Annotated in this window: 54 protein-coding genes (2 of these 54 running past the window's edge); 33 read left to right on the forward strand and 21 right to left on the reverse strand. The window is 72.4% G+C overall.

Annotated features, from left to right (window positions below; genetic code table 11):
• Nucleotides 1–480: the 3' portion of a YiiX/YebB-like N1pC/P60 family cysteine hydrolase gene (locus tag GT358_RS09515; protein WP_166582369.1), read on the forward strand. 447 nt of this gene lie to the left of the window's left edge; only the last 480 of its 927 coding nucleotides appear in the window; its start codon lies off the left edge, out of view; the stop codon is at nt 478–480.
• A gap of 45 nt (nt 481–525) precedes the next feature.
• Nucleotides 526–723: a SlyX family protein gene (locus tag GT358_RS09520; protein WP_208103434.1), complete on the forward strand. Its 198-nt coding sequence runs from the start codon at nt 526–528 to the stop codon at nt 721–723.
• Between the two features lie 155 nt (nt 724–878).
• On the opposite strand, the gene GT358_RS09525 is transcribed toward GT358_RS09520, so the two are convergent.
• From GT358_RS09525 to GT358_RS09535, 3 genes are all read right to left on the reverse strand, one after another.
• A complete protein-coding gene (locus tag GT358_RS09525) occupies nt 879–1,430 on the reverse strand; it encodes a hypothetical protein (RefSeq protein ID WP_166582370.1) in 552 nt (183 codons plus the stop codon).
• A 73-nt stretch (nt 1,431–1,503) separates the two neighbouring features.
• Nucleotides 1,504–5,007: a DNA polymerase III subunit alpha gene (gene dnaE / locus GT358_RS09530; RefSeq protein ID WP_166582371.1), complete on the reverse strand. Its 3,504-nt coding sequence runs from the start codon at nt 5,005–5,007 to the stop codon at nt 1,504–1,506.
• 74 nt (nt 5,008–5,081) lie between these two features.
• A complete protein-coding gene (locus tag GT358_RS09535; RefSeq protein WP_166582372.1) occupies nt 5,082–5,891 on the reverse strand; it encodes a DUF6544 family protein in 810 nt (269 codons plus the stop codon).
• Nucleotides 5,892–6,074: 183 nt separating this feature from the next.
• Here GT358_RS09535 and xdhA point away from each other — a divergent pair, with 183 nt between their 5' ends.
• The 10 genes from xdhA to rlmJ all read left to right on the forward strand — a co-directional run bounded on the left by xdhA (nt 6,075) and on the right by rlmJ (nt 17,875).
• The gene (xdhA, locus tag GT358_RS09540) at nt 6,075–7,448 is read left to right on the forward strand and encodes a xanthine dehydrogenase small subunit (protein ID WP_166582373.1); all 1,374 of its coding nucleotides are present in this window, start codon (nt 6,075–6,077) and stop codon (nt 7,446–7,448) included.
• Nucleotides 7,445–9,784: a xanthine dehydrogenase molybdopterin binding subunit gene (gene xdhB / locus GT358_RS09545; RefSeq protein WP_166582374.1), complete on the forward strand. Its 2,340-nt coding sequence runs from the start codon at nt 7,445–7,447 to the stop codon at nt 9,782–9,784. Before xdhA ends, xdhB begins: the two co-directional genes overlap by 4 nt.
• A complete protein-coding gene (gene xdhC, locus GT358_RS09550; protein ID WP_166582375.1) occupies nt 9,781–10,692 on the forward strand; it encodes a xanthine dehydrogenase accessory protein XdhC in 912 nt (303 codons plus the stop codon). The genes xdhB and xdhC overlap by 4 nt, the downstream gene beginning before the upstream one ends.
• Nucleotides 10,689–12,227, forward strand: a complete 1,539-nt coding sequence (locus GT358_RS09555) for an ABC transporter ATP-binding protein (protein ID WP_166582376.1) — start codon at nt 10,689–10,691, stop codon at nt 12,225–12,227. Before xdhC ends, GT358_RS09555 begins: the two co-directional genes overlap by 4 nt.
• A complete protein-coding gene (locus tag GT358_RS09560) occupies nt 12,224–13,345 on the forward strand; it encodes an ABC transporter permease (RefSeq protein ID WP_166582377.1) in 1,122 nt (373 codons plus the stop codon). Before GT358_RS09555 ends, GT358_RS09560 begins: the two co-directional genes overlap by 4 nt.
• Nucleotides 13,345–14,277 (forward strand): ABC transporter permease, encoded by a 933-nt coding sequence (locus GT358_RS09565; protein ID WP_166582378.1) that lies wholly within the window; start codon nt 13,345–13,347, stop codon nt 14,275–14,277. Before GT358_RS09560 ends, GT358_RS09565 begins: the two co-directional genes overlap by 1 nt.
• A 24-nt stretch (nt 14,278–14,301) precedes the next feature.
• A complete protein-coding gene (locus GT358_RS09570) occupies nt 14,302–15,390 on the forward strand; it encodes a BMP family ABC transporter substrate-binding protein (RefSeq protein WP_166582512.1) in 1,089 nt (362 codons plus the stop codon).
• Between the two features lie 51 nt (nt 15,391–15,441).
• A complete protein-coding gene (locus GT358_RS09575) occupies nt 15,442–16,503 on the forward strand; it encodes an FAD-binding oxidoreductase (protein WP_166582379.1) in 1,062 nt (353 codons plus the stop codon).
• Between the two features lie 72 nt (nt 16,504–16,575).
• Nucleotides 16,576–17,040, forward strand: a complete 465-nt coding sequence (locus GT358_RS09580) for a hypothetical protein (RefSeq protein WP_166582380.1) — start codon at nt 16,576–16,578, stop codon at nt 17,038–17,040.
• Between the two features lie 28 nt (nt 17,041–17,068).
• Nucleotides 17,069–17,875 carry a 23S rRNA (adenine(2030)-N(6))-methyltransferase RlmJ gene (gene rlmJ, locus GT358_RS09585; protein ID WP_166582381.1) on the forward strand — a complete coding sequence of 269 codons (807 nt, stop codon included), beginning with the start codon at nt 17,069–17,071 and terminating at the stop codon, nt 17,873–17,875.
• On the opposite strand, the gene GT358_RS09590 is transcribed toward rlmJ, so the two are convergent.
• Complete coding sequence (locus tag GT358_RS09590) at nt 17,842–18,288, reverse strand: two pore domain potassium channel family protein (protein WP_166582382.1); 447 nt, start codon at nt 18,286–18,288, stop codon at nt 17,842–17,844. The two genes, rlmJ and GT358_RS09590, sit on opposite strands and share 34 nt — an antisense overlap.
• A gap of 96 nt (nt 18,289–18,384) precedes the next feature.
• Here GT358_RS09590 and GT358_RS09595 point away from each other — a divergent pair, with 96 nt between their 5' ends.
• From GT358_RS09595 to GT358_RS09655, 13 genes are all read left to right on the forward strand, one after another.
• Nucleotides 18,385–18,903: a TerB family tellurite resistance protein gene (locus tag GT358_RS09595; protein WP_166582383.1), complete on the forward strand. Its 519-nt coding sequence runs from the start codon at nt 18,385–18,387 to the stop codon at nt 18,901–18,903.
• Entirely contained in the window at nt 18,882–19,694 is an 813-nt protein-coding gene (locus GT358_RS09600) for a phosphate/phosphite/phosphonate ABC transporter substrate-binding protein (RefSeq protein ID WP_371416257.1), read from the forward strand. The genes GT358_RS09595 and GT358_RS09600 overlap by 22 nt, the downstream gene beginning before the upstream one ends.
• Nucleotides 19,691–20,482 carry an ABC transporter ATP-binding protein gene (locus tag GT358_RS09605; protein WP_166582384.1) on the forward strand — a complete coding sequence of 264 codons (792 nt, stop codon included), beginning with the start codon at nt 19,691–19,693 and terminating at the stop codon, nt 20,480–20,482. The genes GT358_RS09600 and GT358_RS09605 overlap by 4 nt, the downstream gene beginning before the upstream one ends.
• Nucleotides 20,483–20,578: 96 nt before the next feature.
• Nucleotides 20,579–21,298 carry a transporter substrate-binding domain-containing protein gene (locus GT358_RS09610; protein WP_166582385.1) on the forward strand — a complete coding sequence of 240 codons (720 nt, stop codon included), beginning with the start codon at nt 20,579–20,581 and terminating at the stop codon, nt 21,296–21,298.
• A gap of 46 nt (nt 21,299–21,344) precedes the next feature.
• Complete coding sequence (locus GT358_RS09615) at nt 21,345–22,226, forward strand: ABC transporter permease (protein ID WP_166582386.1); 882 nt, start codon at nt 21,345–21,347, stop codon at nt 22,224–22,226.
• Nucleotides 22,223–23,026, forward strand: a complete 804-nt coding sequence (locus GT358_RS09620) for an ABC transporter permease (RefSeq protein WP_166582387.1) — start codon at nt 22,223–22,225, stop codon at nt 23,024–23,026. Before GT358_RS09615 ends, GT358_RS09620 begins: the two co-directional genes overlap by 4 nt.
• 34 nt (nt 23,027–23,060) lie before the next feature.
• The gene (locus GT358_RS09625) at nt 23,061–24,392 is read left to right on the forward strand and encodes a glutamine synthetase family protein (RefSeq protein ID WP_166582388.1); all 1,332 of its coding nucleotides are present in this window, start codon (nt 23,061–23,063) and stop codon (nt 24,390–24,392) included.
• A 170-nt stretch (nt 24,393–24,562) separates the two neighbouring features.
• A complete protein-coding gene (locus tag GT358_RS09630) occupies nt 24,563–25,597 on the forward strand; it encodes a rod shape-determining protein (protein WP_166582389.1) in 1,035 nt (344 codons plus the stop codon).
• A 23-nt stretch (nt 25,598–25,620) separates the two neighbouring features.
• On the forward strand, nt 25,621–26,595 hold the full coding sequence (gene mreC, locus GT358_RS09635) for a rod shape-determining protein MreC (RefSeq protein ID WP_166582390.1): 975 nt from the start codon (nt 25,621–25,623) through the stop codon (nt 26,593–26,595).
• A complete protein-coding gene (locus GT358_RS09640; protein WP_166582391.1) occupies nt 26,592–27,122 on the forward strand; it encodes a rod shape-determining protein MreD in 531 nt (176 codons plus the stop codon). Before mreC ends, GT358_RS09640 begins: the two co-directional genes overlap by 4 nt.
• Nucleotides 27,123–27,178: 56 nt before the next feature.
• On the forward strand, nt 27,179–29,083 hold the full coding sequence (mrdA, locus tag GT358_RS09645; protein ID WP_166582392.1) for a penicillin-binding protein 2: 1,905 nt from the start codon (nt 27,179–27,181) through the stop codon (nt 29,081–29,083).
• 9 nt (nt 29,084–29,092) lie between these two features.
• Complete coding sequence (rodA, locus tag GT358_RS09650) at nt 29,093–30,232, forward strand: rod shape-determining protein RodA (protein ID WP_166582393.1); 1,140 nt, start codon at nt 29,093–29,095, stop codon at nt 30,230–30,232.
• Nucleotides 30,213–31,217 carry an NAD(P)-dependent oxidoreductase gene (locus GT358_RS09655; RefSeq protein WP_166582394.1) on the forward strand — a complete coding sequence of 335 codons (1,005 nt, stop codon included), beginning with the start codon at nt 30,213–30,215 and terminating at the stop codon, nt 31,215–31,217. Before rodA ends, GT358_RS09655 begins: the two co-directional genes overlap by 20 nt.
• Before the next feature lie 27 nt (nt 31,218–31,244).
• On the opposite strand, the gene GT358_RS09660 is transcribed toward GT358_RS09655, so the two are convergent.
• Complete coding sequence (locus GT358_RS09660) at nt 31,245–32,003, reverse strand: aldolase/citrate lyase family protein (RefSeq protein WP_166582395.1); 759 nt, start codon at nt 32,001–32,003, stop codon at nt 31,245–31,247.
• A 116-nt stretch (nt 32,004–32,119) separates the two neighbouring features.
• Here GT358_RS09660 and aroQ point away from each other — a divergent pair, with 116 nt between their 5' ends.
• Nucleotides 32,120–32,554 carry a type II 3-dehydroquinate dehydratase gene (aroQ, locus tag GT358_RS09665; RefSeq protein ID WP_166582396.1) on the forward strand — a complete coding sequence of 145 codons (435 nt, stop codon included), beginning with the start codon at nt 32,120–32,122 and terminating at the stop codon, nt 32,552–32,554.
• On the opposite strand, the gene GT358_RS09670 is transcribed toward aroQ, so the two are convergent.
• Genes GT358_RS09670 through betI form a run of 6 tightly spaced genes read right to left on the reverse strand, consistent with a single transcriptional unit; the run spans nt 32,551 to nt 39,325 of the window.
• Nucleotides 32,551–33,876, reverse strand: coding sequence for an amidase (locus tag GT358_RS09670; RefSeq protein ID WP_166582397.1), 1,326 nt, complete (start codon nt 33,874–33,876; stop codon nt 32,551–32,553). The genes aroQ and GT358_RS09670 overlap by 4 nt on opposite strands.
• On the reverse strand, nt 33,873–34,040 hold the full coding sequence (locus tag GT358_RS09675; protein WP_166582398.1) for a hypothetical protein: 168 nt from the start codon (nt 34,038–34,040) through the stop codon (nt 33,873–33,875). Before GT358_RS09675 ends, GT358_RS09670 begins: the two co-directional genes overlap by 4 nt.
• Nucleotides 34,041–34,072: 32 nt before the next feature.
• The gene (gene betA / locus GT358_RS09680) at nt 34,073–35,782 is read right to left on the reverse strand and encodes a choline dehydrogenase (RefSeq protein WP_166582399.1); all 1,710 of its coding nucleotides are present in this window, start codon (nt 35,780–35,782) and stop codon (nt 34,073–34,075) included.
• Entirely contained in the window at nt 35,782–37,242 is a 1,461-nt protein-coding gene (betB, locus tag GT358_RS09685; RefSeq protein ID WP_371416258.1) for a betaine-aldehyde dehydrogenase, read from the reverse strand. Before betB ends, betA begins: the two co-directional genes overlap by 1 nt.
• Nucleotides 37,239–38,744, reverse strand: a complete 1,506-nt coding sequence (betC, locus tag GT358_RS09690; RefSeq protein ID WP_166582400.1) for a choline-sulfatase — start codon at nt 38,742–38,744, stop codon at nt 37,239–37,241. Before betC ends, betB begins: the two co-directional genes overlap by 4 nt.
• Complete coding sequence (gene betI / locus GT358_RS09695) at nt 38,741–39,325, reverse strand: transcriptional regulator BetI (protein ID WP_166582401.1); 585 nt, start codon at nt 39,323–39,325, stop codon at nt 38,741–38,743. Before betI ends, betC begins: the two co-directional genes overlap by 4 nt.
• A gap of 103 nt (nt 39,326–39,428) precedes the next feature.
• On the opposite strand from betI, the gene choX reads away from it, so the two are divergent.
• From choX to choV, 4 genes are read left to right on the forward strand one after another with little or no spacing between them, the layout of a single operon-like run.
• A complete protein-coding gene (choX, locus tag GT358_RS09700; protein ID WP_166582402.1) occupies nt 39,429–40,352 on the forward strand; it encodes a choline ABC transporter substrate-binding protein in 924 nt (307 codons plus the stop codon).
• Nucleotides 40,353–40,357: 5 nt separating this feature from the next.
• Nucleotides 40,358–41,239: an alpha/beta fold hydrolase gene (locus GT358_RS09705; RefSeq protein ID WP_166582403.1), complete on the forward strand. Its 882-nt coding sequence runs from the start codon at nt 40,358–40,360 to the stop codon at nt 41,237–41,239.
• 27 nt (nt 41,240–41,266) lie between these two features.
• On the forward strand, nt 41,267–42,097 hold the full coding sequence (gene choW, locus GT358_RS09710; protein ID WP_166582404.1) for a choline ABC transporter permease subunit: 831 nt from the start codon (nt 41,267–41,269) through the stop codon (nt 42,095–42,097).
• A 5-nt stretch (nt 42,098–42,102) separates the two neighbouring features.
• Nucleotides 42,103–43,119 carry a choline ABC transporter ATP-binding protein gene (gene choV / locus GT358_RS09715; RefSeq protein ID WP_371416264.1) on the forward strand — a complete coding sequence of 339 codons (1,017 nt, stop codon included), beginning with the start codon at nt 42,103–42,105 and terminating at the stop codon, nt 43,117–43,119.
• On the opposite strand, the gene GT358_RS09720 is transcribed toward choV, so the two are convergent.
• The 5 genes from GT358_RS09720 to GT358_RS09740 form a co-directional block, all read right to left on the reverse strand.
• Nucleotides 43,116–44,039 carry a DMT family transporter gene (locus GT358_RS09720; RefSeq protein WP_243730805.1) on the reverse strand — a complete coding sequence of 308 codons (924 nt, stop codon included), beginning with the start codon at nt 44,037–44,039 and terminating at the stop codon, nt 43,116–43,118. The genes choV and GT358_RS09720 overlap by 4 nt on opposite strands.
• 84 nt (nt 44,040–44,123) lie before the next feature.
• Nucleotides 44,124–44,873, reverse strand: a complete 750-nt coding sequence (locus GT358_RS09725) for a YebC/PmpR family DNA-binding transcriptional regulator (protein WP_166582406.1) — start codon at nt 44,871–44,873, stop codon at nt 44,124–44,126.
• An 83-nt stretch (nt 44,874–44,956) separates the two neighbouring features.
• A complete protein-coding gene (locus GT358_RS09730) occupies nt 44,957–46,735 on the reverse strand; it encodes an SLC13 family permease (RefSeq protein WP_166582407.1) in 1,779 nt (592 codons plus the stop codon).
• Nucleotides 46,736–46,770: 35 nt separating this feature from the next.
• Entirely contained in the window at nt 46,771–47,583 is an 813-nt protein-coding gene (locus GT358_RS09735; protein ID WP_166582408.1) for a TIGR00282 family metallophosphoesterase, read from the reverse strand.
• 439 nt (nt 47,584–48,022) lie between these two features.
• A complete protein-coding gene (locus GT358_RS09740) occupies nt 48,023–49,138 on the reverse strand; it encodes a cupin domain-containing protein (protein ID WP_166582409.1) in 1,116 nt (371 codons plus the stop codon).
• Between the two features lie 89 nt (nt 49,139–49,227).
• Here GT358_RS09740 and GT358_RS09745 point away from each other — a divergent pair, with 89 nt between their 5' ends.
• Entirely contained in the window at nt 49,228–51,507 is a 2,280-nt protein-coding gene (locus GT358_RS09745) for an NADP-dependent malic enzyme (protein WP_166582410.1), read from the forward strand.
• Nucleotides 51,508–51,513: 6 nt separating this feature from the next.
• Here the strand turns inward: GT358_RS09745 and GT358_RS09750 are convergent, their stop codons facing one another.
• The 4 genes from GT358_RS09750 to GT358_RS09765 form a co-directional block, all read right to left on the reverse strand.
• A complete protein-coding gene (locus GT358_RS09750; protein ID WP_166582411.1) occupies nt 51,514–51,936 on the reverse strand; it encodes a hypothetical protein in 423 nt (140 codons plus the stop codon).
• Nucleotides 51,911–52,312 (reverse strand): curli-like amyloid fiber formation chaperone CsgH, encoded by a 402-nt coding sequence (gene csgH, locus GT358_RS09755; protein WP_166582412.1) that lies wholly within the window; start codon nt 52,310–52,312, stop codon nt 51,911–51,913. The genes GT358_RS09750 and csgH overlap by 26 nt, the downstream gene beginning before the upstream one ends.
• Nucleotides 52,313–52,366: 54 nt before the next feature.
• Nucleotides 52,367–52,801 (reverse strand): curlin, encoded by a 435-nt coding sequence (locus tag GT358_RS09760; RefSeq protein WP_166582413.1) that lies wholly within the window; start codon nt 52,799–52,801, stop codon nt 52,367–52,369.
• Between the two features lie 176 nt (nt 52,802–52,977).
• Nucleotides 52,978–53,742, reverse strand: a complete 765-nt coding sequence (locus tag GT358_RS09765; protein ID WP_166582516.1) for an NAD kinase — start codon at nt 53,740–53,742, stop codon at nt 52,978–52,980.
• Nucleotides 53,743–53,886: 144 nt separating this feature from the next.
• On the opposite strand from GT358_RS09765, the gene glyA reads away from it, so the two are divergent.
• Nucleotides 53,887–55,170, forward strand: a complete 1,284-nt coding sequence (gene glyA, locus GT358_RS09770) for a serine hydroxymethyltransferase (protein ID WP_166582414.1) — start codon at nt 53,887–53,889, stop codon at nt 55,168–55,170.
• A 61-nt stretch (nt 55,171–55,231) separates the two neighbouring features.
• Entirely contained in the window at nt 55,232–56,014 is a 783-nt protein-coding gene (locus GT358_RS09775; protein ID WP_166582517.1) for an alpha/beta fold hydrolase, read from the forward strand.
• An 85-nt stretch (nt 56,015–56,099) separates the two neighbouring features.
• Here the strand turns inward: GT358_RS09775 and GT358_RS09780 are convergent, their stop codons facing one another.
• A protein-coding gene (locus GT358_RS09780) for a pyridoxamine 5'-phosphate oxidase family protein (protein WP_166582415.1) crosses the window boundary here: on the reverse strand, nt 56,100–56,250 show its final stretch. The gene runs 347 nt beyond the window's last position; only the last 151 of its 498 coding nucleotides appear in the window; its start codon lies beyond the right edge, outside the window; the stop codon is at nt 56,100–56,102.

Consider the following 56,250-nt stretch of genomic DNA (forward strand, 5'->3'; position numbering starts at 1 on the left):
GCCCTGCTGCGCGACAGGGCGATGGTGGTGGAGGCTTCGGGGCTCGCGGTCGAGGTGCTGCCGCTCGAACAGGTCATGCGCGTGGACGCGCTCGCGCTGCTGCGGCCCCCGGCGGTCGGCGGGCGGGCGCGGGACGAGCGGCTCGGGCGGCTCATGGGGCTGGTGGGAGAGCCCTTCGATCCGCGATTCGACGGGGACGACCGGGGCGCGCTCTACTGCACCGAGCTGGTCCAGGCAGCGATGCCCGAGACACGGCTGCGCTCCCGCGAGGTGGCAGGCCGGGCGCTGCTGCATCCCGACAGCGTCGTGGCGGATGCGCTGACGGGGGAGAACGGGCTGCGCTTCGCGGGATTCGTGGCGGGGACGGAGGAGGGGTGGTTCACCGGAACGCCGGGACTGGTCGCCGCAACGGTGGGGCGGCACTGGCCGGGAGGGCTGGTGGGAGGCGGCGCCGGTCCCTGCGCGCGACCGGGGCGCTAGGCGGGGGCTGGACAAGCGGGGGCGGGCCGCTCCAGCCTCGGGGGCATGAGCGACATCGTGGCCATCGAGGAACGGCTGGCGCATCTGATCCGCGCCGTGGACGACCTCTCCGACGAGGTGGCGCGGCAGGGGCGCGAGATGGCGATGCTGCGTGCCCAGCTGGAACGGCTGGTCCAGCGAGAGGCCGAGCGCGAGGCGGAGGGCGTGCGTGCCGCACCGATCGACCGCCCGCCGCACTGGTAGCGGCGGGACGGGCGGCGGCAGGCATCGGGCGGCGGGCATGACTCGGTCCTCGGTTGTGGCGGGGACAGGGTCGCGCAGAAGGGTTAACAAAGCGTTGGGGCACCGCGCGGTGGTGTCACGCTTTCTTAACCTCTGGTCGGGACAGGGCCCCCGAATCAGCGATCGGCGGCCACGACCTCGCCCGCGTGGAGCAGCAGATCCTCGTGCCGTTCGGCGTCGATGGTCGGGTAGAGCGACACGAACACGGTATTGGCCTCGAGCGCGGGCAGGCGGGCGCCGCAGGGGGTGAGGGCGGGGACTCCGCAGATCTCGGCCTTGATCGATTCGTAGGCGGCGTCCGTGGGCGAGAGGGCGCGATCGGTGGCGGCGTAGCGCGTGACCTCGTGGGTGCCCACATCGCCGAACAGCGCCAGCGCAGCGGTCACGCGCCGGGGGCAGCCATCGGCGAAGCCCGTGATGTGATGGACCCGCGGGCCCGTGGAGGCGGGGTCGGTGTCGTGGAGCGTGTAGCCCGCGCGGGTGGCGATGGGCCGGCCCAGCGCCTCCCCCTCGACGCCGCAGGCGGTCGCGAAGAGAGCGCCCCCCTCGACCGGCCCCAGCGAGGCGACCTGCGCGCCGCCCCCAGCGGGCGGGTTGGACGCCGGCACCCCCCCGGTGCCGCAGGCCGCGAGCGCGAGACAGACGAGGCCGGCGGCGGGTCGGGTCATGGGGGCTCTCCCTGCTGGTCGTCCGGGGGGTTCTAGAACCGGGAGCGCGGCTTTCCAAGGCGAGGCCGCGGGCTCAGACCTCCTCCACCTCCAGCACGCCGGGCAGCGAGCGGAGGGCCCGGCGGGTCACGGGAGTGACGGGCCAGCCCTCGCCCACGTCGATCTCGACCTCGCCCGGCAGGGTGGGGTGGCGCAGCAGGAGCGTGACGCTGCCGCGGCCCGCGCGCGCCGGCGGCAGGCCGCGCAGGGCGGAGCGGGCCTGGTCCAGGGCCGCGGCCACGAGCGGCAGGGCTTCCTCGCGTTCGACGAAGACGCGCAGGCCCGCAGCACCGGCCACAGCCTCGTCCACCGGGCGCACGGCGCGTCCCGTCAGGCGAACGCCCTCTCCCTCGGGCACCGCCTCCACCTGCACGACGACGAGGGAGCCGGGCTCGAGAAGGGGACGCGAGGCCTCCAGCGCCTCGCTGAACAGCGTCACCTCGAACTGGCCGGTCGGATCGGAGAGGCCCACAAAGGCGAAGCGGTTGCCGCGGGCGCTCTTGCGCTCCTGCCGGGAGGCGACCACCCCCGCGACCTCGAGCAGGCGGGGGCCGTCCTGCACCAGCGCAGCGATCTCCTCGTGGGTGCGCACGCCGCGCCGGCGCAGGCCGGGCAGGTAGTCGTCGAGCGGGTGGCCGGACAGGTAGAAGCCCACGGCCTTGAACTCCTCGGCCAGCCGCTCGGGCCCGTCCCAGTCGGGCGGATCGGGCAGGCGCGGCTCGGGCAGGTCGTCGCCCGCCTCGCCGAACAGGGACACCTGGCTCGAGCCCTTCTGCTCGTGGCAGGCGGCGGAATAGGCGACCAGCGCCTCGAGACCCTCGAGCACGCGGCGGCGGTTGGGGTCGAGGATGTCGAAGGCACCCGCGCGCGCCAGCATCTCGAGCGGGCGCCTGCCGATGCGCTTGAGATCCACCCGGCGGGCGAAGTCGAACAGCGTCACGAAGGGGCGAGTGCCGCGCCCCTGCTCGATCAGCTTCATCGCCTCGGGGCCCACGTTCTTGAGCGCGCCCAGCGCATAGGCGATCGCGCCGTCCACGACCTTGAAGCAGGCGTCCGAGCGGTTCACGCAAGGAGGCGTCCACGGGATGCCGAGGGTCTTGCGCACCTCCTGGAAATAGCCCGCGAGCTTGTCGGTCAGGTGCAGGTCGCAGTTCATCACGCCGGCCATGAACTCGACCGGGTGGTTGGCCTTGAGCCAGGCGGTCTGGTAGCTGACCACGGCATAGGCGGCGGCGTGGGACTTGTTGAAGCCGTAATTGGCGAACTTCTCCAGAAGGTCGAAGACCTCGCCCGCCTTCTCCTTCGGCACCCCGTTGCGGACCGCACCCTCGATGAACTTGGGCCGCTCGCGGGCCATCTCCTCGGGGATCTTCTTGCCCATCGCGCGGCGCAGCAGGTCCGCGCCGCCGAGCGAGTAGCCCGCCATGACGCGGGCGATCTCCATCACCTGCTCCTGATAGACGATGATCCCCTGCGTCTCCTTCAGGATGTGGTCGATGCTGGGATGGATCGACCCGAGCGGGCGCAGGCCGTTCTTGACCTCGCAATAGGTGGGGATGTTCTCCATCGGACCGGGGCGGTAGAGCGCCACGAGGGCCACGATGTCCTCGATGCAGGTGGGGCGCATCCGCTTGAGCGCGTCCATCATGCCCGAGGATTCCACCTGGAACACCGCCGCGACGCGGGCGCGGGAATAGAGCTCGTAGGTCCTGGGATCGTCCAGCGGGATGGCGCCGATGTCGTTCTCGGTCCCCGGCGCGGGGTCGTAGAGGCGGGTCCCGTCGGCCGCGACGTGGAGCGGGCGGGTCGCGGTGATGAGGTCCACCGCGTTGCGGATCTGGGTCAGGGTCTTGAGGCCGAGGAAGTCGAACTTCACCAGCCCCGCCTGCTCGACCCATTTCATGTTGAACTGGGTGGCGGGCATGTCGTCGGTGCCCGGCGCGCGGTAGAGCGGCACCAGCTCGTCCAGGGGGCGGTCGGCGATCACAACGCCCGCGGCATGGGTCGAGGCGTTGCGCAGCAGGCCCTCGAGCTTCTCGGCATAGGTGAGGCAGCGGCGGACCACCTCGCCTTCGCGCATCGCCTCGCGCAGGCGGGGCTCGTCGGCCAGCGCCTTGGTGACGGAGACGGGCTTGACCCCCTCCATCGGGATCATCTTGGCGAGGCGGTCCACCTGCCCGTACGGCATCTGGAGCACGCGGCCCACGTCGCGCACGGCGGCCTTGGAGAGCAGCGCGCCGAAGGTGATGATCTGGCCCACCCGGTCGTGACCGTAGCGGGACTGGACATAGGCGATCACCTCCTCGCGCCGGTCCATGCAGAAGTCGATGTCGAAGTCGGGCATCGACACCCGCTCGGGGTTCAGGAACCGCTCGAACAGGAGGGAGTAGCGCAAGGGATCGAGGTCGGTGATGGTGAGCGCATAGGCCACGAGGCTGCCCGCCCCCGATCCGCGCCCCGGCCCCACGGGGATGTTCTGCGCCTTGGCCCACTTGATGAAGTCGGCGACGATCAGGAAGTAGCCGGGAAAGCCCATCTGCTCGATCACCGAAAGTTCGAAGGCGAGGCGCTTCTCGTACTCCTCGACGGGCGCGGCGTGGGGGATCACGGCAAGGCGGGCAGCCAGCCCCTCCTGTGCCTGGCGGCGCAGCTCCTCCACCTCGTTTTCGGCAAAGCGGGGCAGGATCGGCTTGCGCCGGGGCACGCGGAAGGCGCAGCGGCGGGCGATCTCCACCGTGTTCTCCAGCGCCTCGGGGAGGTCGGCGAACAGCGCCTCCATGGCGCGGGGCGGCTTGAACCAGTGCTGGGGCGTCAGGCGGCGGCGCGGCTCGGCCCCGTCCACGAAGGTGCCGTCGGCGATGCAGAGCAGCGCGTCGTGCGCCTCGTAGAGGCTCTCGTCGGGGAAATGCACGTCGTTGGTGGCGACCAGCGGCAGGTCGAGCGCATAGGCGAGGTCGATCGAGGGCCCCTCCGACAGGCGCTCGGCCTCGGGCAGGCCGCCTTCGACCGGGTGGCGCTGCAGCTCGACATAGAGGCGGCCGGGAAAGGCGCGGGCCATGCGGCGCAGCCATTCCTCGGCCCGCCCCCCCTGCCCCGCCCGCAGCATCCGCCCCAGGGGACCGTCCGGCCCGCCGGTCAGGCAGATGAGCCCCTCCGCATGCGCCTCAAGCTCGGAGAGGGCGATCTGGGGCTGGGGCGAGCCGCCAAGATAGGCGCAGGAATTGAGCTTCATGAGGTTCATCCATCCCGCCTCGGACTGGCAGAGCAGGACGACGGGGGCGGGGCGGTAGGGCGAACGCCCCGGCTCGGGGTCCAGATAGCACAGGTCCATCTGCGCGCCGACGATGGGCTGGACCCCCGCCTTGATCGCGGCCTCGGAGAACTCGAGCGCGGCGAAGCAGGCGTTGGTGTCCGTGAGCGCCACCGCCGGCATGCCCGCCGCCGCGGCGAGACCGGGCAGCTTCTTGACCGGCACCGCCCCCTCGAGGAGCGAGTGCTCGGAATGGACGCGCAGGTGGATGAAGCGGGGATCGGCCATGGGGGCAGACTAGGCCGCACCCCGGCCGAGTCGCCAGCCCCCGCGCCGGTCGGTCCGCCCGCGTACCGCCGCTGCTACTCCACGAGGGCGTAGCTCGTGACCTCGCCCTCGAAGTAGTCGGCGTAGCCGGTGGGATAGACATAGCCGACCGCGCCGCGCGCAGGGATGCGGCGCGGCCCCACCATGCGGTAATCCCAGAAGCGGCCGCGCCATTCCATCGGCTCGGACGACCCGGCGACCGGCCGGGCCGGCGCCTCCATCGCCACGATGTCTCCCGCCTCGTCGAAGGCGAAGCGCACGACGGCCGGGCCGGCGACGGTGTCGAGACGGGCCTCGGCCCGACCGTCGGGAAGCAGGCGCCAGGCCACGGACCGGTTCGCCAGGATCGCGTCGGGCGTCCAGGGCAGCTCCGCCAGGTAGCGGAGCGCCTCGCCCAGGGCCACGTCCGGGCCCGACCCGCGCGCGACGGGGATCGCCCCGAGGAGCCGTGCCTCGAGCAGGCCCTCGCCCGCGACGTACTGGTCGACCACACGGACGACGTTCAGGGGCCCGATCCGCTGAGCGGCGTCCCAGACAAACCCGGCCGCGGCCACGGACGAGATCTGCCTCGCCTCATAGGTCGCGAAGGCCGCGTCCGGCCCCGATCGCAGCCGCGCCGTCTGGGTCGCCACGACCGCGCGCGGCGTGCCGGTCGCTCCGGCCCTGCGCGCGAACGCCTCCACCGGGGGCGGCAGGTCGGACCGGATCGCGCCCGGGGGCAGCGCGAGGAGCCGGGCCTCGGCGGCGGCGATGCGAGAGCCGAACGACCGCGCCAGCCAGACCTGCGCCGCCAGCAGGGTCAGGACGAGCACCAGGACAGCCCAGAGGGCGATGCGCACCGCCATGGCCTCCGCCTGCGGACGGGTCTTGCGCCGGCAGACTAGCCGGACGGGGGGTCCGGGAGAAGCGGCCGCGTGCGGGGCTTGCCAAAGGTGTCCTGCCCCGCTTTGATCCGATGGCCCCGCGCGCTCTACGCCGCATCGACCGCGCGGGACGGGCGGCGATCGGGTAAGGCGGCGGGTCATGCGATGAGGATCGGGTTCCTCCTGAACGGAGAGCGGGTGGAGGCGGACGCGCCGCCCACGCGCACGCTGCTCGACTGGCTGCGCGAGGAGCGGGGCCTGACCGGCACCAAGGAGGGCTGCAACGAGGGCGATTGCGGCGCCTGCACCGTCCTGGTCACGGACGAGCGGGGGGCGCGGGCGCTCAATGCCTGCATCCTGTTCCTGCCGCAGCTTCGGGGCAAGGCGGTGCGCACCGTCGAGGGGATCGCGGGCCCCGAGGGCGCGCTCCACCCGGTCCAGCGCGCGATGGTGGACCACCACGGCAGCCAGTGCGGCTTCTGCACGCCGGGCTTCGTCGTCGCCATGGCGGCGGCGCATCTGAACGGGGATTGCGACCACGACGCCGCGCTGGCGGGCAACCTGTGCCGGTGCACCGGCTATGCCCCGATCCTGCGCGCGGCCGAGGCGGCGGCCGCCGAGCCGGTGCCGGACTGGATGCGCGACCGGCCGAACCCGGACGACGCCCCGCCCGCCGGGTCAGGCGGCGCCTTTCTGCCCCGGAGCGCCGACGAGCTGGCCGCCTGGTATGCGGACCATCCCGATGCGACGCTGATCGCGGGGGCGACCGATGTGGGGCTCTGGGTGACCAAGGGGCTGCGCGACCTGCCGGAGGTCGCCTTCCTGTCGGGCGCGCGAGACCTCGCCCGGATCGAGGAGCGGGACGGGCGCCTCTGGTTTGGGGCCGGGGCGACGATGACCGAGGTTCTGGAGGCCGTGCGCGACCGCTTTCCGTCCTGGGCGGCGCTGATCGGGCGCTATGGCTCGGCGCAGGTGCGCAACGCGGCGACGATCGGGGGCAACGTGGCCAACGGCTCGCCCATCGGGGACAACCCGCCCGTGCTGCTCGCGCTCGGGGCCCGGCTGCACCTGCGCCGGGGCGAGGAGCGGCGGGTGCTGCCGGTCGAGGACTTCTTTCTCGACTACGGCCGGCAGGACCGCCGGCCCGGCGAGTTCCTGGAGGGGATCGACGTGCCGCTCTCGGCGCCGGGGCTCCGGGTCTGGAAGGTGTCCAAGCGCTGGGATCAGGACATCTCGGCCGTCTGCGGCGCCTTCGACATCAGGGTGGAGGACGGCCGGGTGGTCCGGGTGCGGACGGGGTTCGGCGGCATGGCGGCCACGCCTAGGCGCGCCCGCGCGCTCGAGGCCGCGCTGGAGGGGCGGCCCTGGGACGAGGCGACGGTCGAGGCGGCGGTTCCCGCCCTGGCCGAGGATTTCCGGCCCATCGACGACATGCGCGCCTCGGCCGCCTACCGGCTGGAGGTGGCGGGCAACCTGCTGCGGCGCTACCTCCACGAGAGCCGGGGGGCGGCCGTGTCGGTCCGCGCGGTGCGGCCATGAGCGTGCACGAGCCCGCCCCCCACGATTCGGCCCTGCTCCATGTCACGGGGGCGGCGCGCTACACCGACGACATTCCCGCGCCGGCGGGATGTCTGCACCTGGCCTTCGGCCTTTCGCCCGTGGCGCGGGGGCGCCTCGCGGCGCTGGACCTCGGCCCCGTCCGGGCGGCCCCGGGGGTGGTGGCGGCGCTGGCGCACGGGGACCTGCGGCGGCCTGCGGACGTGGCCCCCGTCGCGCATGACGAGCCGCTGCTCTGCGACGGGGCGATCCACTACCTGGGCCAGCCGCTGTTCGTGGTCGCCGCCACCTCGCACCGCGCGGCGCGCCGGGCGGCGCGGCTGGCCCGCGTCGAGGCCGAGGAGGAGGCGCCGGTCCTGACGATCGACGACGCGCTGGCTGCCGGCTGGCGCTTCGAGGAGGGGCCGCGGATCTGGCAGAAGGGCGATCCCGACGCCGCGCTGGCGACCGCGCCGCGGCGGGTCAGGGGACGGCTCGAGATCGGCGGGCAGGAGCACTTCTATCTCGAGGGGCAGGCGGCGCTGGCGATCCCCGGCGACGACGGGATGGAGGTGCACTGCTCGACCCAGCATCCGTCCGAGATCCAGCACAAGGTGGCCGACGCGCTGGGCCTGCCCTCGGCCGCGGTGCGGGTGGTGGTGCGGCGCATGGGCGGCGGCTTCGGCGGCAAGGAGAGCCAGGGCAACCACCTGGCCGTCGCCTGCGCGGTGATGGCCGAGGCGACGGGCCGGCCCTGCCGGATGCGCTATGACCGCGACGACGACATGACGATCACGGGCAAGCGCCACGACTTCCGCATCGACTACGACGCGGGCTTCGACGCCGAGGGGCGGCTGCTCGCGATGGAGGTCGTGCAATACGCGCGCTGCGGCTGGTCGCAGGACCTGAGCCTCGCGGTCTGCGACCGGGCGATGCTGCATGCCGACAATGCCTATCTCGTGCCCCATGCGCGGATCGTCTCGCACCGGCTGCGGACCAACACGCAGTCGGCCACGGCCTTTCGCGGCTTCGGCGGCCCCCAGGGGATGCTGGGGACCGAGCGGCTGATCCAGCACGCGGCCCATGCGCTGGGCCTCGATCCGGGCGCGGTGCGGCGGCTCAACTTCTACCCGCCCGCCACGGGCGGGGAGCGGTCCGGGCCGGGCACGGGGACCCGGCTGCGCGCGGTGCATTCTCCGGCCCTCGACCGCAGCACCCCCTACGGCATGGAGGTCGAGGACTTCATCCTGCACGAGATGACCGACGCGCTCCTGGCCTCATCGGACTTCGCCGACCGGCAGAGGGCGGTGCGCGAGTGGAACAGCGGTAATCCGGTGCTCAAGCGAGGGCTCGCCTGGTCGCCGGTCAAGTTCGGCATCTCCTTCACGCTGAGCCACCTCAACCAGGCGGGCGCGCTGGTCCATGTCTATCGCGACGGCTCGGTGCTGCTGAACCACGGCGGGACCGAGATGGGACAGGGCCTGCACCGCAAGGTCTCGCAGGTGGCGGCGGCACGGCTGGGCATTCCGCTGGACCGGGTGCGGATCGCGGCCACGGACACGGCCCGGGTGCCCAACACCTCGGCCACGGCGGCCTCGTCGGGGGCTGACCTGAACGGGATGGCGGTTCAGGCCGCCGCCGACGCGATCCGCGAGCGCATGGCGCGCCACCTCGCCGCACTGCACCAGGCGCGGGCGGAGGAGGTGGTCTTTGCGGACGGCACCGTGCGGGTGGGCGCGGACGCGATGAGCTGGGAGGAGGCGGTGGACGCCTGCTACCTCGGGCGGGTGTCGCTGTCGGCCACGGGCTTCTACGCGACGCCGGGCCTCGAATGGGACCGGGTGCGGGGACGGGGGCGGCCCTTCTTCTACTTCGCCTATGGCTGCGCCGCCACCGAGGTCGTCCTCGACACCCTGACGGGCGAGAGCCGCATCCTGCGCGCCGACATCCTGCATGATTGCGGCGCCTCGCTGAACCCGGCGCTCGACATCGGGCAGATCGAGGGGGGCTATGTCCAGGGCGCGGGCTGGCTGACCACCGAGGAGCTGGTCTGGGACGCCAAGGGCCGCCTGCGCACCCACGCGCCCGCGACCTACAAGATCCCGGCCTTTTCCGACCGGCCCGCGATCTTCAACGTCCGTCTGTGGGACGCCGCCAACCGCGCCGAGACGGTCTATCGCTCCAAGGCGGTGGGAGAGCCTCCGCTGATGCTCGGCATCTCGGCGTTCCTGGCGCTCTCGGAGGCCTGCGCGGCCTGCGGGCCCCACTGGCCGGACCTTCAGGCCCCGGCGACGCCCGAGGCGATCCTGCGCGCGGTCGCCCGGGCGCGGGGCGCATGAGCTTGGACCTTCCGGCCCTGCGCGCGGCCGTGGCGCGGCACGGCGCCGTCGTGCGGATCGTGGTCGCCGCCACGGCCGGGTCCGCCCCGCGCGAGGCAGGCGCCGCCATGCTGGTCTGGGCCGACGGCGCGGAGGGCACGATCGGGGGCGGCGAACTCGAGCACCGTGCCGTGGCGGAGGCGCGGACGCTGCTCCCGGGCGGCGGGCCAGTCTGGCGGAGCTGGGCGCTGGGGCCCGCGCTGGGCCAGTGCTGCGGCGGCTCGGCCACGCTGGTCTGGGAGCGGTTCGACGAGGCCGGCCTGCCCGCGGCGCTGCCTCTGGCCCGCCGCATTCACGGCGCCGCGCCCCGCCCCGCCGCCACCCCCGCGCCCGGTGCCCCGCCCCTCTGGCGCGACGGCTGGCTGATCGAGGCGGCCCTCGCGCCGGGGCGGCCTGTCTGGGTCTGGGGCGCGGGGCATGTAGGGCGCGCGGTGGTGGCGGTGCTGGCCCCCTGGCCCGGCGTGGCGATCACCTGGGTGGACCTGTCGGCAGACCTCTTTCCCCCCGACCCCCCCGCCCGCGTCACCGTCCTGCCCACGGCCGACCCGCCTGCCCTGGTCTCCTTCGCCCCGCGCGACGCGGACCACCTGGTGCTGACGCGCAGCCATGCGCTCGATCTCGGGCTCTGCCACGCGCTCTTGGGGCACGGCTTCGCCTCGCTGGGGCTGATCGGCTCGGCGACCAAGCGGGCGCGCTTCCGCTCGCGCCTCCTGGCGCTCGGCCACCGCCCCGAAGGCGTGGCGCGGATCGCGTGTCCGATCGGAGACCCCGCGCTCGGCAAGCATCCCCAGGCCATTGCGGTCGGCGTCGCGGCGGCTCTAATGGCCGGGCGGCACGGGCGCGCAGAAAGGGACCACAGGGCCGGATGACCGACGCGCTGCTGACGATCCGCGGCCTGACCAAGACCTATCCGGGGGTCGTGGCCAATGCCGACGTGTCGCTCGACGTGCGCGCCGCCTCGGTCCACGCGCTGCTGGGCGAGAACGGCGCGGGCAAGTCCACGCTGGTCAAGGCGATCTACGGACTGGTCCGGCCCGACAGGGGCACGATGACACTGGCGGGCCGCCCCCATGCCCCCTCTTCCCCGCGCGAGGCGCGCGCGGCCGGGATCGGCATGGTCTTCCAGCACTTCTCGCTCTTCGAGGCGCTGAGCGTGGCCGAGAACGTCGCCCTGGGCATGGAGGACCCGCCCCCCCTGCGCGACCTGGGCGCGCGCATCCGCGACGTCTCGCGCGAGTACGGCCTGCCGCTCGATCCCGGCCGCCCCGTGCGCGACCTGTCGGCCGGAGAGCGCCAGCGGGTCGAGATCGTCCGCTGCCTGCTGGGCCGCCCGCGCCTGCTCATCATGGACGAGCCGACCTCGGTGCTGACCCCGCAGGAGGTGGCGATCCTGTTCGCCACGCTGCGCCAGCTGCGCGCGGAGGGCGTCGCGATCCTCTACATCTCGCACAAGCTCGAGGAGATCCGCGCCCTCTGCGAGGAGGCGACGATCCTCAGGGCGGGCCGCGTGGTAGCCACCTGCGACCCGCGCGAGACCCCGGCGCGGCGCATGGCCGAGATGATGGTGGGCGGCAGCCTGCGCATCCCCGCCCGCGCCGCCCCTGCCCCCGCAGAGAGCCCCCCCGTCCTCGAAGTGGAGGGGCTCTCGCTCGCCTCGCCGCGGGGCGGGGGCCTGCGCGACGTGTCCTTCGCCGTCCGCGCAGGCGAGGTGCTGGGGATCGGCGGTGTCGCCGGCAACGGGCAGGAAGAACTGCTGCTCGCGCTCTCGGGCGAGCGGCGCACCGCCCCCGGCGCGATCCGCCTGCGCGGCGAGGCGGTGGGCGCCCTCGACCCCTCGGCGCGGCGGGCGCGCGGCCTGCTCTGCGCCCCCGAGGAGCGCAACGGCCACGCCGCCGCGGCCGACATGACCCTGACCGAGAACGCCTTTCTCTCGGCCCGGGTGCGCGCGGGGCTGGTTCGGCGGGGCTTCGTGGACTGGGCGGCCGCGCGGCGGTTCGCCGAAGGCGTGATCCGCGCCTTCGACGTGCGCGCCCCCGGCCCCGAGGCGACGGCGCGCCAGCTCTCGGGCGGCAACCTCCAGAAGTTCGTGATCGGGCGCGAGATCCTCCAGAAGCCCGATGTGCTGGTCGTGGCGCAGCCCACCTGGGGCGTGGACGCGGCCGCTGCGGCGGCGATCCGGCAGGCGCTTCTGGACCTCGCCGCCGGGGGGGCGGCGGTGGTGGTGGTCAGCCAGGACCTCGACGAGCTGATGGAGATCGCCGACCGCTTCGCCGCCCTGAACGAGGGGCGGCTGTCCCCCGCCCGGCCCGTCGCCGGCCTCTCGGTCGAGGAGATCGGGCTGATGCTGGGCGGCGCGCACGGGATGGAGGTCGCCCATTCCCGCCATGCCGGGGCCGCCGCGTGATCGTCTGGGAGCGCCGCCCCGCGCCGTCGCGCGCGCTCGCCTGGGCCACGCCGGTCCTGGCGGTGGCGCTGACGGTGCTGGCGGGGGGCGTCCTGTTCGCGCTTCTGGGCAAGGACCCGGTCCTCGCCATCCGCACCATCTTCTGGGAGCCGCTGTTCGGGCCCTTTGCGGGCTACCTGCGCGGCCAGATCGCGATCAAGGCGGCGCCGCTGATCCTGATCGCGGTGGGCCTCTCGTTCGGCTTCCGCGCGGGGGTCTGGAACATCGGGGCCGAGGGGCAGTACATCGTCGGCGCGCTCTGCGGCGCGGCCGCGGGCCTCGCGCTCTGGCCGGCCGAGACGCGGTGGATCTTTCCCCTGATGGTGCTGGCCGGCACGCTGGGGGGCCTCGTCTGGGCGATGATCCCGGCGCTGCTGCGCGTGCGCTTCGGCACCAACGAGATCCTCGTCTCGCTGATGCTGGTCTATGTGGCCTCCAACCTGCTCGCCTGGGCGGCGCTCGGGCCCTTGCGCAACCCCGAGGGGCTGGGCTTTCCGGGCTCGCGCAACCTGCGGCAATGGGCGTCCTCGGCCAATCTCGAGCTGGTGCCCGGCACGGGGCTGCACTGGGGGGGCGTGGCCGCGCTCGGCGCGGTGGCGGCGGGCTGGGTGCTGCTCGCGCGTCATCCGTTCGGCTTTGCCGTTCGGCTGATGGGGCAGGCGCCGCGCGCGGCGGCCTTTGCCGGCGTGGCGCCCTCGCGCGTCGTGGTGCTGTGCATGGCGCTGTCGGGGGGCCTCGCCGGGGCGGCGGGGCTGTTCGAGGTGACGGGGCCAGCGGGGCAGGTCTCGATCGACTTCGCCGCGGGTTACGGATTCACGGCGATCATCGTGGCGTTTCTCGGCCGCCTGCATCCGGGGGGCATCCTGCTCGCGGGGCTGCTGATGGCGCTCACCTATGTGGGCGGCGAGATGGCGCAGCAGCGGCTGAACCTGCCCGCCGCCGCCATCTCGCTGTTCCAGGGCATGCTGCTGTTCTTCCTGCTGGCCACGGACCTGCTGGCCACGCACCGGCCGCGCTGGCGCCGCGCGGCCCCCTCCGCCTCCCCCCTGCCCGCCGCAGCCCCGGAGGAGGCGCGCTGATGGACCTGTCAGCCATCTCGCCCGCGCTGCTGTTCGCCTCGCTGATGGTGGCGTCCACTCCCATCCTGCTCGCCGCGCTGGGCGAGCTGGTGGCCGAGCGGGCGGGGGTGCTCAACCTCGGGGTCGAGGGGATGATGATCACGGGCGCCGTGGCGGGCTTCGCCGCCGCGCATGCCTCGGGCTCGGCCGCGCTGGGCTTTCTCGGAGCGGCGGCGGGGGGCGCGGCGCTCTCGGCGCTGTTCGCCGTGCTGGTGCTGTGGCTGCGCGCCAACCAGGTGGCGACGGGGCTGGCGCTGACGCTGTTCGGCCTCGGCTTCGCGGCGCTGGTCGGGCAGGGCTATGTCGGCCTGCGCGCCCCCCCCGTGCCGCGCCCCGAGATCCCGCTCCTGCGCGACATCCCCGTTCTGGGCCCCGTCCTGTTCCGCCACGATCTCGTCGTCTATCTCGCGCTCGGGCTGGTGGCCGGGGTGTGGTGGTTCCTCCATCGGACCGGCGCGGGCCTGCGCCTGCGCGCGGTGGGCGAGAACCACGACGCCGCCCACGCGCTGGGCCACGACGTGCGCCGCATCCGCCTGCTCGCGGTGCTGTTCGGGGGCGCCTGCGCCGGGCTGGGCGGGGCCTATCTCTCGCTCGTGCGGGTGCCGCAATGGACCGAAGGGCTGACCGCCGGCGCGGGCTGGATCGCGCTCGCCATCGTGGTCTTCGCCTCGTGGCGGCCGTGGCGGCTTCTCCTGGGCGCCTGGCTCTTCGGCGGGCTGACCGTGCTCCAGCTCAACCTGCAGGCGGCGCGCGTCCCGGTCCCGGTCGAACTTCTGTCCACCGCGCCCTATCTCGTGACGATCCTCGTGCTTGTCGTCATCTCCTCGGGCCGGGGCCGGGCGGCGCTGGCCGCGCCCGGCTCTCTCGGCCAGCCGTTCCACGCATCCCGCTAACCACAACAGGGAGTCTCCACCATGCTGACCCGACGCAGACTGCTCGCTACCGGGGCCACGACCGCGACGCTCGCCGCCGCGGGGCTGCCCGTCCGCGCCCAGGGGACCGAGCCCCTCACCGTGGGCTTCATCTATGTGGGCCCGATCGGCGACGGCGGCTGGACCTATCAGCACGACCAGGGCCGCCTCGCCGTTGAGGAGCATTTCGGCGACCGCGTCCGCACTGTCTATCAGGAATCCGTCCCCGAGGGCGCCGATGCCGAGCGGGCGATCACCCAGATGGTGCTGGGCGGCGCGGGGCTGATCTTCACCACGTCCTTCGGCTTCATGGATGCGACCGTCAACGTCGCGCAGCAGTTTCCCGACGTGAAGTTCGAGCACGCCACGGGCTACAAGCGGCTCGACAACCTCGCCACCTACGACGCCCGCTTCTACGAGGGACGTGCGGTGATCGGCACGATCGCGGGGCGGATGACCCGGTCCAACAAGATCGGCTACATCGCCTCCTACCCCATCCCCGAGGTGATCCAGGGCATCAACTCGGCCTTCCTTCATGCCCGCAAGGTCAACCCGGATGTCGAGATGGTGGTGATCTGGGTCTATACCTGGTTCGACCCCGCCAAGGAGGCCGACGCGGCCCAGGCCATGATCGAGCAGGGCGTGGACGTCATCATGCAGCACACCGACTCGACGGCACCCCAGGCCGCGGCGCAGGCAGCGGGCAACGTCTTCACCTTCGGCCAGGCCTCGGACATGGCGGCCTTCAAGCCGGTGCCGCGCATCGCCTCGATCATCGACAACTGGGCGCCCTACTACATCGAGCGCGTGGGCGCCGTGCTGGACGGCACATGGGAGAGCCACGCCCATTGGGGCGGCATCCCCGAGGGCGAGGTGGAGATCGGCGAGATCACCGAAGCGGTCCCGGACGAGGTGCGCGCCGAGGCCGAGGCCATGATCGAGGCCATCCGCAACCGCGAGTACCACCCCTTCACCGGCCCCATCAACAAGCAGGACGGCACCCCTTGGCTGGCCGAGGGAGAGGTCGCCACCGACGAGCAGCTCATCTCCATGAACTTCTACGTCGAGGGCATGACGGGCCAGATCCCGAGCTGATCGGGGCGGCGGGCCGCGCGGCGCACGCGGCGCGGCCCGCGGGGGTGAACCATGACCGACTTTCTGGTGATCGGCGGCGGGATCGCCGGCGTCTCGGCCGCCGCGCGGCTCTCGGCCCTGGGCTCGGTGCTGCTGCTCGAGGCCGAGGACAACTTGGCGCACCACGCCTCGTCGCGGTCGGCGGCGGTGTTCGAGGGGACCTACGGCGCGCCCGAGACGGTGGCGCTCAACCGCGCCTCGCGGCCCGAGCTGGAGGAGCGCGGCGTTCTGACCCCGCGCGGCCTCCTGACCCTCGCGCTACCCGCGGACGAGGCCGCCTTCGAGGCGGAGCTGCGCATCGAGGGCATGGAGGAGATCCCGCTGCCCGAGGCGCGGCGGCTGTTTCCGCCCCTGGGCCGGGCCGTCGCGCGGGCGGCCTTTCACCCCGACACGCTGGATCTCGACACCGACCGGCTGCTGCAGGGCTTGGCGCGCGAGGCGCGAGCGTCGGGCGCGCGCCTTCTGACCCGAGCGCCGGTCGCGGCGATCCGGCGCGACGGCGCCGGCTGGGCCGTCGAGGCGGGGGGCGGGACGCACCGGGCGGGCCGGATCGTGAACGCCGCCGGGCCGTGGGCGGACCGGGTCGCGGCCATGGCGGGCCTGCCGCCGCTCGGCCTCCGACCGCTGCGCCGGTCGATGGCGCGAATCCCCTCGCCCGCCGACCCCTCGGCCTGGCCGATGGTGCAGGGCGCGGGCGAGACGTTCTACATGAAGCCCGACGCGGGCGCCCTTCTCGTCTCGCCCGCCGAGGAGGACCCGGCCGAGCCGCACGACGCCTGGGCCGACGACCTGGTTCTGGCCGAGGGCCTCGCCCGGTTCGAGGCCCATGCCGAGATCGCGGTGACGCGCCTTCTGGCCAGCTGGGCAGGGCTCAGGACCTTTGCGCCCGACCGGCGCCTCGTCCTTGGGCCCGATCCGCTCGAGCCGCTGTTCCTGTGGTGCGCGGGACAGGGCGGCTACGGCTTCCAGACCGCCTGTGCCGCCAGCCGGCACCTGGCCGAGACGGCCGCCGGCGCGGACCCGACCCTGGGCCCGGCCTTGGCGGCCGCCCTCTCGCCGGCGCGCTTCCGCTGAGGGGCTCCGGCGGCGCTTGCCCGGCGCGCGCGCGGCAGGCAACGTCGGGGCGGGGCAGAAACGGAGCAGACCATGACTACCCGCATCCTCGCGGCGGCGCTCGCGCTCGCGCCCTTCTCCGCCGCCGCCCAGTCCCTGCCGCTCGACCGCGTGCTGCCGGGGCTCAATCCCTGCGCCGGGCTCAGCGCCCAGCAATGGGGCGTCCCCGTCGGCCTCGACGTGCTCGAGGAGGCGTCGCTCGACGCGCTCGACCTCCAGCTGCGGGGCCAGGAGGCGGCGGTGTCGCTCTCGGGGCGGCTGGCCTGCCGGACGGGGGCGGACGCGCTGGTGCCCGGCAACGCGGCTGCCGCGCTGCAGGCCAGCGCGCAGATGTCGCTGGCCGATTGCTCGGTGCGAGGGCTCGACCTCCGGCTCGGCCCCTTCGGCGGCAGCTACGCCCCCGTTCTCGAGGCGATGGCGCCCGAGCTGCGCCGCCTGCTCGAGGCGCAGGCGCTCGACGCCTTCGGCCGGGCCTGCCGCGACCTGCGGGGCTACTGACCGCGCGCGGTCCGTGCTAGCAGGGGCCATGCTCTCCTACCAGCACGGCTATCACGCCGGAAACCTCGCCGATGTCCACAAGCATGGCTATCTGGCCTGGGCGCTCGCGGCCATGGCGGCGAAGCCCAAGCCGCTCTCCTATCTCGAGACCCATGCGGGGCGCGGCCTCTACGACCTCTCCTCGCCCGAGGCGCGCCGCACCGGCGAGGCGGCCGGCGGCATCGCGCGCACCGAAGGCTGGTTCGCCCCCGGCGACCCCTACCTTGGCGCGCTGGCCGGGACGCGCCGCCGCCACGGCCCCTCGGCCTATCCCGGCTCACCGCTGATCGCCGCGCTGCTGCTGCGCCCCGGCGACACGCTCCGCCTGGCCGAGCTGCACCCGGCCGAGCACGAGGCGCTGGGGCGCGCCCTGCCCCGCCCGGCCCGGATCGAGCGGACGGACGGGCTGCGCGCCGCCCTTGCCTGGACGCCGCCCATGCCGCGCCGGGGCCTGCTCGTCGTGGACCCCTCGTGGGAGGTGAAGTCCGACTACGAGGCCGTGCCCGCCATGCTCGAGCGGGTGGCCCGCAAATGGCCCGTGGGCGTGCTGGTCCTGTGGTATCCGCTTCTGCCGGACGGTCGCCACGCGCCGATGCTCGACCGGCTGGGCTCGGCCCTGCCCGGCGCGCTGCGCCACGAGGTCCGCTTTGCCCCCGTGCGGCCGGGGCACGGGATGGAGGGGTCCGGCCTGTTCGTCGTCAATCCTCCCTGGGGCAGCGAAGGACGGCTCGCCTGGCTGGGCGAGCGGTTCGGGGCGCTGGATCAGCCCTCCCGCCCGTTGACCGTTTCGCGATAGCCTTCGCGCACATGGCCCAGCCCCTCGATCAGCAGGGTCGTGAGCAGGCCGATATTGATGAAGCCGTTGGCCGCCGCCATGGCGCCCAGGATGCGCCGGTCGCCCGTCACCACCACGTCGCCGTAGCCCACCGTCGTGTACGAGGCGAGCGCATAGTAATAGGCCGTCTCCCAGTCGGCGAACAGGCCCGACCAGCGCAGCGCCACGGTCCAGATCGTCACGCCCGCCAGCACCACGGCCAGCACCAGCGCCCCCGCCCCCGTCACCACCAGCACGAGCTTGCCCGCATGGGGCGGCTCGCGCAGCCAGCGACGGCGGTGGGTGAACACGACCTCGGCCGCCCAGAACCCCAGCCCCGAGACGACAAGGGACAGCATCGTGACGAGCGAACCGATAATGATCTGCTGCAGCATGGGAGCCCGGCCGCCACCCTGTCCGGTCCCGTCCCGCCCCGCAAGGGGGGCCGGCGGCCCTTTCTTCGGCCGCAGGCTGCGCTATCCTCCCCGCCCATGTTCGAGAGCCTCCTGCGCCGCCTGCTTGCCCCCGAACCCGACCGTCTGCCCGAGCCCGACTCGCGTCTGGCGCTGGCGGCCCTGCTGGTCCGGGTGGGCCGGGCCGACGGCCATTACTCGGCGCCCGAGACAGAGCGGATCGACGCCGTGCTGCGCTGCCGCTACGGGCTGGACGCCGCCGCCGCCGCCGCCCTGCGCCGCGAGGCCGAGATCCTCGAAGAGGAGGCCCCCGATACCGTCCGGTTCACCCGCGCCGTCAAGGAGCACGTCGCCTACGAGGACCGTCTCGGCGTGATCGAGGCCCTGTGGGAGGTGGCCCTGGCCGACGGCCGCCGCGACGCCGAGGAGGACGGGCTCATGCGCCTCGTCGCGCCGCTTCTGGGGGTGGAAGACGTGGACAGCGGGCTGGCCCGGCAGCGCGTCGAGGCCCGGCTGGACGGAGGGGCATCGGGCGAAGGGCCGGGCGGCGCGGCCGGCGGGGGCCCGACGGGGCCGTGGGGGCGGGCCGGGAGGTGATCGCCGCCCTGCCGATGTACGACCGCCCCGAGAACGCGGCCGCCCACGACCGCCTCTGGGCCGCCGTGCGCGACGGGCTGCGCGCGCGGGGGGTGGCCGCGCCCGACGCGCTCGACCGCGGCCTCTCGCCGGCGGAAGGATGGGCGCGGCCGGACCTGGTCCTGGGCCAGATCTGCAACCTGCCTTGGCGCGCGCTGTTCCGGGGGCGGGTGACGATCGTGGCCGCGGCCGATCATGCGGTCGAGGGCTGCGCCCCCGGCTTCTACCGGAGCGTCATCGTCGCGCGGGCCGACGACCCGGCCCCCGGCGACCGCTTCGCCCTGAACGAGCCGCTGTCCAACTCGGGCTGGGACATGCCGCAGGCCTGGGCGCGCGCGGAGGGTCGCCCCCTGCGCCCGGTCTTGGCGACGGGCTCGCACCGCGCCTCGGCGCTGGCAGTGGCCGAAGGGCGCGCGGATCTGGCCGGCATCGACGCGGTGACCTGGAGCCTCCTGCGCCGCTGGGAGGGGTGGACGGCGCGCCTGCGGGTCCTCGCCCTGACCGAGCCCAGCCCCGGCATGACCTTCGTCTGCGCCCCCGGCCACGACCCCGCCCCCCTGCGCGCGGCGCTGGAGAGGGCCATCGGGGGCCTTTCCGCGGAGGACCGCGCCGCCCTGGGAGAGCTGCGCGGCCTGGCCGACCTGCCGCCCTCGGCCTACGACCGCCCCCTGCCTCCGCCGCCGGACCTTCCGGCGGTTGCATCCGCGGCCGACTTGCCCTCTGCTGGTCCCGCCAGCCGAGAAAGCGCATGACCCCCGAGCCAGCCCCTGCCCCGCCGCCTGTCATCGAGATCCGCGACCTTCACAAGTCCTACGGAAGCCTCGAGGTCCTGAAGGGAGTCTCGATCACCGCGCCGGCGGGGCATGTGGTGGCGATGATCGGCTCCTCGGGCTCGGGCAAGTCCACGCTGCTGCGCTGCTGCAACCTTCTCGAGGACAGCCAGCAGGGCGAGGTGATCTTCTGCGGCGAACCGGTCCGCTGGCGCGGCACCGGCGCCCATCGCCGCCCGGCGGACCGCGCGCAGGTGGTCCGCATCCGCACCAACCTGTCGATGGTCTTCCAGAGCTTCAACCTCTGGTCGCACATGACGGTCCTCCAGAACGTCATGGAGGCGCCCGTCACCGTCCTTGGCCAGGACCGCGCGGAGGTCGAGGCGCGCGCGCGGGCCTATCTGGCCAAGGTGGGGATCGCGGACAAGGCGGATGCCTGGCCGGCCCAGCTCTCGGGCGGGCAGCAGCAGCGCGCCGCCATCGCCCGCGCCCTCTGCATGGAGCCCAAGGCCCTGCTCTTCGACGAGCCGACCTCGGCGCTCGACCCCGAACTGGAGCAGGAGGTCGTGCGCGTCATCAAGGCCCTGGCCGAGGAGGGGCGGACCATGATCATCGTCACCCACGACATGCGGCTTGCCGCCGACGTGGCGCACCATGTCGTCTTTCTCCACAGGGGCGTCATCGAGGAGGAGGGTCCGCCCGAGGCGCTGTTCGGCGCGCCGCGATCCGAGCGGTTGCGGGGGTTCCTGTCGGCGACGCAGCCCGCCTGACCCCGGGTCGCCCGCGCCCCCGGACGCAGCGGCCTTGAGATTTCCGGCGAAACCCTGTTCCATGCTCCCCACCCACAGGGAAGGGAGACAAGAAGAATGAGGATCGCTCTCGCCTCCGCGCTCGCGCTCTGCGCCGGCGCGGCGCTCGCGCAGGACGTGGTGCGCATCGGCACCGAAGGCGCCTATCCCCCGTACAACTTCATCAACGACGCGGGCGAGCTGGCCGGCTTCGAGATCGACCTCGGCAACGAGATCTGCGCTCGGGCGGGCCTGACCTGCGAATGGGTCACGAACGACTGGGATTCGATCATCCCCAACCTCGTGTCCGGCAACTACGACGTCATCATGGCCGGCATGTCCATCACCGAGGAGCGCGCCCAGGTCATCTCCTTCACCCAGGACTATTATCCTCCCACGGCCTCGGCCTATGTCGCCCTGTCGGAGGATGCCGACATCATGGGCGTCGTCGCCGCGCAGGTGAACACGATCCAGGCTGGGCACGTCGCCGAGTCTGGCGCCACGCTGCTCGAGTTCGCCACGCCCGAGGAGACGGTCGCCGCCGTCCGCAACGGCGAGGCCGATGCCGTCTTCGCCGATTACGACTACCTCCTGCCCATCGTCGAGGCCTCGGGGGGCGAGCTGGTCTTCGTGGGCGAGCGCGTGCCGCTGGGCGGCGGCGTCGGGGCCGGCCTGCGCCAGACCGACGATGCGCTGCGCGAGCAGTTCGATGCCGTCATCACCGAGATGAAGGCCGACGGCTCGCTCAATGCCCTTCTGGCGGAATGGTTCCCCGGCGACGAGGTGCCATCCTACTGAGCGCGCTTGACCGGCCCGGGGGGGTTCTCCCGGGCCATCCTTCGCCATGTGCGATGATCCCGCCAATCTCGACACGCTGCTCTGGTTCGTCTGCTACCTGACGACCGGCAAGCATCTGGCCTTCTACGGCGCCTTCGGGACGGTGCTGCTGCTGCTCGCGGTGACGGCGCCTGTCGCGCTGCTTCTGGGCTTCGGCGGAGCGATCGCGGCCCGCTCCCGCCTCGCGCCGGTCGCCTGGCTGGGCAAGGGCTATATCGCCGTTGTCCGCGGGGTGCCGGACATCGCCTTTTTCCTGTTCTTCGTGATCGCGCTCGACCAGGGGCTCGAATGGCTGCGCCACCAGTGGCTCTGCCCCGACTGGACCGAGCCGGTCCGCCAGGGCCAGAACTTCCTCGTCTGCCCCGAAGCCAAGCTGCCGCTGGCCACGGCGCCGCAATGGATCCACGAGGTCTATGGTTTCGCCCTCGCCGTCGTGACCTTCGCGATCGTGTTCGGCGCCTTCGCCGCCAATGTCCTCTATGGCGCCATGGCGGCCGTTCCCCGGGCGCAGATCGAGACGGCCGAGGCCTACGGCATGACCCATGCCCAGGCCTTCCGGCGCGTGCTCGTGCCGCAGATGTGGGTCTACGCCCTGCCGGGCCTGTCCAACCTGTGGATGATCCTCATCAAGGCGTCGCCGCTCCTGTTCCTGCTCGGCGTGCGCGACATCGTCTACTGGGCGCGCGAGCTGGGCGCGACCCAGACGCCGCGCTTCACCGACTATCCGCACGGCGACTGGCGGATGTGGTATTTCCTCTTCCTGCTGGTGTTCTACCTCGCCCTCACCCGTCTGTCGGAAATCGTGCTCGGGCGGGTGATGCGCCGTCTGACCCGCGGGCAGGCCATGGCGGGCGGCGAGGTCCAGCGCCGCGCCGAGGCGGCCGCATGACCTGCTGGGAGATCGTGCAGGCCTATGCCCTGCGTTCGCTCGGAATCGGCGAGCGGCTACTGCCGCAGGTCGACATCACGCTCTGCCACCAGTTCACGCTGATCGGCTCGGGCCTGCTGTGGAATGTGTATTTCGGCACGCTGGCCCTCGGGGCGGGGTTCTTTCTGGCGGTGGCCACCGCGCTCGCGCGGCAATCCCGCCACGCCGTGCTGCGCAAGCCGGCCGAGTGGTTCGTGTTCGTGTTCCGCGGCTCGCCGCTCTTCATCCAGTTCTTCTTCGCCTATTTCCTGTTCCTGTCGTTGCGCGGCACCTTTCCCGCCCTGTCTCCCCTGACATCGGCGGCTTACGGGGCGCTGTTCGTGCTGTTCCTGAACACCGCCGCCTACTCTGCGGAAATCTTTCACGGCGCGTTGCAGGCGATCCCCCGCGGCGACCTCGAGGCGGCGGATGCCTACGGTCTCGCCGGATGGCGCAAGTTCCGGCGCATCACCTTTCCCACCATGCTCCGTCTGGGCTGGCCCGCCTACACGAACGAGGCGATCTTCCTGTTCCACGCCACCACGCTCGTGTTCTTTTCGGGCTTCCCGGCCGCCCAGCAAAGGGGCGACGCGCTCTACTACGCCAAGTTCTTCGCCGACCGGACCTTCAACCCCTTCGTGCCCTATCCCATCCTCGCGGGCTACTTCATCCTGCTCACGCTGGGCATCATCGCGCTGGCGGGCCTCATCCAGCGCCGCCTCAACCGCCACCTGCCGGCCGTGCCCGGCCCCTGGCGCCCGCGCTTCCGTCTCGTCCGCTGATCCGAGTTTTCCGTGGCAACCCCAAGGTGACATCATGAGCTGGCTCGACCAGCACCCCGAGATCCGCAACATCCGCTGCGGCGCCGTGGATCTCAACGGGCAGGGACGGGGCAAGCGCTTTCCCGTCCGCTTCGCCCGCAAGATCGAGGAGGAGGGCACCCGCTTTCCCCTCTCGGTCCTCAACCTCGACATCTGGGGCGAGGACGTGGAGGACAGCCCACTCGTCTTCGAGATCGGTGACCCCGACGGCATCCTCCGCCCGACCGAGCGCGGCTATGTCCCCATGCCCTGGCTCCAGGTGCCGACCGCCCTTCTGCCCATGTGGATGTTCCACGAGGACGGCGCGCCCTTTCCGGGCGATCCCCGCCACGCCCTGCGCGCCGTCGTCGAGCGCTACGCCGCCCTCGGCCTGACACCCTGCGTGGCCACCGAGATGGAATTCTACCTCGTGGACGATTCGGAGGGCGAGATCCGACAGCCCCCCTCCCCGCGCTCGGGCAAGCGCCGCCCCGGCGCCGAGATCCTGTCGCTGCGCGCCCTCGACGCCTTCGACGTCTTCTTCAACGAGCTCTATGACGGCTGCGACGCCATGGGCATTCCGGCCGAGGCCGCGATCAGCGAGGTGGGGCTCGGCCAGTTCGAGATCAACCTCAGCCACGTCCCCGACGCCTTGCGCGCGGCCGACGACGCCTGGCTCTTCAAGCAGCTCGTGCGCGGCCTCGCGCGGCGGCACGGCTTTGCCGCAAGCTTCATGGCCAAGCCCTACGAGGACTACGCGGGCAACGGCCTGCACTGCCACTTCTCGCTCCTGGACCGCGAGGGGCGCAACGCCTTCGCCGACGGCAGCTTCGCGGGCACGCCGCTGCTGCATCATGCCATCGCCGGCTGCCTGCGCGGCATCCCCGAACTCACGCTGGTCTTTGCTCCCCACGCCAACAGCTACGAGCGGCTGGTCCCCGAGAGCCACGCCCCCACCGGCATCTGCTGGGCCTACGAGAACCGCACCGCCAGCGTGCGCGTCCCCGGCGGCAGCCCCATGGCGCGCCGCATCGAGCACCGCGTCGCGGGCGGCGACGTGAACCCCTACCTCTTCCTTGCCGCCGTGCTGGGCTCGGCCCTGACCGGGATCGAGGACCGGCTGGAGCCGCCGCCGCCCATTGAGGGCAACGCCTACGAACAGGACCTGCCCCAGATCCCCGACACCTGGGAGGCCGCGATCGACGCCTTCGAGGACAGCGCCGTCGCCCGACGCATCTTTCCTCCCGAACTGATCGGGAACTTCGTGATGACCAAGCGGCAGGAGGCCCGCTACATGGCGGAACTCACGCCGCGCCAGCAGCTCGAACTCTACCTCGACACCGTCTGACGGCGCGACCCGCACGAGATGCGGGCGGGCGCCCCGCCCCTGCCGCGCGGAAAGCCGCCGCACGACCGCGTGAAGGCCGCTTTCGCCCTGCTCGCATCGCCGCTATGGGAACGCAGCCCGCCGGCCCGTGGCCGCAGCCGGGTCTGAGGGGCATGAGGGAAGACACGCGAATGCTGGGCTTGGGGAGCCTTTTCTCGTCGGACATGGCGATCGACCTCGGGACGGCGAACACGCTCGTCTACGTCAAGGGCCGGGGCATCGTGCTGTCCGAGCCGTCCGTGGTCGCCTACCATGTCAAGGACGGCCAGAAGAAGGTGCTGGCCGTGGGCGAGGACGCCAAGCTGATGCTCGGCCGCACCCCCGGTTCGATCGAGGCGATCCGCCCCATGCGCGAAGGCGTGATCGCCGATTTCGACGTCGCCGAGGAGATGATCAAGCACTTCATCCGCAAGGTCATCCGCCGCTCCTATCCCAAGCCCAAGATCATCGTCTGCGTGCCCCACGGCGCCACGCCCGTGGAGAAGCGCGCCATCCGCCAGTCGGTCCTGTCCGCCGGCGCCCGCCGCGCCGGCCTGATCGCCGAGCCCATCGCGGCGGCCATCGGCGCGGGCATGCCCATCACCGACCCGACCGGCAACATGGTTGTGGATATCGGCGGCGGCACGACCGAGGTGGCGGTGCTCTCGCTCGGCGACATCGTCTATGCCCGCTCGGTGCGCGTCGGCGGCGATCGCATGGACGAGGCGATCATCTCCTATCTGCGCCGCCAGCATAACCTCCTTGTCGGCGAATCGACGGCCGAGCGCATCAAGACCTCCATCGGAACGGCGCGGATGCCCGACGACGGGCGCGGCCAGACGCTGATGATCCGCGGCCGCGACCTGCTCAACGGCGTGCCCAAGGAAACCGAGATCTCGCAGGCCCAGGTCGCCGAGGCGCTGGCCGAGCCCGTGCAGCAGATCTGCGAGGCAGTGATGACCGCGCTCGAGGCGACGCCCCCCGATCTCGCCGCCGACATCGTGGACCGCGGCGTGATGCTGACGGGCGGCGGCGCCCTTCTGGGAGAACTGGACCTCGCGCTGCGCGAGCAGACGGGCCTCGCCATCTCGGTGGCCGACGAGTCGCTGAACTGTGTGGCCATCGGCACCGGCAAGGCGCTTGAATACGAAAAGCAGCTGCGCCACGTCATCGACTACGACAGCTGACCCGAACGGGCGGAGGGCGGCCCATGGCGCCCAGGCGCAGCAACCCAGAGGACTACACCCGCCCGCTCCGGCGTCTGCTCGTGGGTCTGCTGGTGCTGGCGTGCCTCGGGCTGTTCCTCGTCTGGCGCGCCGACTCGCCGCGGGTGGAACGCCTGCGGGCGCATGTCGTCGATCAGGTCGTCCCCCGGCTGGACTGGGCCATGGCGCCGGTGACGGGAATGGTCAACCTCGCGCGTGACTTCCGCTCCTACCAGCGTATCCACGAGCAGAACCTCGAGCTGCGGCGCGAGCTGCGCCAGATGACCGTCTGGCGCGAGGCCGCGCTGCGGCTTGAGCAGGAGAACGCGAAACTGCGCGCGCTCAACAACGTCTCGCTCGATCCGGCGCTCACCTTCATCACCGGGACGGTGATGGCCGATTCGGGCTCGCCCTTCCGGCAATCGGTCCTGCTCAACGTGGGCAGCCGGGACGGCATCATCGACGGCTGGCCCACCATGGACGGGCTGGGCCTCGTCGGGCGCATTGCCGGGGTGGGCGAGCGGACCTCGCGCGTGATCCTCCTGACCGACACCTCCTCGCGCATCCCCGTCGCCATCGAGCCGTCGCGCCAGCGGGCCATCCTGACGGGGGACAACAGCGCCTATCCGCTGCTCGACTTCGTGGAGAATCGCGACCGCGTCCGGCCCGGCGACCGGGTGGTGACGGCCGGCGATGGGGGCCTGTTCCCGGCAGGCCTCCTGGTCGGCCGCGTGGCGCAGGGGACCGACGGCCGGCTCCGCCTGCGGCTGGCGGCCGATTACGAGCAGCTCCATTTCGTGCGCGTCCTGCGCAGTCCCCATGTGGAGGCGATCCGCGATCCGGGCGGCCTGATCGTGCCCCAGGGCGGCCCCCCCCCGGCCGAGGGCTCCGACGGACCCATCGGCCCACCCCCGCCCCCGGCGGACTCGCTCGCGGCGACCGTCACGCCTCCCAGCCGGCCGCAGGGGGCGGGCGAATGACGTCCGGCGGACGCTGGGTGGCGCTCGGGGGCTATCTGCTCCTGTCGGTCGTGCTGATGGCCGCAGCGCTGCTGCCGCTCGCGCCCATGCCACGCGACTGGGCCCCGCCGGACGTGCTGCTGGTCGTCACCGCCGTCTGGGCGGCCCGGCGGCCGGACACGCTGCCGGTGCTCGCCGTCGCGGCCGTGTTCCTTCTCGCCGACATGCTGTTCCAGCGTCCGCCGGGGCTTCACGCCGCCCTCGCGATCGGGCTGACGGAATGGCTCCGTCGCCGCGCGCCACGCCTGCGGCGCGGCACGCTTCTGGACGAATGGCTGGCGGCAGGCTCGGGACTGGCAGTGGTGATCCTGCTCGAGCGGGCGGCTCTCGTCCTCGTGATGGTGCCGCAACCGCCCTTCGGCTTGACGCTCATCCAGCTCATCCTGACGCTGGCGCTCTATCCGGTGCTGGCCGGTCTGGCACAGGTCGCGCTCGGCCTGCGCCGGCCAGCCCAGGGCGAGGTGGATCAACTGGGGCATCGGCTATGACGCGTCCGCGCAGCGACCGCACTCCGCGGCCCGAAACCAACGAGGTCTGGCCACGCATGACCCGCCGGGCCGTCGCCCTCGGGGTCGCCCAGCTCGGGCTGATGGGCGTGGTGGGCTGGCGCATGAAGCAGCTCCAGATCGACCAGGCCGACGAGTTCCGCCTGCTTGCGGAGGAGAACCGCATCAACATGCGGCTGATCCCGCCCGCGCGCGGCCTGATCGTGGACCGCACCGGCCTGCCGCTGGCGGTCAACGAACCCATCTACCGGATCGTCATCGTCCGCGAGGCCGCCGGCGACCCCGAGGAGGCGCTCGCCCGCCTGTCCGCCGTCATGCCGCTCACCCCGGAGGAAGTCGCCCGCTCGCTCGAGGAGATGCGGCGCGTCGCCTCCTTCGTGCCGGTGACGGTCCGCGACCGAGTGGGTTGGGACGACGTGGCGCGCGTGACCGCCAATGCCCCTGCCCTGCCCGGCATCACCGCCGAGGTGGGCCTGTCGCGTCTCTATCCCAACGGGGCCGATACGGCGCATGTCGTGGGCTATGTCGGGCCGGTCTCGGATTTCGACCTCTCCCAGATGGAGAGCCCCGACCCGCTGTTCCGCATCCCCAAGTTCCCCATCGGCAAGACGGGCGTGGAGGCGCGGCTGGAGGACGACCTGCGCGGCCGCGCCGGCACGATGCGCATCGAGGTCAACGCCGTGGGCCGCGTGATGCGCGAGCTCGACCGCGTGGAGGGCACCAAGGGCAAGGACGTCCAGCTGACCGTGGACGCTGCCCTCCAGGCCTATGTCGAGGCCCGCATGGAGGGCGAGAGCGCCGCCGCCGTGGTCATGGACTGCGAGACCGGCGACCTGCTTGCGGTCGGCAACGCCCCCTCCTTCGACCCCAACCTGTTCGTGCGGGGCATCTCGGTCGCCGACTGGCAGGCCCTCAACGAGAACAAGTACCGCCCGCTCGCCAACAAGGTCGTCCAGGGCGCCTATCCCCCCGGCTCCACCTTCAAGATGATCACCGCGCTCGCCGCCCTCGAGGCGGGCGTGATCCGCCCCGAGGACACCGTCCGCTGCCCGGGCTTCACCGTGGTCTCGGGCACGCGCTTCCACTGCTGGCGCTCGGGCGGGCACGGCAACGTCAACTTCCACGACAGCCTCAAGGTGTCGTGCGACTGCTACTACTACGAGATCGGCCAGCGTGTCGGCATCGATGCCATCGCCGCCATGGCGCGCAAGCTCGGCGTCGGCGTGCGCCCCGACGTGCCCATGTCCGCGGTGGCCGAGGGGATCGCCCCCGACCGCGCCTGGAAGCAGAATGTCCGGGGCGAGAGCTGGCGCGTGGGCGACACGGTCAACGCCTCGATCGGCCAAGGCTACGTGCTCGCCACGCCGCTCCAGCTCGCCATCATGACCGCCCGCCTCGCCACCGGCCGCGCGATCCAGCCCCGTCTCGTCAAGAGCATCGACGGGGTAGAACAGCCCGTCACCGGCGGCGAACCGCTGGGCCTCAACGAGAACTGGCTGCGCCGCACCCGCGCCTCCATGTACGACGTCTGCAACCACGAGCGCGGCACCGCCTTCGGCTCGCGCATCGTGGCCGAAGGGATGCGCATGGCCGGCAAGACCGGCACCAGCCAGGTCCGCCGCATCACCCCCGAGGAGCGCGCCCGCGGCGTCATCTCCAACAGCCAGCTTCCGTGGGAACGGCGCGACCACGCGCTGTGGGTCAACTACGCCCCGTACGACAATCCCCGCTTTGCCGTCGCCGTGGTGGTCGAGCACGGGGGCGGAGGCTCCTCGGCTGCCGCGCCGATCGGCCGCGACATCACGCTTCAGGCCCTCTACGGGGGCTTTCCCCCGCTCGAGGCCTATCCGCCCAACCGGCGCGAGGAAGCGGCCAAACGACAGGAGACGATCCGCGCCCGGATGGGCGGCCATGCGCCGCCGCCGCCCGTGGACCGCGTCTGAGGGCCCGGCATGAGCTTTCTCGAATACCAGGTCCGCTTCGTTCCCACCGGCTGGCGCAAGCTGCTCTACGTGAACTGGGCGCTGGTGGCGCTGGTCACGGCGGCCTCGCTCCTGGGCATCCTGATGCTCTACAGCCTGGCCGGCGGCCGGATGGAGCCGTGGGCCGGGGACCAGCTCGGCCGCTTCGTCCTCGGCTTCGTGGTGATGATCGCCGTCGCCATGGTGCCGATCACCGTCTGGCGGCGGCTCGCCTGGCCCATCTATCTGCTCTCCATCGGGCTTCTGGTGCTCGTGGACATCATGGGTCATGTCGGCATGGGGGCGCAGCGCTGGCTTGTCCTCGGACCCATCCGCATCCAGCCGTCCGAGGTGGCCAAGATCGGCCTCGTCCTCGCGCTCGCGGCCTATTACGACTGGCTGCCCACGCGGAAGGTGTCTAACCCGCTCTGGATGCTGCCGCCGCTCGTCATGGTGGTGCTGCCCGTCGTCCTGGTGCTCATGCAGCCCAATCTCGGCACGGCGGTGCTGATCCTCGGGGCAGGCGGAATCCTCATGTTCTGCGCAGGCGTTCACTGGGCGTATTTCGCCACGCTTCTTGCGGGCATCGCCGGGGCCGTCTGGGCCGTGTTCGAAAGCCGCGGCAAGCCCTGGCAGCTTCTGCACGACTACCAGTTCCGGCGCATCGACACCTTCTTCGACCCCTCCCAGGACCCGCTCGGTGCGGGCTACAACATCACCCAGGCCAAGATCGCGCTTGGCTCGGGCGGGCTCACGGGCAAGGGCTTCATGCAGGGCACCCAGTCGCGGCTGAACTTCCTGCCCGAAAAGCACACCGACTTCATCCTCAACACCCTGGCCGAGGAATTCGGATTCGTGGGCTCCTTCGCCCTGCTCGTCATCTACGGGCTGATCCTCGCCTTCCTGTTCCACACGGCCGTCACCTGCCGCGACCGCTTCTCGTCGCTGCTCGTGACCGGGGTGGGCGTCACCGTGTTCCTGCTCTTTGCCGTCAACATGCTCATGGTCATGGGCCTCGCGCCCGTCGTGGGCGTTCCGCTCCCGCTCGTGAGCTATGGCGGCTCCTCCCTCCTCGTCCTTCTCGGGGCCTTCGGCCTCGCCCAGAGCGCGCATGTCCACCGTCCCCGATGATCTCCCCGAGGCCCGGCCTGCGGCCCTGCTGCGCCCCGCGGGCCGCTCCCGTCCCGCCCGCGTCCTGTTCGACGGCCCCGAGCGGGTGTGGGAGGCCTACCGCGACACCCTTCCCCGCGCGCTGGCCGAGGCGGGGGTGCTCGCCACCGTCTCGCGCGACCTGTCCCCCGAGGAGACGGACTGGATCGTGTACGCGCCCGGCGGACGGATCACCGACTTCTCCCCCTACCGGCAGGCTCGGGCGGTGCTGAGCCTCTGGGCCGGGGTCGAGCTGATCGTCGTCAACCCCACCCTGACCCAGCCGCTCGCGCGCATGGTGGACCCCGGACTCACGCAGGGCATGGTGGAATGGGTCACCGGCCATGTGCTGCGCCACCATCTCGGGCTCGACCGCCACATCCGCCGCACCGAGCCTCGCTGGGAGCCCTCGCCGCCCCCTCTGGCCACGGAGCGGCCCGTGACGGTGCTGGGCCTCGGCGAACTCGGCCTCGCTTGTGCGCTGGCGCTGACCGGGCTCGGCTTTCCCGTCACCGGCTGGGCACGCTCGCCCAAGGACGAACGGCGCCTTGCGCGCGTGTTCACGGGCCGCGACGGGCTCGCCCCCGCCCTGACCGGCGCCGAGATCGTCGTGCTGCTCACGCCGCTCACCCGGCTGACCGAGAACCTGATGGATGCCGAGCGGCTCCGCCTGCCGCGCCGCGGCTTCGTGCTGCTCAATCCCGGCCGGGGGGCGCTGATCGACGACGCGGCCCTTCTGGCCGCCCTCGACGAGGGTCAGGTGGGCCATGCCACGCTCGACACCTTCCGGCAGGAGCCGCTGCCGCCCGACCATCCCTTCTGGTCCCATCCGCGCGTGACCGTCACCCCCCACATCGCGGCCGAGACCCGGCCCGAGACGGCCGCCCGCGCCATCGCCGAGAACATCCGGCGCGGTCAGGCCGGAGAGCCGCTGCTCCATCTGGTGGACCGCCGGGCGGGCTACTGACCCCCCACCCCCGCGCGGCGGGAGGGATCACTCCGCCCGGAACTCCCGCGCCAGCGCATCGGCCGCGCGCGCCATCAGCGCCAGATCGACCCCGATTCCCAGAACCGTCGCCCCGAGGTCGCGGCAGCGCCGCGCGAAGGCCGGACCCGTCAGGATGCCTGCCGCCTTGCCGCTCGCCACGATCCGCCGGATCGCCTCCTCCACCTCGGCCGTCACCGCCTCGGGCCGCCCGAGCGCGCCGAGCGAGGCCGCAAGGTCCGCCGGCCCGATGAAGAGCCCGTCCACGCCGTCCACGGCCGCGATCGACTCGATCCGCTCCAGCCCCTCGCGGGTCTCGATCTGCACGAGCAGGCACAGCTCTTCCGCGGCGCGGTCGAGGTAATCCCCCACGCGGCCCCAGCGGTTCGCGCGCGTCAGGGTGGAGACGCCGCGGATGCCCCCCGGCGGATAGCGCATGGCGCGCACGGCCGCCTCCGCCTCCTCGGCCGACTGGACATAGGGCACGATCAGCGTCTGCGCCCCGAGATCGAGGATGCGCTTGATGAGGACCGGATCGTTCCAGGCCGGTCGCACCAGCGCCGAGACCGGATAGGCCGCAGCCGCCTGCAGCGGCGCCAGGACGGTCAGCGGATCGGCCGGCGAATGCTCCGTGTCGAACAGCAACCAGTCGAAGCCCGCACCGGCCATCGCCTCCGCCGTGTAGCTGCCCGGCGCCGAGCACCAGAGGCCGATCTGCACCTCCCCCTCCAGCAGCCGCCGCCGGAACGCGTTGCGCGGCAGGTCCATCGTCCCCTCCCTCTGGCTTTCGCGCCACCCCTCGCAGGCCGTGCGCGCCCTGTCCAGCCGCGCGGCTTTTCCCCCGCCCGGCCTTGCGTCACAAGGGGATGCCAGCGGAGAGCGCCATGCCCCGAATCCTCGTCCTGAACGGTCCCAACCTGAACCTGCTCGGCACCCGGCAGCCCGAGATCTACGGGCGCGAGACCCTCGGGGACATCGAGCGCGCCTGCGCCGGTCTCGGGGCCGAACTGGGCCTCTCGATCGTCTGCCGGCAGTCCAACCACGAGGGGCAGCTCATCGACTGGGTCCAGGAGGCCCGCGGGGAGGCCGCGGGGATCGTGGTCAATCCCGGCGGCCTGACCCACAGCTCGGTCGCGCTGCTCGATGCGCTTCACGCCTTCGACGGCCCCGTGATCGAGGTCCACCTGTCGCAGATCCACCGGCGCGAGGCGTTCCGCCACCGCTCCTATGTCAGCCTGCGGGCCGATGCGGTGATCGCCGGCTGCGGCGCGGACGGCTATCTCTTCGCCCTGCGCCGGCTGGCCCGGCTTCTGGCCTAGGACGAGGGCGGCTCCGGCGGGGGATGCGCCTCCTCCCACAGGCGTCCCAGCGCGAACAGGACCTCCTCCGCGCCGTGACGCGCCGCGAGCTGCATGCCGAGCGGCATGCCCTCGTGCAGGCCGCAGGGCAGCGCCAGGGCCGGATGCCCCGTCACGTTGAACGGGATCGTCCGCATCGCCATGGTCGAGGAGCCCGCGAGGCAATCCTCGATGCGCGGCGGCGGGGCCAGGACCGTCGCCGTCAGCAGCGCGTCGAACCCCTCCATCGCGGCATCCATTTGCGCCCGGAGGCGCGGCCGCAGGGCCAGCGCCGCGTCCAGGTCGCCCTCCTCCAGCACCGCCCCCGCCGCCAGCTTGCGCCAGACGTCCCGCCCGTAGCCGTCGCCATGCGCGCGCAGCAGCGGGCGATGGACGGTGAAAGCCTCGGCATACATGATGACGGTGCCCACCGCCTCCAGCAGCGCGTAATCGGGCATCTCCACCGGCTCGACCGGACAGCCCAGCGCCCGGAACCCCTCGGCCGCCGCATCGAGCGCGTCGAGGACGGCCGGATGCAGCGCCTCGTCCTCCTCGAACCAGCCCCGCGCATAGCCGATCCGCATTCCCTCTCCCTGAAGGGGCCGCGCCGGCGCCGCGCGCCCCGCCAGGGCCCGGAAGACCAGCGCCGCCTCCTCCGTGCTGGCCGCGATCGGACCCACATCGTCGAGGGTGCGCGACAGCGGGAACACCCCTCCCACCGGCACCGCGCCGTCCGTGGGCTTGAGCGCGACCACGCCGCAATGGCTGGCCGGATCGCGCAACGAGCCGCTCGTGTCCGTGCCGAGCGCCACCCGCACGAGGCGCCCCCCCACCGCCGCCGCCGAGCCCGAGGACGAGCCGCCGGGAATGCGCGACGGGTCGAAGGGGTTGCGCGCGGGCGGCATCGGCCGGTCGAAGGCGGGGCCCGTCAGCGCGAACTCGTAGGTCGCCGTCTTGCCGAGCGGCACCATGCCCGCGGCCACCAGCCGCGCGACCGCCTCCGCATCGGCGCGGGCCGCCGGTGCGGGCACATGGCTGCCGCAGGTCGTCGCCAGTCCCGCCAGATCGATCACGTCCTTGACGAGGAACGGGATGCCGAGGAGCGCGCCCCGGTCGATCCCGGCCGCCAGGTCCCGATCCGCCGCCTCCGCGGCCGCCCGCGCCCGCCCCTCGTCCACCGCCCAGACGGCGTCGAGCCGCCCGTTGCCCGCGGCGACGGCCTCCAGATGCCGCCCGAGCAGCTCCACGGCGGTCAGCTCGCCGCGACGCAGGGCACGCGCCGCATCGGGGATCGGAGGGATCACGACGCGTCCCTGACCCGACGGACGGCCCCGCACAGGAACTGCGCCTGCGACAGCATGGCCTCGGGCTCCCCCTCGCGCACAGGCAGGCCGGCGCGCTCGAGTGCGCGGGCCACCTCGGCGGCGCTCAGGCGGTCCTCCCGGTTCTCCCCGCTGCGATCGCCCATCGTCTCCTCCCCTGCCGGCCCGGAGGGGAACGTCAGCCGGCGGCGCGCAGATCCGCCTCCGCCGCCTGCTGCCCCTCCACGGGCCGGATCGGCCGCTGCGCCACGCGCCAGTCGGGGTCGATCCATGGCTCGCGCTCGTCGCGCGGCAGCATCCCGCGGCCCAGGATGTGATCGGCCGCCTTCTCGCCCGTCATGATGGACGGCGCGTTGAGGTTGCCGTTCGTGACCTGCGGAAAGATCGAGCTGTCGGCGACGCGCAGCCCCTCCACCCCGATCACCCGGCATTCGGGGTCCACGACCGCGCCCGGATCGTCCCGGTCGCCCATCCGGCAGGTGCCGCAGGGGTGATAGGCCGATTCCACATGCTCGCGGATCGCGTCGTCCAGCGCCTCGTCCGAGACGGCCGCCTCGCCGGGGCTGATCTCGTGGCCGCGGAAGGGGGCAAAGGCGGGCTGGGCGAAGATCTCGCGCGTGAGGCGGATGGCTGCACGGAAGTCGCGCCAGTCCTCCTCGGTGCTCATGTAGTTGAAGAGGATGCGCGGGCTCTCCGCCGGGTCGGGCGAGCGCAGCGTCACCGCCCCGCGCGAAGGCGAGCGCATCGGGCCCACATGCGCCTGGAAGCCGTGCCCCTCGGCCGCCGCGCGCCCGTCATAGCGCACCGCGATGGGCAGGAAGTGGAACTGGATGTCCGGGTATTCCACCCCCGCGCGCGAGCGGATGAAGGCGCCCATCTCGAACTGGTTCGACGCGCCCAGCCCCGAGCCCAGGAACAGCCAGCGCGCCCCCACCAGCGCCTTGCCCCACAGGCTCCAGTAGCGGAACAGCGACACGGGCTGGGTGGCCGCCTGCTGGACGTAGATCTCCAGATGGTCCTGCAGGTTGGCCCCCACGCCCGGCCTGTCCGCCAGCACCTCGATCCCCATCTCGCGCAGATGCGCCGCCGGTCCGATCCCCGACAGCATCAGGAGCTTGGGGCTGTTGATGGAGGAGGCAGCGACGATCACCTCGCGCCCGGCGCGGATGGTCTGCAACCCGTTGAAGCTGTCGATCTCGACGCCCGTGGCGCGGCGCCCCTCGAACAGGATGCGCCGGGCGATGCCGGTCACCAGGTCGCAATTGGGGCGGCGCAGTGCCGGGCGCAGATAGGCCCAGGCCGCCGACCAGCGCATCCCGCGCCAGATGGTTGATTCCATCGGGCCGAAGCCCTCCTGCCGCCAGCCGTTCGGGTCGTCCGTCAGGGGGTATCCCGCCTGCCGCCCCGCCTCGAGGAAGGCGCGTGCGAGCGGGTTGGAGGCCGGCCCGCGCGTGACGTGCAGCGGACCGTCGCTGCCGCGCCAGGACGGATCGCCGATCCCCCCGTGCCAGTTCTCCATCCGCCGGAAATAGGGCAGCACGTCGGCAAAGGCCCAGCCCTTCGCCCCCGCCGCGGCCCAGCCGTCGAAGTCGCGCGCATGCCCCCGCACATAGACCATCCCGTTGATCGAGGAGGACCCCCCGATCACCTTGCCCCGCGGCGTGGCCAGCGTGCGGCCGCCCAGATGCGGCTCGGGCTCGGTGCGGAACCCCCAGTCGTAGCGCGCCATGTTCATGGGGTAGGACAGCGCCGCCGGCATGCGGATGAAGGGCCCCCAGTCCGACCCGCCCGCCTCGATCACGATGACGCTGCGGCCGGCCTCGCTCAGCCGGTAGGCCAGCGCGCAGCCCGCGCTGCCGGCGCCCACGATGACGTAATCCGCCTGCATCAGAACGGCGCCTCCACCACCCCCGCGCCCACATGGACGGTCTTGACCTGCGTGTAGTGCTCCACGGCGGCCCAGCCGTTCTCGCGCCCGATGCCGGAGGCGCGGATGCCGCCGAACGGCACCTCGACCGGCGTGACGTTGTAGGTATTGATCCAGCACGTCCCCGCCCGGAACGCCGCCGCCACGCGGTGCGCGCGCGCGATGTCGCGCGTGAACACCCCGGCCGAGAGGCCGAACGGCGTCGCGTTCGCGCGCGCGACCGCCTCCTCCTCGGTGCGGAAGTCCAGCACCGCCATGACGGGGCCGAAGATCTCCTCGCGCGCGATGGTCATGGAATCGGTCACGTCCGCGAAGACCGTGGGCTCGTACCAGAAGCCCGGCCGGTCCGGCCGCCGCCCCCCCGCCACCAGCCGCGCACCCTCCTCCAGGCCCTTGCGGACATAGCCCTCCACGATCTCGCGCTGCCGCTCGGTCGCCAGCGGGCCCAGATTGGTCGCCTCGTCCAGCGGATCGCCCATGCGCACGCCCCCCAGCCGGGCGGAGAGCCGCTCGAGGAACGCCTCGCGCACGCTCTCCTGCACGAAGACCCGCGTGCCGTTCGAGCAGATCTGCCCCGTGGAGTAGAAGTTGCCGAGGATCGCCCCCGACACGGCCGAGTCGAGGTCCGCGTCCTCGAACACGAGGAGCGGCGACTTGCCCCCCAGTTCCAGCGTCACGGGCTTGAGGCCCGCCGCCGCCGCCTCGTAGATGCGCCGTCCCGTGGGGACCGATCCGGTGACGGAGATCTTGGCCACCCGCGGATCGGCAACCAGCGCCGCGCCGACCGCGCCCGCACCCTGCACCACGTTGAAGACGCCCGGGGGCAGTCCCGCCTCGGCCAGGATCGCGGCCAGACGCAGCGCGCCCAGCGGCGTCGTCTCCGAGGGCTTGAACACCATCGCGTTGCCGCAGGCCAGCGCGGGCGCGGCCTTCCACGCCGCGATCTGCGTGGGATAGTTCCACGCCCCGATGCCGACGCACACGCCCAGGGGCTCGCGCCGCGTATAGGCGAAGGCGCCACCCGAGAGGGGAACATGCTCGCCCCGGATGGCCGCCGCGATCCCCCCGAACCATTCCAGCGCATCCGCGGCCGACAGCGCATCCGCCACCAGCGTCTCGGAGAGCGGCTTGCCCGTGTCGAGCGTCTCGATCTCCGACAGCTCGCGGTTGCGTTCGCGGATCAGCTCGGCCGCGCGGCGCAGCACGCGCCCCCGCTCTGCGCCCGTCCGGGCGGCCCAGTCCGCCTGCGCCCGCTCGGCAGAGGCGAGCGCGGCCTCGATCACGGCAGGTGTCGCCGCGTGGACGCGCGCGATCTCCTCGCCCGTGGCCGGGTAGAGGACGGGGATCGCCTCGCCCTCCCGGTCCTCCAGAAAGCGTCCGTCCACGAAATGGCTCGCCTCGGGCCGCGCGTCGCGCATCATTCCCCCCTCGGAAAGCGCCGGCTTTCCTCCAGAACGTTCAGGTCCATGTGGTTGCGCATGTACCGCTCCGAGGCGCGCTGGAGCGGCTGGAAGTCCCACGGGAAATGGGCCCCGTTGCGCAGCGCCTCGTAGACGACCAGCCGGCGCGCCTGACTCTCGCGCACGGCCCGGTCGAAGGCGGCGAGGTCCCAGCGCGCGTCCGCCAGCGCCCGCATCCGCGCCAGCGCCTCCGCCCCCTCCGGCCGGAGGGCGAGGTTGGTCCGCTCTCCGGGATCGTCGCGCAGGTCGAACAGCATTTCGGGGTCCGCGGGGCAGCGGACATACTTCCACCGCCCGTCGCGCAGTGCCACCATCGGCGCCACCGACGCCTCGGCCGCGTATTCCATCGGCACCGGCCCGCGCTCCGCTCCTTCCGCGACGGGCAGGAGCGACACGCCGTCCGTCCAGGGCGCCACCTCGGACAGGTCCACCCCCGCCAGGTCGCACAGGGTCGGGCAGAGATCGAGCGTGGAGACGGGCGTCTCCACCCGCCCCGGCCGCAGCTCCGGCGCGGCCAGCATCAGCGGCACCCCGGCCGAATGCTCGAAGAAGTGCATCTTGAACCACAGGCCGCGCTCGCCCAGCATGTCGCCGTGATCCGATAGGACGACGACGACCGCCTCCTGCCGCATCGCCTCCAGCGCGCCGAGGATCTCCCCCACCTTCTCGTCGATATAGGAGATGGAGGCGAAGTAGCCCCGCCGGGCGCGGCGCACCATCTCGGGCGTCACGGCAAAGCGCCGCCAGTCGCAGGCATCCATGATCCGCCGGGAATGCGGGTCCATCGCCTCGTAGGGGATGGCCTCTCCCTCCGGGTCGAGCGCGGGAGAACCCTCGTAGAGGTCCCAGTGCCGCCGGCGCGCCACGTAGGGGTCGTGCGGATGGGTGAAGCTGGCGACCAGACACCAGGGCCGGCCGTCCTCCTCCCGCGCGAGGTCGTGGATCGCGCGCACCGCGTGAAAGGCCACCTCGTCGTCGTAGTCGAGCTGGTTGGTCGCCTCGGCCACGCCCGCACCCGTGACCGAGCCCAGGTTGTGATACCACCAGTCCACACGCTCGTGCGGGCGGCGCCAGTCGGGGGTCCAGCCGAAATCGGCCGGGTAGATGTCGGTCGTCAGCCGCTGCTCGAAGCCGTGAAGCTGGTCTGGCCCGACGAAGTGCATCTTGCCCGACAGGACCGTGCGATAGCCCGCGCGCCGCAGGTGATGCGCGAAGGTCGGCACGGAGGAGGCGAACTCGGCCGCGTTGTCGAACACGCCGGTCCGCGACGGCAGCTGTCCGGCCATGACGGAGGCCCGCGCCGGCGCGCAGAGCGGCGAGGCCGTATAGGCGGCCGGAAAGCGGACCGACCGCTCGGCCAGCCGCGCGAGGTGGGGCGCATGCAGGAACGGCGCCGGCCCGTCGGGGAAGAACGGCCCCGCGAGCTGGTCGGCCATCAGGATCAGGATGTTGGGCCGGCTCATCCTTCGGCCTCCCCCGTCTCGTGCTCCAGCCGGCCCAGCACCAGCGCGATCGCCGCCTCCCGGTCGGGCGCGGCGGGGGACAGCGCCTGCCGCAGATAGACCCCGTCGATCAGGGCTCCCACGGCCTCGGCCACTTCCCCGGCGCGCGCACCGGCGAGCGGGCGCAGCGCATGCACCAGGTTCGAGCGCATCCGGCGGTGATAGACGCCGAGCAGCCGCCGCGCCTCCGGCATGGTCTGGGCTAGGACGTAGAAGTTGAGCCAGGCCGCCACCGCCTCGCGCCGGAACGACGAGGCGGAGAACGAGGCGCGCACGATTGCCTCCAGCCGGGCCTTCGGTCCCTGCGCGGTGGCCAGCGCGCCGCGCACCTCCGCGCCGAACATCGTCAGCACGTGCCGCATGGCGGCGACGAAGATCGCCTCCTTGGACCCGAAATAGTGATGGGCCAGCGCCGAGGACACGCCCGCGCGCCGGGCGATCTGGGCCACCGTCACCTCCAGCGAGCCGGCGCGGCCGACCTCCTGGATCGTCGCCTTGACGATGGCGGCCTTGCGGATAGGCTCGACGCCGACACGGACCATGGCATCCTCGGCAAAGGGGCTTGCCAGAACGGCTTAGCGAATGCTTGATTGACTCGTCAATCAAGAACGTCCCGGACCCGACCGGGCGAACAGGGAGATGCACATGAGATTGAAGGCTGCCCTCTCGGTCCTCGCCGTCGCCGCGGCAGGACAGGCCGCCGCCGATTGCGGCACGATCACCTTCGCCGATGTCGGCTGGACCGACATCACCGCCACCACCGCCGTCGCCACGACCATCCTCGAGGCGCTGGGACAAGACACGGAGACGCTGCTTCTGTCGCTGCCCGTGACGTTCAACTCGCTGGCCTCGGGCGACGTGGACGTGTTTCTCGGCAACTGGATGCCCACCATGGAGGCCGACATCGCCCCCTTCCGCGAGGCGGGGACGATCGACACGGTCCGCGTCAACCTGACGGGCGCCAAGTACACGCTGGCCACCAATGCCGCCGGCGCCGCGCTGGGCATCGAGGGCTTCGACGACATCGCCGCCCATGCCGACGCGCTGGGCGGCCGCATCTACGGCATCGAGCCCGGCAACGACGGCAACCGCCTGATCCTCGAGATGATCGAATCGGACGCCTTCGGGCTTGGCGGATTCGAGATCGTCGAATCGTCCGAACAGGGGATGCTCGCGCAGGTCGCCCGCGCCGACCAGCGGGGCGAGCCCATCGTGTTCCTCGGCTGGGAGCCCCATCCGATGAACGCCAACTTCGACATCACCTATCTGGAGGGCGGCGACGACTGGTTCGGCCCCGATCTGGGCGGGGCGGAAGTGCGCACCCTGACCCGTCCGGGCTTTGTCGAGGAATGCCCCAATGTCGGCCGGTTCCTCCAGAATCTCGAATTCACCCTCGAGATGGAGAACGAGATCATGGGCGCGATCCTCGATGGCGGGCAGGAGCCGGGCGAGGCCGCGCGCCAATGGCTTGCGGCCAACCCCGACGCGCTCGGGCCGTGGCTCGAGGGCGTGACCACCGTGGACGGCGGCGACGCGCGCGAGGCGGTGCTGGCCGCGGTCGGGGGCTGAGCCCGTTGCGGGGCGCGGCGCTTCTGGCCTTTCTGCTGTGCGGCGCCTCGGCGGTCCTCGCCCAGGTGCCCTCGCAGGCCGACTGGAACGCCGCCCGCGAGGCCGTCGATCTGCCGGACGGCCCCGCCCTCGCCTTCGTGGAGGTGGAGGCGCCGGAGGGCGCGGCCGCGGCCGACCCGCTGATCCTGCTGCACGGCTACACCGACAACAGCCGGTCCTGGTCGCTCGTCATGCCCCATCTGGGCGAGCGGCGGATGCTGGCGCTCGACCTGCGCGGCCACGGCCGGTCCGAGGCGCCCGCCTGCTGCTACGGCATCGACAGCTTCGCGCACGACCTTCTGGGCTTCATGGACGCGATGGGCATCGAGCGGGCCGACCTCGCCGGCCATTCGCTCGGCGCGATGACGGCCATCGCCTTTGCCGCCGCCCATCCCGAACGCGTGGACCGCATCGTGCTGATCGGCGCCGCCCTCTCCCTGCCGGACGCCGCCGCCGACTGGCTGTGGCAGACCGTGCCGAACCTCGAGGCGCCCATCGACCCCGAAGGCGAGTTCATGCTCGACTGGTACTGGAACCCCACCCCGGTCAACGAGGCGTTCCTGGCCCGCGAACGGGCCGAGAGCGCGGCCGTGCCGCTCCATGTCTGGACGGGAACGCTCCAGGCGCTGGTGGCGACCGACCTCGCCTTTCCCGCCGCCCGCGTGACCGCGCCGACCCTCATCCTCTGGGGCGATCAGGACCCGCTCTTCGACGGTGCCAGTCAGGACCGCCTGCGCGAGGCCATGCCAGGGGCCGAGCACCATGTCTTTCCCGGACTGGGGCACAACCTGCTCTGGGAATCCCCCGCCGAACTGGGAGGGCGCATCCGCGCCTTCCTCGGCCCCTGACTCCCGAGGAGGCGGCGCGCCGCGCGCATGGACTGGCTTGCACTTCCCAAGATCCCCGTGGGGCGCACCGCAGCCCAGGGCTTCGACTGGCTCCAGCGCCACGGCGCGTGGTTCTTCGACGGCCTCTCGCTGCTGCTCGAGCGCATCATCGCCGCGGTCCTCTGGGTGCTCCAGACGCCGCCGCCGCTGGCGGTCGTGGCGGGCTTCGTCGTGCTCACCTGGCTTCTCCAGCGCAACTGGCGCACCTGCCTTCTCGTGGCGCTGTGCTTCCTGTTCGTCCTCAACCAGGGCTACTGGCGCCAGGTGACCGAGAGCCTGACGCTGGTGCTCACCTCCTGCGCGGTCTGCATGGGCCTCGGCGTGCCCATCGGGATCGCCGCGGCGCACCGTCCGCGACTCTACCGCGCCCTCGCGCCCGTCCTGGACCTGATGCAGACCCTGCCGACCTTCGTCTACCTCATCCCGGCCATCGTGTTCTTCGGGCTCGGCATGGTGCCCGGCCTCATCGCCACCGTGATCTTCGTCCTGCCGGCGCCGATCCGGCTCACCCATCTCGGCATCGCCTCCACGCCTCCCGCCCTGCTCGAGGCCGCGCAGGCCTTCGGCGCGACCCCGCGCCAGACCCTGTGGAAGGTAGAGCTGCCCTGGGCCTGGCCCCAGATCATGACGGGGCTCAACCAGGCCATCATGCTGTCGCTCTCGATGGTGGTGATCGCCGCGCTCGTGGGGGCCAACGGGCTCGGGGTTCCCGTCGTCCGGGCGCTCAACACGGTCAATACCGCGCTCGGCTTCGAGGCGGGCCTCGTCATCGTCGTGGTCGCCGTCATGCTCGACCGGATGCTGCGGGTGAAGCGATGACCGCCGTGCCGGCCGTGGCCTTCGACCGCGTCTCCATCGTGTTCGGCGACAATCCCGCCCGCGCGCTTCCCCTCATGGACGAGGGGCTGTCGCGGGCCGAGGTGCAGGCCCGCACCGGACAGATCCTCGGGGTGCACGACTGCACGCTCGAGGTGGCCGAGGGCGAGATCCTCGTGCTGATGGGCCTGTCGGGCTCGGGCAAGTCCACGCTCCTGCGGGCGGTGAACGCGCTCAATCCGGTGATCCGGGGCGAGGTGCGCGTGCGCACCTCGGAGGGGCCCGTCTCGGTCACCCACGCCGACGGCGCGACCCTGCGACGCCTCCGGCAGGAGACGGTCGCCATGGTCTTCCAGCAGTTCGGCCTGCTCCCCTGGCGGACGGTGCGCGACAATGTGGGCCTCGGGCTCGAGCTGCGGGGCCTTCCGCGCAAGGCACGCAACGCCCGCGTGGACGAGGAGATGCGCCTCGTCAACCTGCACGAACGCGCCGACGCGCTGGTGGGCCAGCTCTCGGGCGGGATGCAGCAGCGCGTGGGGCTGGCGCGGGCCTTCGCCACCGACGCGCCCATCCTGCTCATGGACGAGCCGTTCTCGGCCCTCGACCCGCTGATCCGCACCCGCCTCCAGGACGAGCTTCTGGACCTCCAGGCCCGGCGCAATCGCACCATCGTGTTCGTCAGCCACGACCTCGACGAGGCGTTCAAGATCGGCAACCGCATCGCCATCATGGAGGGGGGGCGGATCGTCCAGTGCGGCACGCCGCGCGACATCTTCCGTGCTCCGGCAACGGATTACGTGGCGGACTTCGTGGCCAACATGAACCCGCTCGGGGTTCTGAGGGCGCGCGACGTGATGGGGCCCGCCCAGGGCGGCCGGGCGACCGTGGCACCGGACCTGCCGGTGCGCGAGGTGATGGCCCGCCTGCGCAGCGTCCCCGCCCTCTCCGTGGAGGAGCAGGGCCGCCCCCTCGGCACCGTGACGCCGGACACGGTGCTCGCCCGCCTCGTGGACCCGCGCGGCTAGGGACCCTCGCCGTCGCGCCAGGCGCGGCGCTCGCGCAGGGCGAGCGCGGCGACCGACGCCACGATGACGGCCCCGCCGGCAATCACGAAGGGGTCCACGTCCTCCCCGAAGAGCAGCAATCCCACCAGGACCGACCAGACGAGCTGCAGGAAGGTGGCCGGCTGGGTCGTCCCCAGCGGCGCGGCCGCAAAGGCGCGGGTCATCGCGTAATGCCCGCCCGTGGCGAACAGCGCCGTCAGGCCGAGCCAGGCCACCTGCCCCGCGCCCACGGGCACCCAGACCGCCCAGGCGAACGGCAGCAGCGTCAGCGCGACCGTGACCGACAGCATCCCCACCACGACCGACGCCTCGAGTTCCGCCGACAGCCGCTTGGCCACCAGATAGCCGCCGCCCAGACCCAGCGCCGCCCCGATCATCGCCAGGTGGCCCGCCTCCACCGCGCGCCAGCCGGGCCGCAGGATCATCAGCGCCCCCAGAAAGGCCGCCCCCACCGCGAGCAGCCGCCGCCGTTCCCACCGCTCCCCCAGCAGGAGGGCCGCTCCGACCGTGACGAAGACCGGGTTGAGGTAGCCCATCGCCGTCACCTCGGCCAGCGGCAGGCGCGTCATGGCGAAGAACCAGCACAGCACCCCGCCCGTGTGGACCAGCGCGCGCAGCCCGAACAGGCGCGCCTGCCGCCCCGTCAGCCGGACGGAGAGCAGCGGCCACAGCATCGGCAGCGCCAGCGGCAGCCCGAGGGCGAAGCGCAGAAAGGCGGCCTGCGGCGCGGGTACCGCCTGCCCGACATGCTTGACCGTCGCCGTCATGCCCACGAACAGGAGCCCCGCGAGCATCATCCACAGGATGCCCGTCACCGGCGCGGCGGACGGAGCGGCCGGGATCGCGACGGCGCCGCGCGCCTCGGCGTCGGACCCGCTCATGGCGTCGCGCCTGCGGCGGACCACCGGCCCCGCCGCTCCCCCGCAGGGGGTCCCGGTGCGACCCGCACGGCCGCCCCTCCTGCGTCAGCTGTCCGCGTAGGCCCGCATGACCTCCTCGGACGCCTCGAGATTCGTCGTCACCGACTGCACGTCGTCGTCGTCCTCCAGCGTCTCGATCAGGCGCATGACCCTTTCGTAGGTCTCGGCGTCCACCGGCGTCGTCACCTTGGGCCTCCAGACGAAGCGGGCCGATTCGGACTCGCCCAGCGTCGCCTCCAGCGCGGCGGAGACGGTGCCCAGCTCGTCCTCGGCGCAGGTGATCCAGTGCCCCTCGGCGTCGCTCTCGACATCCTCGGCCCCGGCCTCGAGAGCGGCCATCATCACCGTGTCGGCATCCCCCGCCGAGGCGGGATAGCGGATCTCGCCCTTGCGCTCGAACTGGAAGGCGACGGAATTGGTCTCGCCCAGATTGCCGCCGTTCTTGCCGAAGGTGGAGCGCACGTTGGAAGCGGTGCGGTTGCGGTTGTCGGTCAGCGCCTCGACGATGACGGCGACCCCGCCCGGCCCGTAGCCCTCGTAGCGGATGTTCTCGTAGGCTTCGGCATCGCCGCCCATCGCCTTCTTGATGGCGCGGTCGATCACGTCCTTGGGCATCGAATTGGCCTTGGCCTCCTTGACGGCCAGACGCAGGCGCGGGTTCTTGTCGGGATCCGGGTCCCCCAGCTTGGCCGCCACCGTGATCTCCCGCGAGAGCTTGGAAAACAGGCGCGAGCGGATCGCGTCCTGCTTGCCCTTGCGGTGCTGGATGTTGGCCCACTTGCTGTGCCCGGCCATGCGGCGCCCTCCTTGTCCGTCCGGCCTTCGCCTCTAGCCTGCCCGCCCCGCACGGGGCAAGGCCGCGCCCGGCCTGCCGGCCGTCACAGGCCGTAGAGCATCGGCAGCGCGAGGCTGACCGTCGCCGCCATGACCAGGTTGAGCGGAACCCCGATGCGCAGGAAGTCCGCAAAGCGGTAGCCGCCCGGCCCATAGACCAGCAGGTTGCACTGATAGCCCACCGGCGTGGCGAAGGCGGCCGAGGCGGCCAGCATCACCGCCACGACCATCGTTCGCGGGTCCATGCCCAGCGACTGCGCGAGTCCGATCGCCACGGGCGTGACCACCACCGCGACCGCGTTGTTGGTGACGATCTCCGTCAGCAGGGAGGTCAGCGCATAGACCGCGAGGATCGTCAGGGCGGGCGGCCAGTGTTCCATGAAGGGGGTGAGGCTCCGCACGATCATGCCCACCGCCCCGGACAATTCGAGCCCGCGTCCCACGGCCAGCATGGCGAAGATCATCGCCAGAAGCCGCCCGTCCACGAAGCCGAAGGCCTCGTCCGCATCGATGCAGCGCGTCAGCAGCACGACCGCCACGCCGAGGAGCGCCAGGATCTCGATCCGCGCCACCTCGAGCGCGGCCAGCCCGATGACCAGGCCCAGAACCGTCACGACGACGGGTGCGCGGTTGCGGCGAAAGGCGCGCGCGGTGGGCTGGGCGATGTCCACCAGGTTCATCTCCTGCGCCAGCCGCGCGATGTCCTCCGGCGCGCCCTCGAGCAGCAGCGTGTCGCCCACCCGCACCACCACGTCGTCGATCTGGCGGCCGAAATTCTGGTCCCGCCGGTGCACGGCCAGCGGATAGACCCCGTAGCGGCGGCGCAGCCGCAGATCGCCCAGACGCCGCCCCACCATCTTGCAGTCGGCCGCGATCAGCACCTCCACGGTCGTCGTCGCCTTGGACGACAGCGGATCGACGGGACGCAGTGACCGCTCCTTCTGGAGCGACAGGAGCTCCGCCACCGGCGTGCGCAGCACCACGCGGTCGCCGGCGCGCAGGCTGACCGTCTCCATCTCGCGGCGCAGCGACAGGTCTCCCCGGATCACGTCCACCACGCGCACCCCTTCGCGCGTGAACAGCGGCACGCCCAGCACCGGCTTGCCGATCAGCGCGCTGCCCTCCGGGATCGCCACCTCGGTGAAGTAGCGCATCTTGGTGCGGTCGGTCAGAAGCCCGCTCATCCCCGTCCGGTCGGGCAGAAGCCGCGGCCCGAGAAGGGCCAGATAGAGCAGCCCCACCGCCGCGACCACCAGACCGATCGGCGTGATCTCGAAGATGCGGAAGGGCTCCAGACCCGCACCGCGTGCCACCCCGTCCACCAGCAGGTTGGTGGACGTCCCCACGAGCGTGAGCGTCCCCCCCACGATGGACAGATAGCTCAGCGGGATCAGGAGCTTGGAGGGCGCCACGTTCATCGCCCGCCCGAGCTGGACGAAGACGGGGATCATCAGCACCACGATCGGCGTGTTGTTGACGAAGGCCGAGGCGAACACGATCCCCAGAGACAGCGCGGCAAGCGTCGCGCGCGGATGGGTGGTGACGCCGCGCACGGCGTGACCGGTGATCCAGTCCAGGGTCCCCGTCCGCTCGAGCGCCCCGACCAGGATCATGAGCGCCGCGATGGTCCAAGGGGCGCTGTTGGAAAAGACGGGCAGGACGTCGGTCGCAGGCAGGATGCCCAGAAGCAGCATCGCCGCCGCGCCCGCGATGGCCACGACCTCCACCGGCCAGCGCTCGAACAGAAAGGCGACCAGCATCAGCGCCACGATCAGAAGCGCCGCGAACGGCATGATCTCCGGGGCGAGGCCGAGACCGAACATGGATGGGACCTTTCGCGATCGGGATCGGGGCGGCCTCAGGGCCGCGCCTCCGGCAGGCGGCCGCCCAGGCGGACGGGCACGGCGCGCCGGGCCTCTCCGCTGCGGTCGTCCGTCTCGACGAACAGGCCGCAGAGCGTCGCCTCGCCCAGGGCCGGGGCGAACCGCTCCCGCGCGAGGCCCGTGACGAAGCGGCGCAGGGGCTCCTCCTTCTGCATACCGATCACGGAATCGTAGTCGCCGCACATGCCGGCATCCGTCTGATACGCCGTTCCGCCCGGCAGCACCACTGCATCGGCCGTCGGCACATGGGTGTGCGTGCCCACCACCGCGCTCGCCCGGCCGTCGCAGAAGTGCCCCATCCCCATCTTCTCGCTCGTGGCCTCGGCGTGAAAGTCGATCAGGCTGGCCTGCACGAGGCCCCCGCGCGGATGGGCGCGCAGCACCGCATCGAGGGCGGAGAACGGGTCGTCGAAGGGCTGGCGCATGAAGACCTGCCCCAGCGCCTGCGCGACCAGCACGCGCCGGCCGCCCGGCGCCTCGAAGACGCGAGCGCCGCGCCCCGGCGCGCCCCGCGCGATGTTGAGCGGGCGCAGCACGCGCGGTTCCTCCTCGACGAAGCGCAGCATCTCCTTCTGGTCGAAGGCATGGTCCCCGAGCGTGAGCACATCGGCTCCGGCGGCCAGCAGGCTGCGCGCATGCTCCGCCGTCAGGCCCATCCCGCCCGAGGCGTTCTCGGCATTGACCACGGCAAAGTCGATGCGCCATTCGGCCCGCAGCCCGGCCAGCCGCTCGATCACGGCTGCCCGCCCTGCCCGCCCCATCACGTCTCCGAGAAACAGAAGCCGCATGGCGCGACTTAAGGCGAGCCCCGGGGGCGCGGCAAGCCGTCCCGCCCGGGAAGGTCGCCGGGCGCAGCCCCGCTGCCGCACCCCCGCCGCCCCGCGCCGCAGCGCGGCGCAACACCACCGCGCGGTGGTGTAACGATCCGTTAACCTCTCCGTGGCAGGGTGCCCCCACGCGCCCGATCCTTCCGTCCCGGCGGACCGGAGGGGCGGCGCGGACGACCGGGGCGGGACCTGCAACGATCAGGCGGCCGCCCGTGCTCTTTGCAGGGGTGGGGCATCCCGAGATGCCCGAGGTTCCGCCGCATCCCACCGGGCCGCTTGGCTGCGCAGGTGCTCGTCCACGGCGCGGAGGCGGACATCCCCGGCCGCCGCGCGTCGCAACGCGCCCGCCCCCACGGGGGCGGCACCCTCGGGCCCCGCAGGGGGAGGACGGACCGCGCGCTCAGCCCTCGTCCGGGGCCTCGACCGCCCGCGTGGCGAAGGCGCCCGGCAACGACACCTCCAGGATCTCGCAATCGGTCTCCGGCGCGTCCCAGCGCGTGGCCAGCCCCGGCGGGATCACGAAAGCATCGCCCGCGCCCAGCCGGAACGGCGCCTTCCCCTCGCCGCGCAGCGTGAACCCGCCCGCGAGGACGAAGCCGAACAGGATGTCGGCGTCGTGCACGCTCCAGGGCGCCTCCGCGCCGGTCGCGCGCGGCCGCGCGACCCGGACGCCAGCCAGCCCGCGCGTGTTCGCGGCGATGGTCGTGTCCCGTGCCTCCCACCCGGCGAGCCGGAAGGGTTCCCAAGCCGCACCCTCGGCGCGGTTGTGCACGAAGCGCTGGCCCTTCCATTCCCGCTCGGGGCGCAGATGGGGGGTGGGAAGGGTCATCTCGTGGTCGATCTCGGTCACGTGGTCGGCCGGCACCCCGATCTCGACCACCTCGATGCCGTCGGACGCCTCCAGCACCCGGTGCCGGATCTCGGGCGGCTGGATGAAGCAGTCGCCGGCGTTCAGCCGCCGCGGCCCGCCCTGATCCTCATAGACCACGTCCACCCATCCCCGGACGCAGAAGATCAGCTGGAAGCCGACCTTGTGGAAATGGACGCTGTCGGGCACGGGGCCGCCATCCGGGATGCGGATGTGCGAGGCGATCATCGCCCCGCCCAGACGCCCCGGCACGAGGTCGCGGTAGTGCATCCCCGCCCGCCCGATGACCCAGGGCGCCCCGTCCGCGAGGCGCCGCACCACGAAGGCATGGCGCGTCTCCGGCAGCACGAGCGGCGGATCGAGCGCATCCACCTCCACCCGCGTGCCCCCCGGCGCCACCAGCGCCCGCTCGCCCCCCGCAAAGGACGGGTCGTCCGTCAGCACGCGCAGCAGCCCCGGCGTCCCTTCGCCCCGCTCCAGCCGGATGCGCAGCCCGTGCCCCGACAGCACCGCCACCGCCGGATCGTCCGCCGGATAGATCGTGTCGAGCCGCATCCGCAGCGTCCGGGTGAAGAAGGGCAGATCGGCCCGCAGGTCGGTGGTCGGCAGCCGCACCTCGGCGCGGATCGGAAAGGGATCGGCGGTCATGGCCGCGCGACCCTGCGGGAGAGCGGACCGCTTTGCAAGGCACTGCCCCCCGGGCATAAGGAGCCGGCACGACGAGGGAGGGGGGAGACATGGCCGGCGATGGCAGGGACGCGCTCCGGCAGGCGGCGCTCGAGTATCACCGCCTGCCCCGCCCCGGCAAGCTCGAGGTGCGGGCGACCAAGCCGCTCGCCAACGGCCGCGATCTCGCCCGCGCCTATTCCCCCGGCGTGGCCGAGGCCTGCCTCGAGATCCGCGCCGACCCTGCCGCCGCCCGCGACTACACGACCCGAGGCAACCTCGTCGCGGTCGTCACCAACGGCACGGCGGTGCTCGGCCTCGGCAATATCGGCGCGCTGGCCTCCAAGCCCGTCATGGAGGGCAAGGCGGTCCTCTTCAAGAAGTTCGCCAACATCGACTGCTTCGACATCGAACTCGACGAGCCCGACCCCGAGCGCCTCGCCGCCATCGTCTGCGCGCTCGAGCCCACCTTCGGCGCCATCAACCTCGAGGACATCAAGGCCCCCGACTGCTTCGTGGTCGAACGCCTCTGCCGCGAGCGGATGAAGATCCCCGTCTTCCACGACGACCAGCACGGCACCGCCATCGTCGTGGGCGCCGCCGCCACCAACGCGCTCCATGTGACGGGCCGCCGGTGGGAGGACATCAAGGTCGTCTCGACCGGAGGCGGCGCGGCCGGCATCGCCTGCCTCGACATGCTGCTCAAGCTCGGCGTCCGGCGCGAGAACGTCTGGCTCTGCGACCTCCACGGCCTCGTCCATCGCGGACGCGAGGTCGACATGACCCCGCAGAAGGCCGCCTATGCCCAGGGCGACCGGCCCGCCACGCTCGGCGACGTGATCGACGGCGCGGACCTCTTTCTGGGTCTGTCCGGCCCCGGCGTGCTCGCGCCCGAGATGGTGGCGCGCATGGCCCCCCGCCCCATCGTCTTCGCGCTCGCTAATCCCGTGCCCGAGATCATGCCCGACGCCGCGCGCGCCGCAGTGCCGGACGCGATCATCGCCACCGGGCGGTCGGACTACCCCAACCAGGTCAACAACGTCCTGTGCTTTCCCTTCATCTTCCGCGGCGCGCTGGATGTGGGGGCGACCCAGATCAACGACGCGATGAAGCTCGCCTGCATCGAGGCCATCGCCGCGCTCGCCCGCCAGGCCACGAGCGCCGAGGCGGCAGCCGCCTATCACGGCGAGGAGATGACCTTCGGTCCCGACTACCTGATCCCCAAGCCCTTCGACCCGCGCCTGATGGGCGTGGTGGCGACCGCGGTGGCACAGGCGGCGATGGAATCGGGGGTGGCCAGCCGGCCGATCGCCGATCTCAGGGCCTATCGGCAGGCGCTCGACGGCTCGGTGTTCCGCTCGGCCCTCATCATGCGGCCGGTGTTCGAGGCGTCGCGGCACGCCGAGCGGCGCATCGTCTTCGCGGAGGGCGAGGACGAGCGGGTGCTGCGGGCCGCCCACGCCATGATCGAGGAGACGACCGACCGTCCCATCCTGATCGGCCGCCCCGAGGTGGTGGATGTCCGATGCCGCCGCCTCGGCCTGCCCATCCGCCCCGACCGCGACTTCGAGCTGGTCAATCCCGAATCGGATGCGCGCTACCGCGACTACTGGAGCACCTACCACGAGCTGATGGCCCGCCGCGGCGTGACGCCCGATATCGCGCGGGCGGTCATGCGCACCAACACCACCGCCATCGCCGCCGTGATGGTCCACCGCGGCGAGGCCGACAGCCTCATCTGCGGGACCTTCGGCCAGTATCTCTGGCACCTGCGCTACGTGCGAGAGGTCCTGGCGCGCGGCGGGCTCCGGCCGATCGGAGCCTTGTCGCTCATGATCCTCGACGACGGGCCGCTGTTCATCGCCGACACGCAGGTGCACCCGGACCCCACGCCCGAGCAGGTCGCCGAGGTCGCCATCGCCGCCGCGCGCCACGCCCGCCGCTTCGGCCTCGAGCCCAAGGTGGCGCTCTGCTCGCACAGCCAGTTCGGCAATCTCGACACGGCGTCGGGGCGCACGATGCGGGCGGCGCTCGAGATCCTCGACGCCCGCGAGGTCCCCTTCGCCTATGAGGGCGAGATGCACGTGGACGCCGCCCTCGACCCCGAGATCCGCGAGCGGCTCCTGCCCGGCGGGCGACTCGAGGGGGCGGCCAACATCCTGATCTTCGCCGGCACCGACGCGGCTTCGGGCGTGCGGAACATCCTCAAGATGAAGGCGCGCGGACTCGAGGTCGGGCCGATCCTGATGGGCATGGGCAACCGCGCCCACATCGTGACCCCCTCGATCACCGCGCGCGGCCTGCTGAACATGAGCGCCATCGCCGGAACGCCTGTCGCCCAGTACGGCTGAGGCCGGTCAGCGGTGCGGGCGGCGGCCGATCTGGACCGTCACGCCCCGCTCGCCCCCGTGCTGGACCATCTCGGTCTCCGCGCCGCGTCCGAACTGGAGGATCGCGCCCCGGTTGCGGCCGCCCTCCTGCACCAGGCGCGCGGTGTGGCCCCGTCCCTGCTGATAGATCAGCGCCCGGTTGCGGCCGCCCGATTGCGAGACGACGGCGCGGTGATCCCGGCCCCATTGCTGGAGGGTCACGCCGGGCGGGATCGGGCTCTCGAAGCCGTAGGCCCGCAGGACCTGCCGCAGAGCGGGACGCAGCGGACCGTCGCCCGGGCTCCAGGTCCAGGTCACCACCTCGGCCGACGCGGCCGTTCCCGCCAGAAGGAAGGCCAGCACCATCGCCGGGAGGCGCGAGCGCTCAGGACGCGACGAGCGGGCAGGCATGGCGCCGTCCTCCGGCCTCGACGATGAGGCTCGTGTCGTAGTGCGAAACCCGGCCCGGCAGCGTCGCCGCGCCCAGCCGCGCCGTCTCGCCGGGGCCGATGGCGAAGGGACCGCTCTGATCCACCGTGACGCCCGTGCCGCGGATGCGCAGCGTGTAGTGACCGGCAAGGGCGGCCCGTGCCGTCACCTCGCCGCGCAGGGACACCGAACCCCCGGCCTGCTGCGCCCTCAGGACGCAGGAAAACGGGGCTGCAGCCGGGGCCGAGCGGAGGGACAGTCCGGGCAGCGGGTCGTCCTCCGGCGTGCCGAGGACCATGGCGCAGGCGGTCAGAAGGATCGCGGCCAGACCCATCACGAGGGGAGATTCAGTCAGCATCGGAAATCCTCCCTGCTGGAGGGGGCGCGCCGGACGCGGCGCGCCCCGACAGGATCAGTCCTGCACCACCACGGCGACATTGCCCCGGCCGCCTTGGCGCACGGTGACGTCGCCGCCCCGGCCGGTCTGGATCACGCCCAGCGCGTTGCAGCGGCCCGCCTGCTCCACATCGGCCGCGTTGCGGCGCCCGAACTGGGCGATGCCGAGGACGTTGCAGCGTCCGTCCTGCAGCGCGACCGCCCCGTTGCGCCAGCCCGTCTGGCCCACGACCATCCGGTTGCGATGCCCGTCCTGCGTCGCCACCGTGCCGTTGCGCCAGCCGTCCTGCGTGACGGTCAGGCGGTTGCGGCTGCCGTCCTGTCCTGCACCGATCGCGTTGTAATGTCCGTGCTGCTCCAGGCGCACGACGTTGCCGCCCCCGTCGGCCAGCGCGGGCATTCCCAGCGCGAGGGTCAGGGCAGCGGCGGAAATCAGGGTCTTGAGCGTCATGGCGGTGTCTCTCCCGATGAGCGGCCGCGGATCGGCGGGCGGGGCGCCTGCCGCTGGGCCGGTGAGCCGAGGAGGGAGCAGCGGCCGCTCTCAGGCAAAATCGCCACGCCGCTAGCGATTGTCGGGCCGTCCGACCGGAACGCTATTGACTAGCGGCAGAGCGGCAACGCCGGGGGTCAGGCGAACTGCTCGCGCAGCAGCCGCTCCTCCAGCCCGTGACCGGGATCGAACAGGAGGTGGTGCCGCACGCTGGGCTCCGAGCGCACCTCGACCGCGGCGACGCGCCGGACCGGAACCGAATCGGCATCCGCCCGAACCGGCCGCTTGTCGGGCTCGATGACGTCGAAGCGCACGGTGGCCGATTTAGGCACCAGCGCCCCCCGCCACCGGCGCGGCCGGAACGGAGCGATGGCGGTGACGGCCAGAACCTCCGCCCCGATGGGCAGGATCGGTCCGTGGGCCGAGTAGTTGTAGGCCGTCGATCCCGCCGGCGTCGCCACGAGGCAGCCGTCGCAGACCAGCTCCTCGAGCCGCATCCGCCCGTCCACGCTGATGCGCAGCTTGGCTGCCTGCGGCCCGGAGCGCAGCAGCGAGACCTCGTTGATGGCCAGCGCCTCGCGGGTCTCGCCGTCGAGGGTCGTGGCGGTCATCCGCAGGGGGTTGATGACGGCCCGCTCGGCCGCCGCGATCCGCTCGGGCAGGTCGTCCTCCCGATAGCCGTTCATCAGGAAGCCGACCGTGCCGCGGTTCATGCCATAGACCGGGATCTCCCGCCCCTCCACGGCATGAAGCGTCTCGAGCATGAAGCCGTCGCCGCCCAGGGCCACGACCGCCTCGGCCTCCTCCGGCGGCACCTGCCCGTAGCGATCGATCAGCCGCTCCAGCCCCTCCCGCGCGAGGGGGGTATCGACCGCGCGGAAGTGGAGGCGCATCGGGCACATGGCGTCGAAGGGGTTGTCAGCCGAGCCGATCGGAAACGCAACCCCGCCGATCGGAGACGACAAGGACCTGCGACACGTCGCCTTCGGCCTCGCCAAGAGGTTGGCGGCGGTTTAGACGGACCCGGCCCGCCCGGAGGACCGATCATGCTGGACCAGCGCTTCTTTGCCACCGCCCTTGCCGCCCGCGACCCCGAGATCGCCGACGCCATCGCCCGCGAACTGGGTCGCCAGCAGCGCGAGATCGAGCTGATCGCCTCGGAGAACATCGTCAGCCGCGCCGTGCTCGAGGCGCAGGGTTCGGTCCTGACCAACAAGTATGCCGAGGGTTATCCGGGCCGGCGCTACTACGGCGGCTGCCAGTTCGTGGACATCGCCGAGACGCTCGCCATCGAGCGCGCAACGCGGCTGTTCGGCTGCGCCTTCGCCAATGTCCAGCCCCATTCGGGCAGCCAGGCGAACCAGGGCGTGTACACCGCCCTTCTCCAGCCCGGCGACACGATCCTCGGCATGAGCCTCGCAGCCGGCGGGCACCTCACTCATGGGGCGAAACCCAACCAGTCGGGCAAGTGGTTCAACGCCGTCCAGTACGGCGTCCGGCGGCAGGACAGCACGCTCGACTATGACGAGGTGGAGCGCCTCGCACGGGAGCATCGCCCCAGGGCGATCATCGCCGGCGGATCGGCGATCCCGCGGGTCATCGACTTTGCCCGGATGCGCGCCGTCGCCGACGAGGTCGGGGCGTATCTGATCGTGGACATGGCCCATTTCGCGGGGCTTGTGGCTGCGGGCCTCTACCCCTCGCCCTTCCCGCATGCACATGTCGCCACCACGACGACGCACAAGACGCTGCGCGGACCCCGCGGCGGCCTGATCCTCACGAACGACGAGGAGATCGCCAAGAAGGTCAACGCCGCGATCTTTCCCGGCATCCAGGGCGGCCCGCTGATGCATGTGATCGCCGCCAAGGCCGTGGCCTTTGCCGAGGCGCTCGAGCCCGCCTTCAGGGACTATGCCCGGCAGGTGATCCTGAACGCCCAGGCGCTCGCCGACGAGCTGATGAGGGGCGGCCTCGATATCGTCACGGGCGGCACCGACACGCACCTGATGCTGGTGGACCTGCGCCCCAAGGGGGTCAAGGGCAACGCGACCGAGGCCGCGCTGGGCCGCGCGCACATCACCTGCAACAAGAACGGCGTGCCCTTCGACCCCGAGAAGCCCACCGTGACCTCGGGCGTGCGCCTCGGCAGCCCCGCCTGCACCACCCGCGGCTTCCGCGAGGACGAGTTCCGCCAGGTCGGCCGCTGGATCATCGAGGTGGTGGACGCCCTGCGCGAGACGGACGGCGCGGGCGATCCGGCCGTCGAGGCGCGCGTCGCCGAGGCAGCCACCGCGCTCTGCGAGCGCTTCCCGATCTATCCCGACCTGTGAGGGGCGACCGGCCGTCCCGTCCGGCGGGGAGACCGGCCTCTTGACGCCGCTCCCCCCGGCCGTGCCCCTGCACAGCGTGCGGCATGGACCGGCGCGCGGCGGACGGACCCCCGTGGTGATTGCCCACGGCCTGTTCGGGTCGGCACGCAACTGGAACGCCATCGCCCGTCAACTGGCCGCCGACCGCCCCGTGATCGTGCCGGACCTGCGCAACCACGGCGAGAGTCCGTGGGACGACCGGCACGACTATCCCGCCCTTGCCGCCGATCTTGCGGCGCTGATCGAGGCGGAGAGCATGGGCCCGCTGGACATGGTCGGCCATTCGATGGGAGGCAAGGCCGCCATGACCCTCGCGCTGGCGCGGCCGGATCTCGTCCGCCGGCTTGTCGTGCTCGACATCGCGCCCGTCGCCTACGGCCACGCCGCCGACCGGCTGAGGGAGATCGCCGCCATGCGGGCGGTCGATCCCGCCACGGTCGCGACCCGCTCCGAGGCGGCGGAGAAGCTCGGGCTGAGCGATCCGGCCGTGGCGGCTTTCCTGCTGGGCAGCCTTGATCTCAAGGCCCGCCGCTGGCGTCTCCATCTCGATGCCCTCGGGAACTGGATGGATGCCATCACCGGCTGGCACGATCCGGCAGGCCGCTTCGAGGGGCCGACCCTGTTTCTCGCCGGAGAGGACAGCCCCTACATTCGCCCCGAACACCGGGAGCGCATCCGCGCCCTCTTCCCGCAGGCCCGCCTCGCCCGGCTCCGCGGCGCCGGCCACTGGCTCCAGGCCGATCGCCCGCGCGAGACCGAGGCGGCCCTGCGGGCGTTTCTCGACGCGCAGGGGCCGCGCGGCTGAGGCGCCGCACGGCCGCGGTCGGCGGCATCTGCTCCGGTCCGGACAGCCCGGACGGACCCGCGCCGCTCGCCCATGGAACGGCAGGTCAGCGGAGGTTCACGGTCGCCGTGTTGTCCTGATAGTCCGCCTGCGGATCGCGGCCCAGCAGGGACAGCAAACCCGCCATCAGGGACGAGCCGTCCTTCCAGATCTTCGCCGAGGCCGGATCGAAGCGCAGCAGCGACAGCGAGGGGTCC

This window comes from Rubellimicrobium sp. CFH 75288 (genome assembly GCF_009904055.1).
Lineage (GTDB): Bacteria > Pseudomonadota > Alphaproteobacteria > Rhodobacterales > Rhodobacteraceae > Rubellimicrobium.

Coding starts and splice junctions, on each gene's coding strand:
- GT358_RS09520 (WP_208103434.1), top strand. CDS start 526: ATGAGCGACATCGTGGCCATCGAGGAACGGCTGGCGCATCTGATCCGC.
- GT358_RS09525 (WP_166582370.1), bottom strand. CDS start 1,430: ATGACCCGACCCGCCGCCGGCCTCGTCTGTCTCGCGCTCGCGGCCTGC.
- dnaE (WP_166582371.1), bottom strand. CDS start 5,007: ATGGCCGATCCCCGCTTCATCCACCTGCGCGTCCATTCCGAGCACTCG.
- GT358_RS09535 (WP_166582372.1), bottom strand. CDS start 5,891: ATGGCGGTGCGCATCGCCCTCTGGGCTGTCCTGGTGCTCGTCCTGACC.
- xdhA (WP_166582373.1), top strand. CDS start 6,075: ATGAGGATCGGGTTCCTCCTGAACGGAGAGCGGGTGGAGGCGGACGCG.
- xdhB (WP_166582374.1), top strand. CDS start 7,445: ATGAGCGTGCACGAGCCCGCCCCCCACGATTCGGCCCTGCTCCATGTC.
- xdhC (WP_166582375.1), top strand. CDS start 9,781: ATGAGCTTGGACCTTCCGGCCCTGCGCGCGGCCGTGGCGCGGCACGGC.
- GT358_RS09555 (WP_166582376.1), top strand. CDS start 10,689: ATGACCGACGCGCTGCTGACGATCCGCGGCCTGACCAAGACCTATCCG.
- GT358_RS09565 (WP_166582378.1), top strand. CDS start 13,345: ATGGACCTGTCAGCCATCTCGCCCGCGCTGCTGTTCGCCTCGCTGATG.
- GT358_RS09575 (WP_166582379.1), top strand. CDS start 15,442: ATGACCGACTTTCTGGTGATCGGCGGCGGGATCGCCGGCGTCTCGGCC.
- GT358_RS09580 (WP_166582380.1), top strand. CDS start 16,576: ATGACTACCCGCATCCTCGCGGCGGCGCTCGCGCTCGCGCCCTTCTCC.
- rlmJ (WP_166582381.1), top strand. CDS start 17,069: ATGCTCTCCTACCAGCACGGCTATCACGCCGGAAACCTCGCCGATGTC.
- GT358_RS09590 (WP_166582382.1), bottom strand. CDS start 18,288: ATGCTGCAGCAGATCATTATCGGTTCGCTCGTCACGATGCTGTCCCTT.
- GT358_RS09595 (WP_166582383.1), top strand. CDS start 18,385: ATGTTCGAGAGCCTCCTGCGCCGCCTGCTTGCCCCCGAACCCGACCGT.
- GT358_RS09605 (WP_166582384.1), top strand. CDS start 19,691: ATGACCCCCGAGCCAGCCCCTGCCCCGCCGCCTGTCATCGAGATCCGC.
- GT358_RS09610 (WP_166582385.1), top strand. CDS start 20,579: ATGAGGATCGCTCTCGCCTCCGCGCTCGCGCTCTGCGCCGGCGCGGCG.
- GT358_RS09615 (WP_166582386.1), top strand. CDS start 21,345: ATGTGCGATGATCCCGCCAATCTCGACACGCTGCTCTGGTTCGTCTGC.
- GT358_RS09620 (WP_166582387.1), top strand. CDS start 22,223: ATGACCTGCTGGGAGATCGTGCAGGCCTATGCCCTGCGTTCGCTCGGA.
- GT358_RS09625 (WP_166582388.1), top strand. CDS start 23,061: ATGAGCTGGCTCGACCAGCACCCCGAGATCCGCAACATCCGCTGCGGC.
- GT358_RS09630 (WP_166582389.1), top strand. CDS start 24,563: ATGCTGGGCTTGGGGAGCCTTTTCTCGTCGGACATGGCGATCGACCTC.
- mreC (WP_166582390.1), top strand. CDS start 25,621: ATGGCGCCCAGGCGCAGCAACCCAGAGGACTACACCCGCCCGCTCCGG.
- GT358_RS09640 (WP_166582391.1), top strand. CDS start 26,592: ATGACGTCCGGCGGACGCTGGGTGGCGCTCGGGGGCTATCTGCTCCTG.
- mrdA (WP_166582392.1), top strand. CDS start 27,179: ATGACCCGCCGGGCCGTCGCCCTCGGGGTCGCCCAGCTCGGGCTGATG.
- rodA (WP_166582393.1), top strand. CDS start 29,093: ATGAGCTTTCTCGAATACCAGGTCCGCTTCGTTCCCACCGGCTGGCGC.
- GT358_RS09655 (WP_166582394.1), top strand. CDS start 30,213: ATGTCCACCGTCCCCGATGATCTCCCCGAGGCCCGGCCTGCGGCCCTG.
- GT358_RS09660 (WP_166582395.1), bottom strand. CDS start 32,003: ATGGACCTGCCGCGCAACGCGTTCCGGCGGCGGCTGCTGGAGGGGGAG.
- aroQ (WP_166582396.1), top strand. CDS start 32,120: ATGCCCCGAATCCTCGTCCTGAACGGTCCCAACCTGAACCTGCTCGGC.
- GT358_RS09675 (WP_166582398.1), bottom strand. CDS start 34,040: ATGGGCGATCGCAGCGGGGAGAACCGGGAGGACCGCCTGAGCGCCGCC.
- betA (WP_166582399.1), bottom strand. CDS start 35,782: ATGCAGGCGGATTACGTCATCGTGGGCGCCGGCAGCGCGGGCTGCGCG.
- betB (WP_371416258.1), bottom strand. CDS start 37,242: ATGATGCGCGACGCGCGGCCCGAGGCGAGCCATTTCGTGGACGGACGC.
- betC (WP_166582400.1), bottom strand. CDS start 38,744: ATGAGCCGGCCCAACATCCTGATCCTGATGGCCGACCAGCTCGCGGGG.
- betI (WP_166582401.1), bottom strand. CDS start 39,325: ATGGTCCGTGTCGGCGTCGAGCCTATCCGCAAGGCCGCCATCGTCAAG.
- choX (WP_166582402.1), top strand. CDS start 39,429: ATGAGATTGAAGGCTGCCCTCTCGGTCCTCGCCGTCGCCGCGGCAGGA.
- choW (WP_166582404.1), top strand. CDS start 41,267: ATGGACTGGCTTGCACTTCCCAAGATCCCCGTGGGGCGCACCGCAGCC.
- GT358_RS09720 (WP_243730805.1), bottom strand. CDS start 44,039: ATGAGCGGGTCCGACGCCGAGGCGCGCGGCGCCGTCGCGATCCCGGCC.
- GT358_RS09725 (WP_166582406.1), bottom strand. CDS start 44,873: ATGGCCGGGCACAGCAAGTGGGCCAACATCCAGCACCGCAAGGGCAAG.
- GT358_RS09730 (WP_166582407.1), bottom strand. CDS start 46,735: ATGTTCGGTCTCGGCCTCGCCCCGGAGATCATGCCGTTCGCGGCGCTT.
- GT358_RS09735 (WP_166582408.1), bottom strand. CDS start 47,583: ATGCGGCTTCTGTTTCTCGGAGACGTGATGGGGCGGGCAGGGCGGGCA.
- GT358_RS09740 (WP_166582409.1), bottom strand. CDS start 49,138: ATGACCGCCGATCCCTTTCCGATCCGCGCCGAGGTGCGGCTGCCGACC.
- GT358_RS09745 (WP_166582410.1), top strand. CDS start 49,228: ATGGCCGGCGATGGCAGGGACGCGCTCCGGCAGGCGGCGCTCGAGTAT.
- GT358_RS09750 (WP_166582411.1), bottom strand. CDS start 51,936: ATGCCTGCCCGCTCGTCGCGTCCTGAGCGCTCGCGCCTCCCGGCGATG.
- csgH (WP_166582412.1), bottom strand. CDS start 52,312: ATGCTGACTGAATCTCCCCTCGTGATGGGTCTGGCCGCGATCCTTCTG.
- GT358_RS09760 (WP_166582413.1), bottom strand. CDS start 52,801: ATGACGCTCAAGACCCTGATTTCCGCCGCTGCCCTGACCCTCGCGCTG.
- GT358_RS09765 (WP_166582516.1), bottom strand. CDS start 53,742: ATGTGCCCGATGCGCCTCCACTTCCGCGCGGTCGATACCCCCCTCGCG.
- glyA (WP_166582414.1), top strand. CDS start 53,887: ATGCTGGACCAGCGCTTCTTTGCCACCGCCCTTGCCGCCCGCGACCCC.